This window comes from Sphingobium sp. TomTYG46 (genome assembly GCF_055396345.1).
The window spans coordinates 272,339-325,982 of record NZ_AP027324.1; the positions used below are offsets into that span (position 1 = coordinate 272,339).

61 protein-coding genes and 1 tRNA gene (1 of these 62 only partly in view) are annotated in these 53,644 nt (G+C 62.6%); 20 read left to right on the forward strand and 42 right to left on the reverse strand.

Annotated elements, in window-relative coordinates; translation table 11 throughout:
- From ACZ5YV_RS01445 to ACZ5YV_RS01475, 7 genes are all read right to left on the reverse strand, one after another.
- Positions 1–441 carry the 5' portion of an ATP-binding protein gene (locus tag ACZ5YV_RS01445; protein WP_464788263.1) on the reverse strand. It extends 1,551 nt beyond the left edge of the window, so the window shows 441 of its 1,992 coding nt (coding positions 1–441); it begins with the start codon at positions 439–441; its stop codon lies off the left edge, out of view.
- Positions 442–564: 123 nt separating this feature from the next.
- Positions 565–1,827: a serine palmitoyltransferase gene (spt, locus tag ACZ5YV_RS01450; RefSeq protein WP_464788264.1), complete on the reverse strand. Its 1,263-nt coding sequence runs from the start codon at positions 1,825–1,827 to the stop codon at positions 565–567.
- A gap of 129 nt (positions 1,828–1,956) precedes the next feature.
- Entirely contained in the window at positions 1,957–2,199 is a 243-nt protein-coding gene (locus ACZ5YV_RS01455) for an acyl carrier protein (protein WP_449471372.1), read from the reverse strand.
- Positions 2,200–2,321: 122 nt separating this feature from the next.
- The gene (locus ACZ5YV_RS01460; protein WP_464788265.1) at positions 2,322–2,600 is read right to left on the reverse strand and encodes an ETC complex I subunit; all 279 of its coding nucleotides are present in this window, start codon (positions 2,598–2,600) and stop codon (positions 2,322–2,324) included.
- Between the two features lie 59 nt (positions 2,601–2,659).
- A complete protein-coding gene (gene hrpB / locus ACZ5YV_RS01465) occupies positions 2,660–5,107 on the reverse strand; it encodes an ATP-dependent helicase HrpB (RefSeq protein ID WP_464788266.1) in 2,448 nt (815 codons plus the stop codon).
- 78 nt (positions 5,108–5,185) lie between these two features.
- Complete coding sequence (locus ACZ5YV_RS01470; RefSeq protein ID WP_464789121.1) at positions 5,186–5,965, reverse strand: TSUP family transporter; 780 nt, start codon at positions 5,963–5,965, stop codon at positions 5,186–5,188.
- 90 nt (positions 5,966–6,055) lie between these two features.
- Positions 6,056–7,096, reverse strand: a complete 1,041-nt coding sequence (locus ACZ5YV_RS01475; RefSeq protein ID WP_464788267.1) for a polyprenyl synthetase family protein — start codon at positions 7,094–7,096, stop codon at positions 6,056–6,058.
- Between the two features lie 102 nt (positions 7,097–7,198).
- Between ACZ5YV_RS01475 and ACZ5YV_RS01480 the strand changes: the two genes are divergently transcribed.
- Positions 7,199–7,477: a chorismate mutase gene (locus ACZ5YV_RS01480; protein WP_460987585.1), complete on the forward strand. Its 279-nt coding sequence runs from the start codon at positions 7,199–7,201 to the stop codon at positions 7,475–7,477.
- Between the two features lie 157 nt (positions 7,478–7,634).
- On the opposite strand, the gene ACZ5YV_RS01485 is transcribed toward ACZ5YV_RS01480, so the two are convergent.
- Genes ACZ5YV_RS01485 through ACZ5YV_RS01500 form a run of 4 tightly spaced genes read right to left on the reverse strand, consistent with a single transcriptional unit; the run spans position 7,635 to position 10,172 of the window.
- Positions 7,635–8,525, reverse strand: coding sequence for a DMT family transporter (locus ACZ5YV_RS01485; RefSeq protein ID WP_464788268.1), 891 nt, complete (start codon positions 8,523–8,525; stop codon positions 7,635–7,637).
- On the reverse strand, positions 8,522–9,160 hold the full coding sequence (locus tag ACZ5YV_RS01490) for a heme exporter protein CcmB (RefSeq protein WP_464789122.1): 639 nt from the start codon (positions 9,158–9,160) through the stop codon (positions 8,522–8,524). The genes ACZ5YV_RS01485 and ACZ5YV_RS01490 overlap by 4 nt, the downstream gene beginning before the upstream one ends.
- A gap of 5 nt (positions 9,161–9,165) precedes the next feature.
- A complete protein-coding gene (gene ccmA / locus ACZ5YV_RS01495) occupies positions 9,166–9,768 on the reverse strand; it encodes a heme ABC exporter ATP-binding protein CcmA (RefSeq protein ID WP_464788269.1) in 603 nt (200 codons plus the stop codon).
- Entirely contained in the window at positions 9,765–10,172 is a 408-nt protein-coding gene (locus tag ACZ5YV_RS01500) for a metallopeptidase family protein (protein WP_464788270.1), read from the reverse strand. The genes ccmA and ACZ5YV_RS01500 overlap by 4 nt, the downstream gene beginning before the upstream one ends.
- A gap of 40 nt (positions 10,173–10,212) precedes the next feature.
- Here ACZ5YV_RS01500 and ACZ5YV_RS01505 point away from each other — a divergent pair, with 40 nt between their 5' ends.
- Positions 10,213–10,506 carry a 4a-hydroxytetrahydrobiopterin dehydratase gene (locus tag ACZ5YV_RS01505; protein WP_460987588.1) on the forward strand — a complete coding sequence of 98 codons (294 nt, stop codon included), beginning with the start codon at positions 10,213–10,215 and terminating at the stop codon, positions 10,504–10,506.
- 13 nt (positions 10,507–10,519) lie between these two features.
- Here ACZ5YV_RS01505 and ACZ5YV_RS01510 read toward each other — a convergent pair whose 3' ends face one another.
- From ACZ5YV_RS01510 to ACZ5YV_RS01520, 3 genes are all read right to left on the reverse strand, one after another.
- A complete protein-coding gene (locus tag ACZ5YV_RS01510; RefSeq protein ID WP_464788271.1) occupies positions 10,520–11,011 on the reverse strand; it encodes a hypothetical protein in 492 nt (163 codons plus the stop codon).
- Positions 10,947–13,340, reverse strand: a complete 2,394-nt coding sequence (locus tag ACZ5YV_RS01515; RefSeq protein ID WP_464788272.1) for a patatin-like protein — start codon at positions 13,338–13,340, stop codon at positions 10,947–10,949. Before ACZ5YV_RS01515 ends, ACZ5YV_RS01510 begins: the two co-directional genes overlap by 65 nt.
- A 163-nt stretch (positions 13,341–13,503) precedes the next feature.
- Positions 13,504–14,199, reverse strand: a complete 696-nt coding sequence (locus tag ACZ5YV_RS01520; protein WP_464788273.1) for an endonuclease/exonuclease/phosphatase family protein — start codon at positions 14,197–14,199, stop codon at positions 13,504–13,506.
- A gap of 140 nt (positions 14,200–14,339) precedes the next feature.
- Between ACZ5YV_RS01520 and radA the strand changes: the two genes are divergently transcribed.
- Positions 14,340–15,707 carry a DNA repair protein RadA gene (radA, locus tag ACZ5YV_RS01525; RefSeq protein WP_464788274.1) on the forward strand — a complete coding sequence of 456 codons (1,368 nt, stop codon included), beginning with the start codon at positions 14,340–14,342 and terminating at the stop codon, positions 15,705–15,707.
- A gap of 10 nt (positions 15,708–15,717) precedes the next feature.
- Entirely contained in the window at positions 15,718–16,236 is a 519-nt protein-coding gene (locus ACZ5YV_RS01530) for a CvpA family protein (RefSeq protein WP_464788275.1), read from the forward strand.
- Positions 16,237–16,239: 3 nt separating this feature from the next.
- On the opposite strand, the gene ACZ5YV_RS01535 is transcribed toward ACZ5YV_RS01530, so the two are convergent.
- The 6 genes from ACZ5YV_RS01535 to rplU form a co-directional block, all read right to left on the reverse strand.
- Positions 16,240–17,154 carry an NAD-dependent epimerase/dehydratase family protein gene (locus ACZ5YV_RS01535; RefSeq protein ID WP_464788276.1) on the reverse strand — a complete coding sequence of 305 codons (915 nt, stop codon included), beginning with the start codon at positions 17,152–17,154 and terminating at the stop codon, positions 16,240–16,242.
- Between the two features lie 5 nt (positions 17,155–17,159).
- A complete protein-coding gene (proB, locus tag ACZ5YV_RS01540) occupies positions 17,160–18,290 on the reverse strand; it encodes a glutamate 5-kinase (RefSeq protein ID WP_464788277.1) in 1,131 nt (376 codons plus the stop codon).
- Positions 18,291–18,344: 54 nt separating this feature from the next.
- Positions 18,345–19,439 carry a GTPase ObgE gene (gene obgE / locus ACZ5YV_RS01545; protein WP_464788278.1) on the reverse strand — a complete coding sequence of 365 codons (1,095 nt, stop codon included), beginning with the start codon at positions 19,437–19,439 and terminating at the stop codon, positions 18,345–18,347.
- Positions 19,440–19,549: 110 nt separating this feature from the next.
- The gene (locus ACZ5YV_RS01550; protein ID WP_464788279.1) at positions 19,550–20,125 is read right to left on the reverse strand and encodes a GNAT family N-acetyltransferase; all 576 of its coding nucleotides are present in this window, start codon (positions 20,123–20,125) and stop codon (positions 19,550–19,552) included.
- Positions 20,126–20,398: 273 nt separating this feature from the next.
- Positions 20,399–20,668: a 50S ribosomal protein L27 gene (gene rpmA, locus ACZ5YV_RS01555; protein WP_007683600.1), complete on the reverse strand. Its 270-nt coding sequence runs from the start codon at positions 20,666–20,668 to the stop codon at positions 20,399–20,401.
- Positions 20,669–20,698: 30 nt separating this feature from the next.
- Complete coding sequence (gene rplU / locus ACZ5YV_RS01560; RefSeq protein ID WP_097091078.1) at positions 20,699–20,995, reverse strand: 50S ribosomal protein L21; 297 nt, start codon at positions 20,993–20,995, stop codon at positions 20,699–20,701.
- Positions 20,996–21,213: 218 nt separating this feature from the next.
- Between rplU and ACZ5YV_RS01565 the strand changes: the two genes are divergently transcribed.
- A complete protein-coding gene (locus tag ACZ5YV_RS01565; protein ID WP_464788280.1) occupies positions 21,214–21,585 on the forward strand; it encodes a hypothetical protein in 372 nt (123 codons plus the stop codon).
- Between the two features lie 223 nt (positions 21,586–21,808).
- The gene (gene ybaL, locus ACZ5YV_RS01570; protein WP_464788281.1) at positions 21,809–23,449 is read left to right on the forward strand and encodes a YbaL family putative K(+) efflux transporter; all 1,641 of its coding nucleotides are present in this window, start codon (positions 21,809–21,811) and stop codon (positions 23,447–23,449) included.
- Between the two features lie 73 nt (positions 23,450–23,522).
- On the opposite strand, the gene ACZ5YV_RS01575 is transcribed toward ybaL, so the two are convergent.
- The 8 genes from ACZ5YV_RS01575 to ACZ5YV_RS01610 all read right to left on the reverse strand — a co-directional run bounded on the left by ACZ5YV_RS01575 (position 23,523) and on the right by ACZ5YV_RS01610 (position 30,217).
- Positions 23,523–25,271 (reverse strand): DEAD/DEAH box helicase, encoded by a 1,749-nt coding sequence (locus ACZ5YV_RS01575; RefSeq protein ID WP_464788282.1) that lies wholly within the window; start codon positions 25,269–25,271, stop codon positions 23,523–23,525.
- A 305-nt stretch (positions 25,272–25,576) separates the two neighbouring features.
- On the reverse strand, positions 25,577–26,275 hold the full coding sequence (gene rplA / locus ACZ5YV_RS01580) for a 50S ribosomal protein L1 (protein WP_464788283.1): 699 nt from the start codon (positions 26,273–26,275) through the stop codon (positions 25,577–25,579).
- A gap of 4 nt (positions 26,276–26,279) precedes the next feature.
- Complete coding sequence (gene rplK, locus ACZ5YV_RS01585; protein ID WP_037464038.1) at positions 26,280–26,711, reverse strand: 50S ribosomal protein L11; 432 nt, start codon at positions 26,709–26,711, stop codon at positions 26,280–26,282.
- A gap of 187 nt (positions 26,712–26,898) precedes the next feature.
- Positions 26,899–27,435: a transcription termination/antitermination protein NusG gene (nusG, locus tag ACZ5YV_RS01590; protein ID WP_464779083.1), complete on the reverse strand. Its 537-nt coding sequence runs from the start codon at positions 27,433–27,435 to the stop codon at positions 26,899–26,901.
- 58 nt (positions 27,436–27,493) lie between these two features.
- Positions 27,494–27,700: a preprotein translocase subunit SecE gene (gene secE, locus ACZ5YV_RS01595; RefSeq protein ID WP_449471402.1), complete on the reverse strand. Its 207-nt coding sequence runs from the start codon at positions 27,698–27,700 to the stop codon at positions 27,494–27,496.
- 168 nt (positions 27,701–27,868) lie between these two features.
- Positions 27,869–27,944, reverse strand: a tRNA-Trp gene (locus tag ACZ5YV_RS01600).
- Between the two features lie 57 nt (positions 27,945–28,001).
- The gene (locus ACZ5YV_RS01605; protein WP_464788284.1) at positions 28,002–29,225 is read right to left on the reverse strand and encodes a dihydroorotase; all 1,224 of its coding nucleotides are present in this window, start codon (positions 29,223–29,225) and stop codon (positions 28,002–28,004) included.
- The gene (locus ACZ5YV_RS01610) at positions 29,222–30,217 is read right to left on the reverse strand and encodes an aspartate carbamoyltransferase catalytic subunit (RefSeq protein WP_464788285.1); all 996 of its coding nucleotides are present in this window, start codon (positions 30,215–30,217) and stop codon (positions 29,222–29,224) included. Before ACZ5YV_RS01610 ends, ACZ5YV_RS01605 begins: the two co-directional genes overlap by 4 nt.
- 81 nt (positions 30,218–30,298) lie before the next feature.
- Here ACZ5YV_RS01610 and ACZ5YV_RS01615 point away from each other — a divergent pair, with 81 nt between their 5' ends.
- Positions 30,299–30,730, forward strand: a complete 432-nt coding sequence (locus ACZ5YV_RS01615; protein WP_464788286.1) for a DUF488 domain-containing protein — start codon at positions 30,299–30,301, stop codon at positions 30,728–30,730.
- A 4-nt stretch (positions 30,731–30,734) separates the two neighbouring features.
- On the opposite strand, the gene ACZ5YV_RS01620 is transcribed toward ACZ5YV_RS01615, so the two are convergent.
- Genes ACZ5YV_RS01620 through ACZ5YV_RS01635 form a run of 4 tightly spaced genes read right to left on the reverse strand, consistent with a single transcriptional unit; the run spans position 30,735 to position 34,932 of the window.
- Positions 30,735–31,493: a TIGR02186 family protein gene (locus ACZ5YV_RS01620; protein WP_464789123.1), complete on the reverse strand. Its 759-nt coding sequence runs from the start codon at positions 31,491–31,493 to the stop codon at positions 30,735–30,737.
- A gap of 2 nt (positions 31,494–31,495) precedes the next feature.
- Entirely contained in the window at positions 31,496–32,410 is a 915-nt protein-coding gene (locus ACZ5YV_RS01625; protein WP_449471406.1) for a sulfite exporter TauE/SafE family protein, read from the reverse strand.
- Between the two features lie 60 nt (positions 32,411–32,470).
- Positions 32,471–33,538: a hypothetical protein gene (locus tag ACZ5YV_RS01630; RefSeq protein WP_464788287.1), complete on the reverse strand. Its 1,068-nt coding sequence runs from the start codon at positions 33,536–33,538 to the stop codon at positions 32,471–32,473.
- An 8-nt stretch (positions 33,539–33,546) separates the two neighbouring features.
- Entirely contained in the window at positions 33,547–34,932 is a 1,386-nt protein-coding gene (locus tag ACZ5YV_RS01635; RefSeq protein ID WP_464788288.1) for a glycosyl transferase family protein, read from the reverse strand.
- Positions 34,933–35,206: 274 nt separating this feature from the next.
- Here ACZ5YV_RS01635 and ACZ5YV_RS01640 point away from each other — a divergent pair, with 274 nt between their 5' ends.
- A complete protein-coding gene (locus tag ACZ5YV_RS01640; protein WP_196225497.1) occupies positions 35,207–35,386 on the forward strand; it encodes a hypothetical protein in 180 nt (59 codons plus the stop codon).
- A gap of 13 nt (positions 35,387–35,399) precedes the next feature.
- Here the strand turns inward: ACZ5YV_RS01640 and ACZ5YV_RS01645 are convergent, their stop codons facing one another.
- Positions 35,400–35,798, reverse strand: a complete 399-nt coding sequence (locus ACZ5YV_RS01645; protein WP_464788289.1) for a low affinity iron permease family protein — start codon at positions 35,796–35,798, stop codon at positions 35,400–35,402.
- Between the two features lie 61 nt (positions 35,799–35,859).
- On the opposite strand from ACZ5YV_RS01645, the gene ACZ5YV_RS01650 reads away from it, so the two are divergent.
- The 4 genes from ACZ5YV_RS01650 (at position 35,860) to ACZ5YV_RS01665 (ending at position 39,322) form a co-directional block, all read left to right on the forward strand.
- Entirely contained in the window at positions 35,860–36,192 is a 333-nt protein-coding gene (locus tag ACZ5YV_RS01650) for a hypothetical protein (RefSeq protein ID WP_464788290.1), read from the forward strand.
- Positions 36,193–36,334: 142 nt separating this feature from the next.
- Complete coding sequence (sucC, locus tag ACZ5YV_RS01655; RefSeq protein ID WP_464788291.1) at positions 36,335–37,534, forward strand: ADP-forming succinate--CoA ligase subunit beta; 1,200 nt, start codon at positions 36,335–36,337, stop codon at positions 37,532–37,534.
- Positions 37,535–37,646: 112 nt separating this feature from the next.
- Positions 37,647–38,396 carry an electron transfer flavoprotein subunit beta/FixA family protein gene (locus tag ACZ5YV_RS01660; RefSeq protein WP_464788292.1) on the forward strand — a complete coding sequence of 250 codons (750 nt, stop codon included), beginning with the start codon at positions 37,647–37,649 and terminating at the stop codon, positions 38,394–38,396.
- A complete protein-coding gene (locus tag ACZ5YV_RS01665) occupies positions 38,393–39,322 on the forward strand; it encodes an electron transfer flavoprotein subunit alpha/FixB family protein (protein WP_464788293.1) in 930 nt (309 codons plus the stop codon). The genes ACZ5YV_RS01660 and ACZ5YV_RS01665 overlap by 4 nt, the downstream gene beginning before the upstream one ends.
- A 62-nt stretch (positions 39,323–39,384) precedes the next feature.
- Here ACZ5YV_RS01665 and ACZ5YV_RS01670 read toward each other — a convergent pair whose 3' ends face one another.
- The 8 genes from ACZ5YV_RS01670 to relB form a co-directional block, all read right to left on the reverse strand.
- Complete coding sequence (locus ACZ5YV_RS01670; protein ID WP_464788294.1) at positions 39,385–39,723, reverse strand: glycine zipper 2TM domain-containing protein; 339 nt, start codon at positions 39,721–39,723, stop codon at positions 39,385–39,387.
- Between the two features lie 217 nt (positions 39,724–39,940).
- Positions 39,941–40,180: a hypothetical protein gene (locus tag ACZ5YV_RS01675; RefSeq protein ID WP_464788295.1), complete on the reverse strand. Its 240-nt coding sequence runs from the start codon at positions 40,178–40,180 to the stop codon at positions 39,941–39,943.
- Between the two features lie 255 nt (positions 40,181–40,435).
- Positions 40,436–40,645 (reverse strand): hypothetical protein, encoded by a 210-nt coding sequence (locus ACZ5YV_RS01680; protein WP_464788296.1) that lies wholly within the window; start codon positions 40,643–40,645, stop codon positions 40,436–40,438.
- Positions 40,646–40,709: 64 nt separating this feature from the next.
- Positions 40,710–40,922, reverse strand: coding sequence for a cold-shock protein (locus ACZ5YV_RS01685; RefSeq protein WP_097092702.1), 213 nt, complete (start codon positions 40,920–40,922; stop codon positions 40,710–40,712).
- A gap of 247 nt (positions 40,923–41,169) precedes the next feature.
- The gene (locus ACZ5YV_RS01690) at positions 41,170–42,201 is read right to left on the reverse strand and encodes a hypothetical protein (protein WP_464788297.1); all 1,032 of its coding nucleotides are present in this window, start codon (positions 42,199–42,201) and stop codon (positions 41,170–41,172) included.
- A gap of 95 nt (positions 42,202–42,296) precedes the next feature.
- Positions 42,297–42,479: a hypothetical protein gene (locus ACZ5YV_RS01695; RefSeq protein ID WP_464788298.1), complete on the reverse strand. Its 183-nt coding sequence runs from the start codon at positions 42,477–42,479 to the stop codon at positions 42,297–42,299.
- Between the two features lie 24 nt (positions 42,480–42,503).
- The gene (locus ACZ5YV_RS01700; protein ID WP_464788299.1) at positions 42,504–42,776 is read right to left on the reverse strand and encodes a type II toxin-antitoxin system RelE/ParE family toxin; all 273 of its coding nucleotides are present in this window, start codon (positions 42,774–42,776) and stop codon (positions 42,504–42,506) included.
- Positions 42,776–42,952 carry a type II toxin-antitoxin system RelB family antitoxin gene (gene relB / locus ACZ5YV_RS01705; protein WP_464788300.1) on the reverse strand — a complete coding sequence of 59 codons (177 nt, stop codon included), beginning with the start codon at positions 42,950–42,952 and terminating at the stop codon, positions 42,776–42,778. The genes ACZ5YV_RS01700 and relB overlap by 1 nt, the downstream gene beginning before the upstream one ends.
- A 329-nt stretch (positions 42,953–43,281) precedes the next feature.
- Here relB and ACZ5YV_RS01710 point away from each other — a divergent pair, with 329 nt between their 5' ends.
- On the forward strand, positions 43,282–44,646 hold the full coding sequence (locus ACZ5YV_RS01710; protein WP_464788301.1) for a hypothetical protein: 1,365 nt from the start codon (positions 43,282–43,284) through the stop codon (positions 44,644–44,646).
- Between the two features lie 15 nt (positions 44,647–44,661).
- On the opposite strand, the gene uvrA is transcribed toward ACZ5YV_RS01710, so the two are convergent.
- A complete protein-coding gene (gene uvrA / locus ACZ5YV_RS01715) occupies positions 44,662–47,661 on the reverse strand; it encodes an excinuclease ABC subunit UvrA (RefSeq protein WP_464788302.1) in 3,000 nt (999 codons plus the stop codon).
- Between the two features lie 482 nt (positions 47,662–48,143).
- Here uvrA and ACZ5YV_RS01720 point away from each other — a divergent pair, with 482 nt between their 5' ends.
- The 7 genes from ACZ5YV_RS01720 to ACZ5YV_RS01750 all read left to right on the forward strand — a co-directional run bounded on the left by ACZ5YV_RS01720 (position 48,144) and on the right by ACZ5YV_RS01750 (position 53,524).
- A complete protein-coding gene (locus ACZ5YV_RS01720; RefSeq protein ID WP_460987616.1) occupies positions 48,144–48,509 on the forward strand; it encodes a UrcA family protein in 366 nt (121 codons plus the stop codon).
- Positions 48,510–48,738: 229 nt separating this feature from the next.
- Entirely contained in the window at positions 48,739–48,972 is a 234-nt protein-coding gene (locus ACZ5YV_RS01725; RefSeq protein WP_464788303.1) for a hypothetical protein, read from the forward strand.
- Between the two features lie 107 nt (positions 48,973–49,079).
- Complete coding sequence (locus ACZ5YV_RS01730; RefSeq protein WP_464788304.1) at positions 49,080–49,328, forward strand: hypothetical protein; 249 nt, start codon at positions 49,080–49,082, stop codon at positions 49,326–49,328.
- Between the two features lie 43 nt (positions 49,329–49,371).
- A complete protein-coding gene (locus tag ACZ5YV_RS01735) occupies positions 49,372–49,737 on the forward strand; it encodes a winged helix-turn-helix domain-containing protein (RefSeq protein WP_464788305.1) in 366 nt (121 codons plus the stop codon).
- 392 nt (positions 49,738–50,129) lie between these two features.
- Entirely contained in the window at positions 50,130–51,974 is a 1,845-nt protein-coding gene (locus tag ACZ5YV_RS01740) for a TonB-dependent receptor (RefSeq protein ID WP_464788306.1), read from the forward strand.
- A 34-nt stretch (positions 51,975–52,008) separates the two neighbouring features.
- A protein-coding gene (locus tag ACZ5YV_RS01745) for an IS630 family transposase (RefSeq protein ID WP_464786945.1) occupies positions 52,009–52,952 on the forward strand; the annotation gives its coding sequence in 2 pieces (ribosomal slippage) (positions 52,009–52,344 and positions 52,347–52,952; 942 coding nt in all).
- A gap of 23 nt (positions 52,953–52,975) precedes the next feature.
- Positions 52,976–53,524 carry a TonB-dependent receptor domain-containing protein gene (locus ACZ5YV_RS01750; protein WP_464788307.1) on the forward strand — a complete coding sequence of 183 codons (549 nt, stop codon included), beginning with the start codon at positions 52,976–52,978 and terminating at the stop codon, positions 53,522–53,524.
- The last annotated feature ends 120 nt before the right edge of the window (positions 53,525–53,644 follow it).

Sequence of the window (53,644 nt, forward strand, 5' to 3'; positions counted from 1 at the left end):
CTGGTCATAGGTCGTGCGCAGCCCTATTTCGTTCAGCGTCTTGCCGCGCTGGATGAATGCCTGCTGCAACTTCCGGACATTGGCGCGTTGCCATCCTGATCGGCGGGTGGCGTAGTTCAGCAGCTTTAGCTGGCTGGATGCGGTGCGCCACTGATCCTGGAAAAGACGGCCGACATCGGGATCAAGGCTGATCACATATCGCGCCAGCGTGACTTCCGCGCGCGCAGTCTTGGCCTCGAAAGCTCTGGCGAGGGCGATGATTTCGAAGCTGCGCCGTTGTTCCTGCAACGCCCGTTCATGGTCGCGAGATGCATTGCTGGCGCTGTAAAGCAGGGTGCCCAGCGCCCCCACCAGCAGTATCACGAGGACCAGCGGAAGGAAGCGTCGTACCGAAGCCCGCCAGCCAGAATCCTGGTCTTCCATGTAATAGCTGTCTGCCATCAACCCCAGATCTTAGTCGAACAGCATTACAGGCGAAATATCAAGGAATAAAAGGTTCCAAGGGGCAGTCACGCTTCATCTGCCCCTTATCTCCCTGTATCGCGGCGATGGTGATCGACGCGATCAACCGATTGCGCCGGTTGCCTTCCCCGCCGCCTCGAACATGCCGATAATCTGGCCAACCTGTTCGTCGCTATGCTCGGCGCAAAGCGAGCAACGCAGCAGGAAAGTCCCTGCCGGTGTGGCGGGCGGGCGCGCCATATTCACGTAGAGGCCGAGCTCCAGAAGCGCTTGCCACATGGCGACCGCCTGCGTCTGATCCGTCAGGATCACGGCAATGATCGCGGACTGCGGCGTTTCCGTCCCCAGCTTGAAGCCAAGATCGGCGAGGCCCTTGTGCAGGCGCTTGCTGTTCTTCCACAAATGCGCGCGCTTTTCGCCCGCGTGCATCAGCTTGCGGATGGACGTTGCGGCTGTCGCGACGACGCTCGGCGGTAGCGAAGCGGTGAAGACATAGGGGCGGCAGACGAGGCGCAGCACCTCGAACTTGGGGTGGTTGGATACGCAGAAGCCGCCAACCGTGCCGACCGACTTGGAGAAGGTGCCGACGACGAAGTCTACATCCTTCTCGACGCCCTGCTCCTCATAGACGCCGCGGCCATTGGCGCCGAAAAAGCCCATGCCGTGGGCTTCGTCGACCAGGATCATGCAATTGGGATGCTTGCGCACCGCCGCTACCATCTCGGGCAGGGGGGCGACGTCGCCCAGCATAGAATAGACGCCTTCCAGCACGACCAGCTTCTGCGCATCGGCGGGCAGGCGGCCAAGGCGCTTGTCCAGATCCTCGACGCTGTTGTGACGGAAGCGCACGATTTCCGCATCGCCCAGAAAACAGCCGTCATAGATGGACGCGTGGCTGTCTGCGTCCAGCACGACATAGTCGCCCCGGCCCGCCAGCGTGGAAATCATGCCGAGGTTGGCCTGATAGCCAGTCGAAAACACCATGGCGCCCGAGGTGCCATAGAAGTCCATCAGCGCGTCTTCGACTTCCTTATGGCCCTGATAGGTGCCGTTAAGTACGCGGCTGCCGGTTGTGCCTGCCCCGAACTCGTCCAACGCCTTCTTGCCCGCCGCGACGACATCGGGGTCGAAAGTCATGCCCATATAGTTATAGGTGCCGAGCAGGATCGTGTCCTTGCCCTTGATCACTGCCTGGGTGGGGGACTTCACCTCGTCCATGACGATCGCGAAAGGATCGCGCACGCCGGTCGCCAGCAGCGCCTCGCGCTCGGCGATCAGCGGATCGAATTTGGAAAAGAGGTCGCGCGCGCCAGCTACTTCGGCGGGCGTGTGGGCGTCGGTGGCGGTTTCAGCAGCGTCGGTCATCGCATATATCCGTTCGGTTCGAGCAGCATCGAGCATGTCGAGATGCGTCAGGCGAGAACTTTTCCCGTCATTTCGACCATCGATCCTCGGCAAAGGCGGATCGGCTCGACGCGAACGGGGAAGGCTAGATTAGCCCTTCAACTTTGCTACAGCGTCCACAAGCTGACCGATATTCTCGATCTCAGCCTGCATGTTCATCGTGATGATGATATCGAACTCATCCTCGATCGCCGCGACGAAGTCCATGACGGTCAGGCTGTCCCACTCCAGGTCGCCCGCAAAGCTGGTTGCCTCGCTCAGTTCGACGCCCTTCTTGTTGAAAGGAGCGATCTGCGCGGCGATGCTGTCGAAAATCTGCTGGCGATCCGTCATTATCTGTTCAAAGCTTTCCCATGAAAGGGCGACTTTTGCCCCCAAGTCCCGCCTTTTGGCAAGGGAATAAGGCGGCAATCGGGCAGCATCGCGCCCGATTATGAGCCGCCCCTTGTGGGTTTTTAGCGGAAATTATCGGCGTAGGCTTGGATCTTCAGCGTCTTGGGCGGCGTCGGGATGAAGGTGTAACCGATCTCATACTTGTCGGCATAGGCGCGCGCTGCGTCCAGCGATGGGAAGGTCAGCTTGACCTGGCTCTGCGTATCGCCCGATCCGGCCCAGCCGGTCAGCGGGTCCGGCTTCTTCGCCTCGCTCGGCGCAAATTCCAGAACCCATTTGTCAGTCCGCGCCTTGCCGGACTGAAGGGTGTTCTTCTGAATCTGATAGATGCGCGCAGCCATCGTGGCGTCAAACTCCTGGGAAGGGCGATGCGTCCGTTGCACCAGCGGACGGGCGGAAGTCAAGGCTTGCCACGGGCATCGGCGCGTTTCGTGCGCAGCGTGGCGGCGGAGCCAGCCGGGTCGTCGGGCCAGGGATGCCGGGGATAGCGCCCGCGCATCTCCTTGGCGACCGCGCTCCAGCTTCCCGCCCAGAAACCCGGCAAGTCCCGCGTCGTCTGGATCGGTCGCCCCGCCGGGGATGTGAGGGACAGGACCAGCGGTATGCGCCCGCTGCCGACAACCGGATGCTCGGAAAGCCCAAACAGCGCTTGCACGCGAAGCTCTACGCGCGGCCCGCCCTCTGCCGCATAGTCGATCTCATGGCTGCTCCCGGCGGGCGACTGAAATGCCGGAGGAGCCAGCCTGTCGAGCTGCTGTTTGCCATCCCAACCGATGATGCCCTCCAGAACGCCGGACAATTGCGCCCGGTCAATGTCGGACAGTCGCCGCTTGCCCGCGAGCAGGGGCGCGAGCCAATCGTCGAGCGTCGCCAGCAGCGAAGCATCCGACAGCGACTCCACCCCCGCAAAGCTGGCCCGCATTCGCAAAGACAACGCGGCATCGGACCAAGGCAGCAGCTCGAGTCCGCCCTGTCTGACGCCCTCCAACAAGGCCGAGACGACAGCATCCGGGTCCGGCCTGTCATCCGATCCCGACGACAGCCGTACCGCGCCTAGCCGCCTTTCCCGCAGCGCCTCTATCCCCCCGGTTTCCGCCCGGAACCGCACCGTCCGATGTTCCTTCACCCGCCCGCCGAACAGGCGCAGCACTTCGACCTCGCTAATCGGCGCGGCGGAAAGGATACGCGCCCCAGCCGCGCTTCCCTGCACTTCTCCTACCGCGAGCCATTCCTCACGCGCCACCGGGCTTAACGGATCAAGCCGAAACCCCCGCCCACCAACGCTGGCCCATTCCGCACCATCGGCCGAGCGTCGCTTGGCCACCCGGTCAGGAAAGGCCAGCGCAAGGCAAAGGCCCGCATCATGCTCGCCCGCCGCTGCCATCTGCCCGGAGCTGACCAGCTTCGCCCAGCGCCTCGCCATCGCGCGCGCGGCATCGGCCCGCTTCCCGCTTTCCCGCCGCCAGCGCATCCGCCGTTGCGACAGATCGACATCCTGCCCGCCGACCCCGCGCTCTCCCAGCAGCACGGCCACCTCTGCCGCGACTTCCGCCAACCCCAGCTCGCCCGCGCGCACCAGCATATGTCCGATCCGCGGCCCCACCGGCAGCCGAGCCAGCGCCTTGCCATGCCCCGTGATTCGCCCGTCATCGTCCAGCGCCTCCAGCACCGTCAGCCGCTTGCGCGCCTCGTCCAGCGCAGCGGGCGGCGGCGGGTCGAGCCATCGCAAGCTCGCCGGATCGCTCACCCCCCATAGTGCGCAGTCGAGCAGCAGGCTGGAAAGGTCGCTTTCCAATATCTCGGGCGGATCGAAAGGCGGCATGCCCGCAGTCGCCGACGCCTCCCACAGCCGATAGGCGACGCCCGGCCGCTGCCGCGCTGCACGCCCTGCGCGCTGGGTCGCCGCCGCCTGGCTCGCCCGTTCGGTAACCAGCCGCGTCACCCCCGCCGCCCGGTCATAACGCGGCCGCCGCGCAAGCCCGGAGTCGATCACGATCCGCACCCCATCGATGGTCAGGCTGGTTTCCGCGATCGACGTCGCCAATATGACCTTGCGCCGCCCCTCCCGCGACGGACGGATAGCGGCCCGCTGCGCCGACGGGTCCAGACTGCCGTGGAGCCGATGCAGCTCGACGCCAAGCCCCTCTAGCCGTTCCGCCGTCCGTTCAATCTCCGCCACGCCGGGCAGGAAGGCGAGCAGGTCGCCCTCCGCCTCTTCCGCCAGCGCCCGTCGCACGGCCCCGGCCATCTCATCCTCAATTCGCTTTTCCGCCGCCCGGCCGATATGCCGCAACTCCAGCGGCTGTATTCGCCCCTCGCTCTCCAGCACTGGAGCATTGTCCAACAAAGCCGCAAAGCGCGCCCCATCCAGCGTCGCCGACATCGGCACGATGCGCAGGTCCGGCCGCAATGCCGCCTGTGCATCCAGCGCCAGTGCCAGCCCAAAGTCGCTGTCCAGACTCCGCTCATGCACTTCGTCGAACAGGACGGCCGATACGCCCGTAAGCTCCGGATCATCCTGAATTCGGCGGACGAAAATGCCTTCCGTCAGGACCAGCAGGCGCGTCGCGGCTGACTGTCTGCTGTCCATCCGCGTCGCATAGCCGACGATCCCGCCCGGCACGCCGCCCATCAGTTCGGCAATGCGCTCTGCCGCCGCGCGGGCCGCCAGTCTGCGGGGGGACAGCAGCAGCACCTGACCCGTACACCATGGCTCATCCAGCAGCGCGGGCGCCACCGCCGTCGTCTTGCCTGCTCCCGGCGGCGCGACCAGAACGGCACTATTCCCCCGCCGCAAGGCGTCCATCAGCCGGGGAAGAACATCATGGATCGGCAGCGCGGCATTCATGTCCGTCCCTCTCCCGCCAATCGGCATCCGGTGCAATCCCACTGTGCGAGGCGAAAGGCGGCGCTGAAAAGAATGAGCTTATCCGAATAGCAACTCGTGCATCGGGTTTCCCGGATCGAGCAGCATCTTCGCCGTCAGCCCCAGCGACATGATGATCAGCAAGGGCCGTATCAGCTTGCTGCCGAACCGCATGGCCAGACGCGACCCGATCTGGCTGCCAGTGATGCTGCCGACGGCCATGGTCAATCCCGCAATCCACATGACATGGCCGCCCAGCATCATCGTCAACAGGCCCGCCACATTGCTAGCCAAATTGGCGGCCTTTGTCTGAGCCGTCGCGCGTACAAGGCCGAGGCCTCCCAGCGCCAGAAAAATGGTCGCGTAAAATGCTCCGGCACCTGGGCCGAAGAAGCCATCGTAAAAGCCGATAGCGCCGATCAGAAGGCTCAGTCCCGCCAATCCCACCCGGCTGTGACGATCCATTTCGCTGATTCGGGGTGAGAAGGTGAAATAGCCCGCCAGCGCGATCAGCAGCGCGGGCATCAATCCCGCCAAAATGGCCGGGTCCACCCGCTGGATCAGCCAGGCGCCACCCACTGACCCTATAAATGCCGCAATGATGGGCCAGCGATAGGCTCTCAAGTCCATGTGCCCGGCGCGTGCATAAGCGACGCAGGCGCCAAAGGTGCCCAGTGACGATTGCAGCTTGTTGGTGCCCACTGCGGCCACGGGCGGGACGCCTGCCGCCAGCAATGCGGGCAGGGAGATCAAACCGCCGCCTCCGGCCATGGCATCAATGCATCCGGATATCAAAGCCGCAGCCATCAGGAAGGCCAGCGTTTCAGGAGAAAGGATCAAGTCCAACGGCGTCTCACCTCAGCTATCCGCCGCGCCACTTTGCGTCGATGCGCGTCGAGCCTGCGGTCTCTGGAACAGGAGGCGAGTGGCTCAATAAGCGCGGGCGATTGCGAACTCGACGGCTTCGGTCAGCGCTGCCTTCGCCTTGCCCGTATCGAACCGGCCCAAAGCATCGATGGCGCGCTGGCCATAGAGGCGCGCCCGTGCAAGCGTATCGTCAATGGCGCCGGTCTTGCGAAGCAGCTGCGTCGCATGCGCTAGATCCTCGTCGCTCACTCTATTGCCTGCAATCGCCTGCTTCCAGAAAGCGCGATCCTCTTCCGATCCCCGCGCATAGGCCAGGATCACTGGCAGCGTCACCTTGCCGTCGCGGAAATCGTCGCCCGCATCCTTCCCCATGGTCGCGCCGTCCGATTCATAATCGATGGCATCATCGATCAGCTGGAATGCGATGCCCAGGTTCCGGCCATAGACGTCCAGCGCCTTTTCCTCGGCCTCGTCGCGATCCGCGACCACGGCGGATATGCGGCAGGCGGCGGCGAACAGGGCCGCCGTCTTGGCGCCGATAATGTCCAGATATTGCTCTTCGCTCGTGTCGATACGACGCTGAGCGGTCAACTGATTGACCTCGCCCTCGGCGATCACCGCCGATGCGTTGGACAGGATCTTCAAGATCTTGAGCGACTCGGCCTCGACCATCAGCTCAAAAGCGCGGGAGAACAGGAAGTCGCCAACCAGCACGCTGGCGCTGTTGCCCCAGATGATGTTCGCTGTCTTGCGGCCCCGGCGCAGGCCAGACCCATCGACAACATCATCATGCAGCAGGGTAGCCGTGTGAATGAACTCGACCGCCGCCGCCAGCTTGTAATGGCGGCTGCCCGCATAGCCGACCAGTTGCGCGCAGGCGAGGGTCAGCATCGGCCGCATCCGCTTGCCACCGCCCGCGATCAGGTGGCCTGCCAATTCGGGGATCAGCGGAATGCGCGACTGCATCCGGTCCAGGATCACCGCATTGACCTGGTTCATGCCGTCGGCAACCAGCGCCATCATGGGGGTGAGCGACGGCGCGCCGTTGGCGCGGCCGATGGGGTGGACGTTGCCGGAGATGGGGCCGGAGGCGGGTGCGGTCATGACCCGGCCCATGTGGCGGTGCAAAATGCAGTTGGCAAGCGGGAATAGCTTGCACGGAGCGACGGATGGAGCAAAAAGCGCGCGGATATTTGGAGGATGAGCGTGGACGACACTTTGAAGCGGTATCGCGAGAGCATCGACAACATCGACGCTGCCCTCGTGTTCATGCTCGCTGAACGCTTCAAGATCACGCAGGCTGTCGGCGAATTCAAGGCGACGCACGCACTGCCGCCCGCCGATCCGGGCCGGGAAGAACGACAGATCAGCCGCCTGCGCCAGTTGGCAACCGATGCCAATCTCGACCCCGACTTCACGGAAAAATTCCTGCGCTTCATCATCGATGAGGTGATCCGCCACCATGAGCGGCTTCGGGACGCCTGAGGACCTGCTTGCGCACACGGTGGATCGGCTCCACCCTCGTGCCCTGGCGAGCCTGCCTCTATTGCCGTTCGCCTTGAGCCTGTCGAAGGACTTTACTTTTCTTCTAAAAAGCAAAAGCATGGCCGATGGGTGATCCCACGCTGAAGGACAGGCTCCCCTAAGCCGGTTCGCTAACCGTTTCCCTTTTGCCTTGCGACCGCCCCAGCAGCACCCCAGTCAGCGCCAGCGCAAAGCCCGCCAACTGAACCGGCACCAGCTTTTCGTCGAACAGCAGCCAGGCTTCCACCGCGGCAAGCGGCGGGACCAGCAGCAACAGCATCGACATCCGCGTCGGACCTTGCGTCCGCACCAGCCAGACCAGCAGCGACAGTCCGCCTGCCGACAGGCCCAGCACTGACCAGGCCAAGCCCAGCCATAATAGGGGCGCGCCATCCCAACGGGCCTCCCCCACAATAAGCGCCGCCGCGACCGCGACAATCGCGCCGCCTGCATTCTGTATCGCTCCGGAAATCCAGATGCCGTCACCCGCTATGGAGCCGCGCTGCACCAGCGTGCCCGCCGCCATGGCGACCACCGCAAGCAATCCAGCGAACGCAGGCAAAATCGGCACCGCGCCCGCGCCCGACTTCTCGATGGCAGGCAGCAGTACGCAAACCACGCCCGCAATGGCGATCGCCAATCCTACCCATCCGCGCGCCAGCAGCCGATCGCCGAGCAGGAACGCGCCCGCCACCGCCACCATCAATGGTTGCATCGCGCCGAGCAGCGACATGATACCCGCCGGCATGCCGTTATACACCGCCCACCAGCTGACGGTCAGGTAAACGCCATGCAGCATCGCTCCCGCCGCCAGATGCAGCATCAGCCGCTTGCCCCGTGGCAGCCTCTGCCCCGATCGCCAGGCGACGAACCCCAGCAGCAGCGCCGTCAGCGTCATGCGCACGCTCAGGATCAGTTCCGGCGCGCCATGGGGCACCGTCCCACGCGCGACGATAAACCCTGTCGACCAGATCAGGACGAACAGCAGCGAAGCGCCGAAACCGATCACTCGCGCCCCGCTCGTATCGCCGCCCCCGCCGCGAAGGGGGTGATCGCCACCAGCAGCAGCGAAGCAGCCCCCAGGAACTTGAGCGCCGCTCCGCTCCCATCGCCTAGCGTCCCCGCGCCAAATATCAGCAGCGGCACCGCCAACGGCAGCGCCAGCAATCCGGCCAGCGCTCCGCTCGACCGCAGTCCTGCCGTCAAACTCGCCACCAGCAGACCCAGCGCCGCGAGCGCAGGCGTGCCGATCAGCAACCCCAATTCCAGCATCCCGACCGTCGCGCCATCCAGCTTCAACAGCGCGCTAGCGGGCAACGTCGCGATCATCAGCGCCGGGCCAAAGCCCAGCCAGTGCGCGATCAGCCGCGCCAGCATCACCATTTCATCGCCAACGCCGCGCAAAGCGATCTGGTCCAGCACGCCCGCATCCCGATCGGGCGCGACCAGCCGGTCCACCGGCAACAAGCTCGCCAGCAGCGCCGCGATCCACAACATCCCGCCACCCGACCGCCGCAACAGCGCTGCGTCCGGTCCCACTGCAAAAGGATAAAGGCTCGCCACCAGCAGCAGGAAAGCCACTGGCAGCCACAGTCCAGCCGACTGCCAGGCCTGCTTCAAATCCCGTGCCACTAGCAGCGCCATCACCCTCACGCCGCCTCCTCCGCGACATAAGCGCTAAGGTCGATCACCACGGGCGAAGCCATCGGCAGCGGTTGATGCGATGCCGCAACCACGATCCCGCCACCCGCCAGATGCGCCGCCACCGCCGTCCCGAGCAGCCCAAGCGACGCATCGTCCAGCCCATTGCCCGGCTCATCCAGCAGCCACAGCCCAGCGCCACTCGCAATCACCCGCGCCAGCGCCGCCCGCTTGCGCTGCCCGGTCGAAAGCATCCGCACCGGAATCCCGCCAAGCGGCCCCAGCGCCATCGCCTCCAAAGCACCGTCCAGCGCACTCCCATCGACGCCATCCAGCCGCGCCCAAAAGCCCAGCGCTTGCGCCAAAGGCTCTTCCATATCCAGCGCCAGCCGCTCATCGGCCAGCGCGATCCTGCCGCGCCGCTCGATCGTCCCCGCCATCGGCCGCAGCAGCCCCGCGCAGATACGCATCAGGCTCGACTTGCCGATCCCGTTCGGTCCACGCAGCAGGGCGCTGCCCCCCGGCTCCAGCGTCAGGTCGACACCCCGGAACAACAGCCGCCCACCGCGCGCGCAAGCGATGCCCGACAGGCGCAGCGCCGCGTCGCTCATGGCGCGACCATGTCCTCCAACACGTGCATATCGATGTCGGAAAGGCCGAAATGATGGCCGATCTCATGCACCACCACATGGGTGATCAGTGCGTCGAGCGGCACGCCCGTTTCCACCCATTCATCCAGCAACGGCCGCCGGAAAAGATGCACCATGGGCGGGCCGTCGCCGGTCTGCTCGGGTTCTCCAACCGGCCGCCCGGTATAAAGCCCGGTCAGCCCGAACGGGTCGTCAATCTCCATCTTCTTCAATATCCGTTCGTCGGCAAAATCCTCGACGAACAGGACCACGTTGGACAGATGGGACCGGAAAGGATCGGGCAAGCGCCCCAGCGCCTCAAGCGCCAGTCGTTCGATCTGCGCGACGGTTGGCGCGAAAAGAGGGGGTTGACCGGCGTCTGACATGGCTGCGACATAGGCGAAACAATATTATGAGGATAGAGCCATGATTGGTAAACTGTCCGGCGACGAACGGGCGCAGGAGCTTGCGTCTCTTGCCGATTGGACGCTGGTGAACGACCCCGAAGGCATCCAGCGGCGTTTCACCTTTGCGGACTTCAATGCCGCGTTCGGCTTCATGACCCGCGTCGCGCTTCTGGCTGAGCAGGCGAACCACCATCCCGAATGGTTCAACGTCTATAACCGCGTGGACATCACTCTGACGACGCATGACGCCGATGGCCTGTCGCGCCGTGACATAGATCTCGCAAAGGCGATCGACGCGCTGCTCACCGCCTGAGCGGACGGCTCGATCAGGGCTGCCCTTCGATGCGATCCTCATAACCATGCAGCGCAGCGGTCACTGCCGGGTCACTGGCATAGCGGCGGCGCAGCATGGCGAGTTTCGCGTCGGTCCCGGTGCATAGTTCGGCGATGCTTTCCATCAGGAACACGCGCCTCTCCCCGTCATAGGGCTCTTCGCCCCGGAAATGGTCGCAACTGTCCCGATCGACCATGAAGCTGGTAACTTCCTGCGGGAAGGGCGTCGCTAGCGCAGCGTCGGGAGAGGGGGGCAGATCCAGCGATCCGCGCGGCGCGGGCTGCGCCTGCACGGTCACTTCGGCGGAGGGGCGCTGTGGCGCGGCGACCACCTCGATCGGCTCACCCTCGATAGCGTTGGCGGAAAGCACGGGTTGCGGGGCAGTCGCATTGTTCGCGGACGCGGCATCGCCAGACGCGTCACGGCAGGCCGCGGTCAGCGCCAGAATCATCACCAATGGAACCAGCCCCACCCGTGCGCCCACCGATTTCCTCCCGCAAAATGGCAATGAGATCAGCGACATGCGGCAGCCGCTGTTCCTCCTCATCGAGAATCGCCATGAATGCGGCTTGCCTATAATCGCGCACGCGTTCTTCCGAAAGGCGGCTTGCCGCGGGTAATGCGGAAATTACGATATCCAGCAGCCGTTCGACACCATGAAGGCGTCCCCACAAATAGTCATTCTCCCGATAGGCTCTGCTGAAAAATGCACCGAAGTTATTGAATTCAATTCCTTTTAACGTGGCTTCGGCCCCGCCTGACCGAATAGCGCTGCAATCCTCCGGGGAAATCCGGTCCACCTTCACCGGATCATATTCTTCCATGGCGTGGCCCTGGAGCAACGGTAGGGTGGCGATGTCGTAAAAGGGGAAGCCGAGATAGGAGAGCAGCATGATCCGCCGCTCCGCCTTGGGAAGTCCCGCGAGCGCGTCGGCCAGCATCATCTCCGCCACATCATCCCGCACCTTCAGGTCGCGTGCCTGTGCAATCGCATCGAGCGCAGCCGCCGGGTCGGAAGGCACCTGCTTGGCTGCTGCGCGGATCGCGCCATTATAGAAATCGGTGCCTTCGCATTCCGTATAATGCGCCATCGACTGATAGATGGCGTCGTGCATCTTCTGGATCGCGGCGTTGCCAGCCTCAGAATCGATCTCCAGCGTGTCGGCCAGCCTTCGCGCAAGAAAGCGCAGACGGCGGATGCGAAAACTCAGGTCATGGGTGCGGAAGAATGCAACCGGCGGCGATCCCGGCCCGACATTCTCGATCAGCTTGTCCGCGCCGATCGTCCGGACATGCGACCACAGCGCCTGCCGGAAATTTTCCCGCATCAACGGACTGTCCTCATCGCTCAGGCGGAACAGCAAACCGGCCAGATCCTCGACGATGCCCGACAGCTTCAGATGCCCATAGGCCGGGAAGGCAAAGCCTGCCGAGTTCGCGGCCCGCAACTGGGCCTTCGCGCGCCAGGCGGACAGCCGCGCGGGCGTCGGACGGTCGAGGAACAGCATGCCGCCAATCGTGTTTTCAACCTCCGCCTCGATCCCCGGCCTTAAGGCATTCAGAATGCGCACCATCCGGCGAATGCGCGAAGAATGGCGATCGATCGCTTCCAGATTGTCGCGGATCGGCTGCTCGCGCGGAATATCGCTCAGGGCGCCGAAAATGGTGCGGAAAAAACCGGGCAGTTGAGCCTTGTCCTCTGGCGTCGCGTCTTCCTGCTCGCCCTCCCGGTTCAGCCGGATCGATCGACGGCCCGGCTTCGGATCAATATAGACGAAACGCCGATCGACCTCGCGCCGCGACGGACGGTTACGCAGCGCGCCGATGGCCTGTGCGAAGGGCGCGTTCGCCAGCACCGATCCGTCGATCAGTATCGCGTCCTCCGCGTTGCCGCGCGCCCAATGGCGGGGCAGGGCATGGGCCAGAAACGCCTCCCGGGTCGGCCATGCGCGGTGTCGCTGTTTCAGCACCCGATCAAGTTCGCGCACGGTGAAAGGGGGGAATGCGCCGGGGAAGCTCGCCGTCGCGCGCGCGGCGAATACCAGCTCGGCCGGATCGGCGAACAGGCGGTCGCCACGCCCCCGCGCGTGGAAACCGATGGAAAGGCGATGTTCGGTCTCCACCACCTGCGGCGGGCTGTTGAGGTTCAGGCTTTGCGGATGGCCTTCGAAATCCGTGACGGTGACGAACAGGTCCAACGGGTGCCCCTCGGGCAATAGCGGTGGCCCGCGTTCGGCGGCTTCCATCGCATCGAAGGCGTCAAGGACCATCGCCGTGAAGATTTTACCGCCAAAGGGCGGTTCAAACCATCTGGACCGGATGAAGTTCGACAGCTTGTGCCGCACCTCCTCGCGCGTATCGGGCGCGACGGTACGTTCCACCGTGTCACCGGGCCGCCGCGCCGCCATCCATACCAGCGGCGTTGCCCAGAATTTGCTGATCCGCCGCGCGGGACGCGCATCCGGGTCCAGCAACTGCTCCACATCGGCATTTTCCAGCCACAGGTCGGTCAATGGCTCCAGCGACTGCCCGGTTTCGATTGCCTGCGCCAGAAATATGCCGTTGATGCCGCCCGCGCTCGCCCCGGCGATGATGTCTGGCATTACGCGCAACCGGATGCCGCTCGCCGCTTCCAGATCTTCCAGCAGCTTCCTGTAGACCGCCTCGCTGCCCTTGCTTCCCGGGGTGCCGTCATGAAAACTCCGGCTCGCCCGCGCCAGCCGCCAGATTTCCTTGGTGATGCCGTGCATGTAGACGGCCAGACTGATCCCCCCATAGCAGACCAGCGCCAGCCGAAGTTCGCGCTCCTTCATGATCCGTAGCCCTCAGGCCCTAAACCTCTCCTCCGTTCGCCCTGAGCCTGTCGAAGCCTGTCCTGAGCGCCTGCTGCAAGCAGGCAGTCGAAGGGGGCTCTACTTCCTTTAAGCTGATCCGTATCGGGCATCGACAGACCGGTCCCCACCAACAACGGCCACCTCACAACCGAAACTCCGCCCATATCGGCAAATGATCCGAAGCCTTCCGCGACGCCGCACTGTCATGCACGCCGCTGTCTACCAGCTTCAATTTCCCGCAATGCATGATCCGGTCGAGATGAGCGACCGGCCGCCGCGCGTGGAAACTCCGGCCGCACGGCGCGAAACTATAATGGCGCGCAAAGTCCGCCAGACACCCCCGATTGGCGCTCCATTCGTTGAGGTCGCCCATCAGCACGGTCGGCATAGCGTCCCGTTGTGCTGCCGCATGGATGACCGCCGCCGCCTGCTTGCGCCGCCACAGGCCCGACAGGTCGAGATGCATGCCAAATACGCGCAGCTTCGCCTTGCCCAGTTCAACCTCCGCCATCGTCGCGCCACGCGGTTCCAGGCAGGGCAAATGCAGCACGTCATGGGTGCCGACCTCCGCCTCCTTCCGCACCAATATCGCGTTGCCATGCCAGCCCATCGAATCCACGTGCACATTCAACGGCACCGGCTTGTACTGGCTCATGGATTCCAGCAGCCAGGGTGGAATGGCGGCCGATCGAACGCCAAATCGGCGATCCGCTTCCTGCAACGCGATGACGTCCGCGTCCAACTCTCCCAGCACCTCCAGCACTCGTTCGGGGCTGCGGCGGCGGTCGGTGCCAATGGCTTTGCGGATATTATAGCTGGCAACGCGTAACGACTTCATGGCGAGACAATGCGCCACATTCGCATGAGTTTCCAGCGCTCTTGGACGGTATCCAAACTTCTTCGCCATAAGGCGGGAGGGGGGTGGCCCATCCGTTCTTTGTTCTTGAAACGTTCACCGTGGCAAGTCATAGCTCCCCCATGGCCAAGGCAAAGCGCAAATTCGTCTGTCAGCAGTGTGGCACGCTCTCCTCCCGCTGGCAGGGGCAATGTGATGACTGCGGCGAATGGAACAGCATTGTCGAGGAGGCGTCCGAGACCATCTTTTCCGCGCGCCATGATCTGCAAAGCGGCGGACGCGCCCTGACACTTGTGGGCCTGAACAGTCAGGTCGAACTGCCCCAGCGCACCAGCACCGGCATCGCGGAGTTCGACCGTGCACTGGGTGGCGGCATCGTTCCGGGTTCCGCCACGCTAATCGGCGGCGATCCGGGCATCGGCAAGTCCACCCTGTTGCTTCAGGCTGCCGCCCGCATCGCCGCGCGCGGCCTTTCCGTCGCCTATATCAGTGGTGAGGAAGCGGCGGATCAAGTGCGCCTGCGGGCGCAGCGCCTCGGCCTTGGCAACGCGCCCGTGCAACTCGCCAGCGCGACCTCCGTCCGCGACATCCTGACCACGCTGGGGGAGGGGGAACCGCCCGCGCTGCTCGTCATCGACTCGATCCAGACGATGCACAGCGACCTGATCGAAGGCGCCCCTGGCACCGTCAGCCAGGTGCGCGCATCCAGCCAGGAACTGATCCGCTTCGCCAAGCAGCGCGGCACCGCCGTCATCCTCGTCGGCCATGTCACCAAGGACGGCAGCATCGCCGGGCCACGCGTGCTGGAGCACATGGTCGACACGGTGCTGAGCTTCGAAGGCGAGCGCAGCCATCAATATCGCATTCTCCGCGCGATCAAGAACCGCTTCGGCGGCACCGACGAGATCGGCGTATTCGCGATGGTGGCGGAGGGATTGGAGGAAGTTTCCAACCCCTCCGCTCTGTTCCTCACCCATCGGGACGAAACCGTAACCGGCGCAACCGTCTTTCCTGCATTGGAGGGCACGCGGCCCGTGCTGGTGGAGATACAGGCGCTCGTCGTCCGCCTTTCCAGCGGCGCTACGCCCCGGCGCGCGGTGGTGGGCTGGGACAGCGGCCGCCTCGCCATGGTCCTTGCCGTGCTGGAAGCGCGCTGCGGACTCAGCTTCTCAACCTGTGAAGTCTATCTGAACGTCGCTGGCGGCTATCGTCTGTCCGATCCCGCCGCTGACTTGGCGGTTGCCGCCGCGCTCATATCGGCGCTCGCGGAACGGCCGGTGCCCGCCGATCTGGTCCTGTTCGGCGAAATCGCGCTTTCGGGGGAAATACGCCCCGTCGCTCATGCCCCGCTGCGCCTGCGCGAATCGGCCAAACTCGGTTTTGAACGGGCCTATGTACCCTCAGCGGTCGCCGACGGGGTAAAGGGGATAGCGGTCAGCGGCTACCGCGCGTTAAGTCACCTGGTTGACCAGATGCTCGGCCGCGGATAGCCCGGCGCTCATGAACGCCGTCGATATCCTCGTCCTTCTCGCCATCGGCGGTTGCACAGTCTTGGGCTTGCTTCGTGGTTTCGTTCTTGAAACCCTTTCGCTGATCGCCTGGGTCCTCGGCATCTTCGCCATCCGCCTCTTCCACCCCTCCGCCACCGAACTCCTCACCCCCTTCGTCGGCACAATTGGAGGCGCGTCAATTCTCGCATTCCTTCTTGTTTTCGGCATCACCTTCGGCGCAGGAAAACTCCTCGCCCACGCCATCGGCCGCCGCACCCGTCAGTCGATTCTTGGCCCCATCGACCGCGTCCTCGGCGGCGGCTTCGGCGCCATCAAGGGATTGATCGGAGCAACTCTGGTCTTCCTCGCATTCAGTCTGACCTACGACACCTTCTACGGCAGCGGAGAGCGCCGCCCCGATTGGTTGTCCGACGCCCGCACCTATCCGCTGCTCAACGCCAGCGGGCAGGCCATCAGCGAATTCGTGGCCGAACGCCGAGCCAGAAAGCCGGACGCCGAAAGCGATTGATCGCTATATCCAGCCTTTTGCGTGGTAAGCGTCCGCTGTTGCTTTCAATCCCTCTTCGGTAGCAACCGCTGGCACCCACAGTTTTTTGGGAGGCTGCTTGCGCTTTGTGACCACCCAATCGGGATGGCAGAAATAGCTGACTCGGTCCTGCGTGAGCTTCGCGCCTTTGCCCCGCAGCATGCGATCCAGCCGCGCGCCGAGGCCCAGTGCCCAGTTGGGCGTGGCAAAAGTCCGCACGGGCCTTCCGACCGCTCGTCCGATCGCCTGTCCAAAGTCCAGATGGTCCCATCCGCCCGGCGTGCCGTCGTCCGCCTCATAACTGTGAGCAAGGCTCATTTCCGTCTCGCCAGCAAGCCGCAGCAGCAACCGACCGAGGTCGCTCACCTCGATCAGCGATAGCCGCCCACCCGGGGGCAGCAGCATGATGCCTCGCTTGGCCATCCGGAACAGCTCCAGCATTTCCCGATCACCCGGCCCATAAATCGCAGGCGGGCGCACGATCGTCCAATCCAGTCCGCTCGCCTTGACGTGACGTTCGGCGAGCGCTTTGGACCAGCCATAGTCGGACAGTTTCGGTTCCCGCGCGGCAAGCGAGGACACATGGACCAACCGCCGGACCCCTCGCTGCCGCATGGCGTCGATGACGGCCATCGTCCCACGCGCGTTCCCGGCCTCGAACCCGTCGCGATCGGCCGCGTTCACAACGCCTGCAATATGGATCACCACGTCGGCATCCCGTACCAGCGTGTTCAGGGCCGCACGGTCCTCAAGCGATCCGGGCACCCACTTCAGCCGGGCGCGAGGCGGCTGCGCCTTTCGGGTGATGGCTGTCACATGATGCCCAGCGTCCAAAGCCTGATTGAGCGTTTCGGCGCCGACAAAACCTGTCGCGCCGGTCATGGCAATGCGTAATTTCATGGGGGTCAGACCATGGCCATCTGGTCGCGATGAACGAGTACGGATCGGGGCAGGTGGCCCAGCAGCGCCGCGATATCCTCACTGCGTTTGCCTGCGATCCTCGCCGCTTCCTCGCTGTCATACTCGCTCAGTCCACGCGCGATCACCCGGCCGTCCGGCGCGACGATATCAACGACATCACCTCGCACGAACGCGCCCTCTATCTTCGCCACACCGGCAGGCAGCAAGCTGTTACCGCGTCCCAACGCCTTTTCAGCACCCGCGTCGATGATGATGCGCCCGCGGACGGTCAAACGTCCCGCAAGCCATCCCTTCCGCGCCCGCTGGGCAGGGGCCGCGAGGAAGATCGATCCTTTTCCGCCATTGATCCAATGTGACAGCGGAGCATCGACCTTGCCGGAAATAATGGCGAGATGCGCTCCGGCCCCTGTCGCGATCCGCGCGGCCTCGATCTTGGAGGTCATGCCTCCCGATCCCATTCCGGAGGCGGATCCGCTGTCCGCCATATTTGCGATTCGCGTGTCAATGCGCTCGATTGTGTCTATCAACATGGCGCTCGCATCGACATGCGGATTAGCGGTGTAAAGCCCATCGACGTCGGAAAGCAGCACGACCGCGTCGGCCCGTGCTGCCTGTCCGATACGCGCCGCCAGCCGGTCGTTGTCACCAAAGCGGATCTCCGCTGTCGCGACGCTGTCGTTTTCATTCACCACCGGCACCACATTGAGCGTGATCAGGCGTTCCAAAGTCGCAGAGGCATTCAGATAGCGCCGTCGATGCTCAAGATCGTCCAGTGTCACCAGCATCTGCGCGGCCGTGATCCCCTTGTTTTGCAACAAACGAGCCCAGCATTGCGACAGTGCGATCTGTCCTGTTGCCGCAGCAGCCTGAGCGTCTTCCAGACTGCCTCGCCCACCCTTTGGCAGCTTCAATCGCCGTGCGCCCAGAGCGATTGCGCCTGACGAAACGATAATGATCTGCTGCCCGTCTGCCTTGCGGGCAGCGACATCTTCGACCAAGGTTCGGAGCCACGCTTCGCGAACCTCGCCATTCCCATCGACCAGCAGGGCTGAGCCGATCTTGATGACCAGTCGCCGAACTTGAGAGGGAGGGAAGCCTGAAAGAGAGGAAGTCACGGGATCAGTTCCGTTCGCTTGGAACATGAAGAATAAGTGGCGATTGAGGAGTGTTCAGATCGGCGACCATGAAGCGTCGCCTTCGTCACCGGCCTCTTCCTCCATCGGTCTGCCGTCTGCCAGCAATGGCAGGACGGCATCCAGTAGCGGTTGTACACCTTCGCCAGTCGCGCCCGAGATGATGAATATCTTCTCCACGCCAGCCTCGCGCCGGATTTGGGCGGCGATGTCCTCCATCAATTCCGGCCCGAGCAGGTCGCCCTTGTTAAGCGCGACGATCTGCGGCTTGTCGGCGAGCCCCTCGCCATAGGCCTCCAGTTCATCCTGCACGATCCGGAACTGTTCGACCGGATCGTCGCCAGTGGCATCAACGAGGTGCAGCAGCACGCGGCAGCGCTCGATATGACCAAGGAAGCGGTCGCCGATGCCAGCGCCTTCGGCTGCACCCTCGATCAAGCCAGGGATGTCTGCCAGGACGAATTCCTTGTCACGGTGCGTGACGACGCCGAGCTGTGGCTTGGTGGTGGTAAAGGCATAGGCCCCCACTTTGGCCTTGGTATTGGTCACCTGATTGATGAAGGTAGACTTGCCTGCGTTAGGCATGCCGACCAAGCCCACGTCGGCAAGCAATTTCAGCCGCAGCCAGACCCACATTTCCTGTCCCGGCCAGCCCGTTCCATGCTGTCGCGGCGCACGGTTGGTGCTGGTCTTGTAAGACAGGTTGCCCCGACCGCCATCGCCGCCGCGCAGCAGGACTAAGCGTTGCCCTACCTCGGTGAAGTCGGCGAGAAGCTCCTGATCTTCATAGTCGGGATAACCATCCTCGTCCTCGGTGCCCTCGATGGGCTGAGGATCGGACAGGATCTGCGTTCCCACGGGCACTTTGATGACTAGGTCGTTGCCGCCAGCGCCATAGCGATTCTTCCCGGCACCCGGCATGCCGCGCTGTGCCTTGAAATGCTGAGTGTAGCGGAAGTCTATGAGGGTGTTGAGGCCAGCTACGGCTTCGAAGATGATATCTCCGCCCTTGCCGCCATTGCCGCCATCAGGGCCGCCATATTCGACATATTTTTCACGCCGGAAACTGACCGCGCCGGGGCCACCCCAGCCGGATTTAATGTATATTTTCGCCTGATCCAGAAAATGCATGGGCTGGCCCATAGCCGCTTATGACGCGGAATTAAACCTTGCCGTCTGCTATCGCTCGAAACTCACCATTTCCATGCGGGACGGCGTCTGCTGGCGCCGTCCCTTTTCGTTCAGGCCGCGAGTGCGGGCATGGCGTCGTGATAAAGGTCCATTGCAGGATCAATCATCATGCGCCGGGCCACGCCTTCTTCAAAGATCAGGCATTCAGCCGCATTTCCGCGCGCCGGACTGTAACGTTGCTCCATCCGGCCGGTGTAACGAAAGCCGATTTTCCGAAGCACATTGCCTGACGCCGGATTGTCAGTGAAATGCGCCGCGCGAATCCCGCTGACGCCCGCTGCTCGGGCCATGCCGTACACCGCGCTCGCGGCCTCCGTCGCAAAGCCCAGTCCCCAATAGGGACGTGCTATCCAATAGCCGAGTTCGGGCGTGCCATCCTCGGTCAAATGGATGCCGCACCCGCCGACCAGGCGCGGGGCACCGCGGGTGCGGGAAAAAGCCAGAAGACGCGGCAGGCGTGTATCCTGCGGAAGGGCAAGGAAGCTGCGCGCGTCATCAATGCCATACGGCGCCGGTACACGGACAAGGTTGCGCAGGACCGCCGGATCGCCAATCGCTTCGGCCAGCGCGGATGCGTCTTCCATCCAACCGGGTCTCAGGAGCAGGCGGGGGGTACGGGCGAACATTTGAAAATCTCTCCTCTGATCGACACGCCAATGGCCGTAAAAAGTTACGGCTTGACGACTTCTTTCCTCTGGCTGTGCCCCGCCCGCATGACGCGTGAGAAGCCTCAGGGTTCCAGAGGTTTGATGGAAAATGAGGGGAGGTGCCGCCGAACGGAAAAAGGGGCGCTCCCGGATGGGGCGCCCCTTTTTCCCTCGGATTATCAGAGATGGTCCAAGACCATCTTCCGGAAGGATCGCCCCAATAATGAGGGACGATCCGTCATTGATCGTCCGTTATTCGGCTGCTTCAGCCATGGCATCGACCGACACATATTTGCGGCCGAGCTTGCCAGTGTGGAATACCACGCGGCCTTCGCCCAGGGCGAAGAGGGTATGGTCCTTACCCATGCCAACATTGCGGCCAGGATATACGCGTGTGCCACGCTGGCGAATGATGATGTTGCCGCCGATCACTTCCTGACCGCCGAACTTCTTCACGCCAAGGCGCTTCGATTCCGAATCGCGACCGTTACGCGATGAACCGCCAGCTTTTTTATGTGCCATGACTCAAACTCCTCGAAACTGGACTACGGCTCAGGCGATCGACACGATCTTAAGGATCGTGTGATTCTGGCGGTGGCCGTTGCGGCGACGGTAGTTATGCCGACGACGCTTCTTGAAAACGATGACCTTTTCGCCCTTCGCCTGCGCGATGATTTCGGCGGCGACGGTCAGCTTGCTGGCGTCCTTCACGTCGCTGCCTTCACCGGCGAACAGGACGTCATCCAGCGTCACCTTGTCACCGGCCTCACCGGCCAGCTTCTCGACGACGATCTTGTCTCCGGCGGCGACGCGATACTGCTTGCCGCCCGTGCGCACGACTGCGAACATGGCTCTTCTCTTCTCGTTCAAATCTGCTTTACGCAAATCGCCGAGGACATGACGTCCTGTTGACCCGCGCGGGAATGTGGCCCGGTAGTGGACTGACTCGCTTATGTCAACCGGGAAGCCCCCTTCTTAGGGGTGGTTTTTGCGCGGGTCAGTGCCTATCTTCCCGTGTCGAAGGGAACCCGACGCGCATGATGCCAACATCGTACAGGACTGAAAGCATGAGAGGCAGGCTTCTCTTCATGCTGACCCTGTGGATGGCGATCAGTGTGGCGTTGTTGAGTGCCCTGACGCCATTGGGGCCGCCGTCCAGCATAGCAACGGGCTCGGCGTTCAATCCTGCCACCACAGGCGTAGTGCTGAAGGCCCGGACCCAATCGGCACCGGCCGACTACCGCCTGACCCAGCCCGATGGTTCGGGCGACAGCCCCTTGTTATCGTCATTGATGCCATGGTTGGTATCTGTAGCGGGACTGCTGGCCGTCGCGGGATGGTCGCGATCTAATCCCTTATATGTCCGCACCCGCCCCTCGCGCTGGCGCGGGCGTATTACACACTCCTTTCACGCTCGCGCTCCACCTGTCCTGACTTAACGCGCACTCCGTTAATCGTCAGACAGGAGAGATCCATGACCCGCAGACGGTCACGCCGCAGCAACCGACGGCCACCATGGTGGTTTATACCCGCCGTGTTCACTGGGCTGGGTGCTGCCGGAGCCTTGTTGTCAGCCGCTATGCTAGCTGTCGCAGAATGAAAATATGATAGGCTGCCGGTGAAGGTTCAGAGGGCCGCACCGGCAGACAGGGAAGGACGTCCATGCCTCATCACACGCCCCTGATCGGAACAATCGTCGCGGGCCTCGTTGTTGCTTTCATAATGGGTGCCATTGCCCATCGTCTCAAACTTTCGCCGCTGGTCGGTTATCTTATCGCGGGGATCATGGTTGGTCCTTTCACCCCAGGCTTTGTCGCCAACACCAATCTGGCCAACGAATTGGCCGAGATTGGTGTCATTCTGTTGATGTTCGGGGTGGGACTACATTTTTCGCTGCGTGACTTGCTGTCGGTGAAGAATATCGCTGTACCCGGCGCCATCGGGCAGATCGCGGTTGCAACGCTGCTCGGCATGGGGCTGTCGCACTATATGGGCTGGCCAGTGATGGGCGGCATTGTGTTCGGCCTCGCTCTTTCGGTGGCGAGTACGGTCGTTTTGCTGCGCGCCTTGCAGGGGGCGGATCTTGTGGAGACGCGGCGGGGGCGCATAGCTGTTGGCTGGCTGATCGTCGAGGATCTGGTGATGGTGCTGGCGTTGGTACTGCTACCCGCGCTGGCGAAGGTTATGAGCAATGCAGACGCATCGGCCGGGATGGGTGACCTGCTGGCACCGCTGCTAAGCACCTTGCTGAAGGTCGCCGGCTTTGTCGCCCTGATGCTCGTGGTGGGCCGACGGGTCATTCCTTGGGCGTTGCACTGGGTAGTTCACACCGGATCGCGGGAGTTGTTTCGCCTGGCTGTGCTTGCCATCGCCCTTGGCGTGGCCTTCGGCGCGGCCGTGGCGTTCGATGTGTCATTTGCGTTGGGCGCCTTCTTCGCGGGCATGATCCTGGGCGAGACGCCGCTCAGCCGCCGCGCGACGGAGGAAACGCTGCCGCTGCGCGATGCTTTCGCGGTACTGTTCTTCGTGTCGGTTGGCATGCTGTTCAATCCGTCAGTTCTTGTCGAACAGCCGTTGCCCCTATTGGCGACCGTGGCGATCATCATCGTCGGTAAATCTATCGCCGCGTTCGCGATCGTACGCGCCTTCGGCCATCCGGGGGATACGGCGCTGACGATCGCGGCGAGCCTGGCGCAGATCGGCGAGTTTTCCTTCATCCTTGCCACATTGGGTACTGGCTTGGGCGTGCTGCCCGCAGAAGGACGTGATTTGATCCTTGCCGGAGCGATTGTGTCGATCTTTTTGAATCCGTTCATCTTCTCGATGATCGTGCGGGCGCACAAGAAGGAGGAGATGGAGGAGGAGGCGGAAGCGGAAAAGGCGCGCCAGCGGCCGCACATCGGGCATGTGATCTTGGTCGGATATGGCCGGGTCGGCAAAATGATCGCGGAGCGCCTGTCCGAACGCAATGCTCATTTCGTTGTGCTGGAGACGGACCCAGAGCGGGCAGAAGAGGCAGCGGACGCGGGCCATCCGGTAGTGCGGGGAAGTGCACTGGAGGACCGTTATTTGATGGCTGCCGGCATATGCGAGGCGCGGCGGTTGCTGATCGCGGTGCCGGAAGGGTTTGAAGGTGGTGCGATCCATGAACATGCGCGCCACCTCAATCCCAACCTGCAGGTGATTGCGCGAGCGCATAGTGATGCAGAGGTCGCGCATCTCGAAGGGATTGGTGTGCCCCATGTTGTCATGGGAGAGCGCGAGTTGGCAGCGCGGATGCTTCAGTTATCCGGCGCGGGCTGAAAGTCGGTTGAGGCTATCTCAGTCAGCAATGTGCTCCTGTGAAGACAGGAGCACATTGTTTTGGAGCGGTGTCTTATCCGCGCGGCTTGCGGGGCGGGCCTTTGCGAGGGCCGCCCTTGAATGGCCGGGCGCCATAGGCAGGCTTCGGAGAGCGTCCTTCATTCGGGCGGCCCTTGCCACGCGGTGGCCCTTCGCGGCGGTTCTCGCGCGCCGTGTCCCGAGGGGTTCCCTCAATCTGTTCGAACTGGACTTCAGCGCCCTCGTCGCTCGCCTCGCCCGTGCGCTTTACCGAGCCGATGAAGCGGGAAACGATGGCGCTGGGGATTTCGAACAGCGTTTCGTTGGCGGCGATCCGGATCGCGCCGATGTCCTGGCGTGACACATGGCCTCGGCGGCAGATGAGGGGCAGGATCCAGCGCGGGTCGGCATTGTGACGGCGGCCGATGTCCATGCGGAACCAGACGGTGTCCTCAAAGCCCGGACGCGGCCCATCGCGGCGCGGCGGGGCTTCGCTGGCGTCGAGCAGTTCTTCGGGCGCGGGCAGGGCGGCGCGGGCGCTTTTCACCAGCATCGCCGCGATCTCCTTGGCGGACTTGGCTTCCAGCAATTCGGCACCCAGTGTCCAATCCTGCTCGTCCAGCTCGGCACGCTCCATCAGTTTCTCGCGCAGGCGAGAATTGTCCTGCTGCTGGATCGCTTCCTTGCTCGGCGGAGTGCCCCATTCGACCGGGATTTTGGCGCCACGCAGCATGGATTCGACACGACGGCGGCGGGGATAGGGAACGATGAGGACAGCGGTGCCCTTCTTGCCTGCACGCCCGGTGCGGCCGGAACGGTGCTGCATCGTTTCTGCATCGCGCGGGATTTCGACGTGCACGACGAGGCTGAGGTTGGGAAGGTCGATGCCGCGCGCTGCAACGTCGGTGGCAACACAGACGCGCGCGCGGCGGTCGCGGAGGGCTTGCAGCGCATGGTTGCGCTCATTCTGGCTATGCTCACCGGACAGCGCCACGGCGGCGAACCCGCGTTCGGTGAGGCTGGCGTGGAGGTGACGGACATTGTCGCGGGTGGCGCAGAAGAGGATCGCCGTTTCCGCCTCATGATAGCGCAGCAGATTGACCACTGCGTTCTCGATGTCGGCGGGTGCAACGGTGACGGCCTGATAGCTGATATCGCCATGGCCGCGCTCGTCGCTGACAGTCGAAATGCGCAGCGCGTCCTGTTGGTAACGCTTTGCGAGCGCAACGATCGGCTTGGGCATGGTGGCGGAAAACAGCAGCGTGCGGCGGCCTTCGGGCGCGCCGTCGAGAATTTCCTCCAGGTCTTCGCGGAAGCCCATGTCGAGCATCTCGTCCGCTTCATCGAGGATCACGGTCTTGAGTCCGGAGAGGTCCAGCGCGCCGCGTTCGAGATGGTCGCGCAGGCGGCCGGGCGTGCCGACGACGATGTGCGCACCGTGCGAGAGGGCGCGCCGTTCCTTGGCGGCGTCCATGCCGCCGACGCAGGTGGCGATGCGGGCGCGGGCTTCGCCGTAGAGCCACTCCAGTTCACGGCTGACTTGCAACGCCAGTTCGCGGGTGGGGGCGATGGCGAGCGCGAGCGGCTTTCCTGCTACGGGCAGGCGCATCTCTTCACCCAGCAGTTCGCCCGCCATGGCGAGACCGAAAGCGACCGTCTTGCCCGAGCCGGTTTGAGCCGAAACGATGAGGTCGCGCCCTTCGGCTTCGGGTTGGGTGACTTCGGCCTGGACCGGGGTCAGGCTTTCATAGCCTTTCCGCGTCAGGGCGTCCGAGAGGAGAGGGGGGAGATGTTCAAAAGACATTATATTTTCCGTCGGTAAAGCGACCCGCCATTCCCGACGGATACATGATGACCTGATGTGCTTCGGCCGCTGCCGGAGCCCGGGATGCAAGGTCAAACATCCCGAAGTTCACACCGTCGTTGGGTGCCCCAGCGGTGTTTAGAAATGCCGTGCTCCTGCGCAGGCAGGAGCCCAGTCCCACGCTCTGAACTGGGCTCCTGCCTGCGCAGGAGCACGTTGCTGTTCAGGCTATAGTAGCACAAAAGAAGAAAGCCTCCTTCCCCGCGTGGAGGAAGGAGGCTCCCCTATCAATTCAATCCGTCAGATCAGACCGAAGCGACTTCCGCCACGTCGACCTTCACGCCCGGACCCATCGAGGACGACAGGGCGATCTTGCGGACGTACTTGCCCTTCGAACCCGACGGCTTTGCCTTGACGATCGCGTCAACGAAAGCGTCGAAATTCTTGCGCAGGTCTGCCTGGCTGAAGCTCGCCTTGCCGAGGCCAGCGTGGATGATGCCGGCCTTTTCGACGCGGAATTCGATCTGACCGCCCTTGGCAGCCTTGACCGCTTCAGCGACGTTCGGCGTCACGGTGCCCAGCTTCGGGTTCGGCATCAGGCCCTTGGGACCCAGAACCTTACCCAGACGGCCAACCAGACCCATCATGTCGGGGGTGGCGATCACGCGCTGGAAGTCGATGTTGCCAGCCTGGATGCTGTCGAGCAGATCCTCGGCGCCCACGATGTCGGCGCCAGCGGCGGTCGCTGCCTCAGCCTTGTCGCCACGGGCGAACACAGCGACGCGGACGTCCTTGCCGGTGCCTGCGGGCAGGGTGACGACGCCACGGACCATCTGGTCGGCGTGACGCGGGTCAACGCCCAGGTTGATTGCGATTTCGACGCTTTCGTCGAACTTGGCGGTCGCGTGGGTCTTGATCAGGCCCAGCGCTTCGTCAACGCCGTGCAGCTTTTCGCGGTCAACGGCAGTGGCGAGAGCCTTCGCCTTCTTGGTCAGCTTTGCCATGGTCTTAGCCCTCCACCACTTCGAGGCCCATCGCGCGAGCGGAGCCTTCGATGATCTTCGTCGCTGCGTCGATGTCGTTCGCGTTCAGGTCAACCATCTTGGCCTGGGCGATTTCAGCGAGCTGGGCGCGGGTGATCTTGCCAGCGACGACCTTGCCCGGTTCCTTGGAACCCGACTTCAGGTTGACGGCCTTCTTGATCAGATAGGTGGCGGGCGGCTGCTTCGTGACGAAGCTGAATGAACGGTCTGCGTAGACGGTGATGATGGTCGGCAGCGGCGTGCCCTTGTCCATCTTTTCCGTCGAGGCGTTGAACGCCTTGCAGAATTCCATGATGTTCACACCGCGCTGACCCAGGGCCGGACCAATTGGCGGCGAGGGGTTGGCGGCTCCAGCGGGCACCTGGAGCTTGATATAGCCCGTAATCTTCTTGGCCATTTTCACTCACTCTGTTGCTGGCAGATTTGCGGGCAAATCCACCGGTTCAAGTTTAGCGGTTGTAACGGATCGCCAAAGCGATCCTCCCGCACTTCCCCTTGTCGTCATGCCAGCGGAGGCTGGCATCTCAGGCCGCAAGGGAACGGCCTGAGGAACGAGATCCCAGCTTTCGCTGGGATGACGATCATTACTTCGACAGTTCGACCTGTTCGAAGTCCAGTTCGACCGGCGTGGCGCGGCCGAAGATCGACACGGACACCTTGACGCGGTTCTTTTCGAAATCCAGTTCCTCGACGGTGCCGTTGAAGCTGGCGAAGGGGCCGTCCAGCACCTTGACGCTGTCGCCGATTTCGTAATCGACATTGACCTTGTGCTTGGGCGCGGCTTCGGCGGCCTTCTGCGCGCCGAAATAGCGGGCGGCTTCGCCTTCGCTGATCGCCTGTGGCTTGCCGCTCGATCCAAGGAAGCCGGTGACCTTCGGCGTGTTCTTGACGAGGTGGTAAATGTCGTCGTTCATCGCGAGCTTCGCAAGAACGTAGCCCGGCATGAACTTGCGTTCCACCTGGACCTTCTTGCCGCGCTTTACTTCGGTCACGGTCTCGGTGGGGACTTCCACCTGTTCGACCAGCTGGGAGAGGCCCATGCGCTCGGCTTCGGACAGGATCGATTCCTTGACCTTGTTTTCGAAGCCCGAATAGGCGTGGATGATGTACCAGCGCGCCATGTTACCGTCTCAAACTCCTACCAGGCGATTTACTGGGAAATCGCGGTAATCCAAAACTTCAAGCCTGTCCGGCGGCGAACGCCAGCAGCCAGCGAACGATCGCCCCGAAAAAGGTGTCGATCCCGAAGAAGAAGAGGCCGAGCAGCGTGGTCATGATACCGACCATCACCGCAGTCATGACCGTTTCGCGGCCGGTGGGCCACACGATCTTCGACGCTTCGGTCTTCACCTGATTGACGAATTCGCCCGGAGAAACCTTCGCCATCACTGCCTCAACAACTTTCGAACAAACACCAAAGCGCGAAGCAACAGTCCGCCCTCCGGACCCCGCCATGTCGGCGTCCCGGGGTGCGGCCGCTGGCTCCGCGACCCATCTTCGCTGGGGCAACTAACCGCGAACCGTTGAAAAATCAAGGATCAGCGCTCAGCGACCTGGCAGGAGTGGAGGGACTCGAACCCCCGGCATTCGGTTTTGGAGACCGACGCTCTACCAGCTGAGCTACACTCCTGTACCGGCGAAGGAGGGCGCTTTAGCGTGGCCTGCGGGGGAGAGCAAGCAGGAAACTTTAGAGGAAAATGCCGCCCTTCATCACGCAGCGGGCGCGGCCCTGTACCGGCATCCGGTCGAAGGGCGTATTGCCCGCCTGCGCCGCCATTTTCGTGGAATCTATGATCCATGGCGCATCGGGATCGATGAAGATGAGGTCGGCGGCGCTACCGGCCGCGAAGCTTCCTGCATCGACGCCCAATATGCGGGCCGGATTGGCGCTGAGCAGCATCATCAGGCGCGTCATCGACAGATGTCCTTCGCGCACGAGGTTCAGCGACAAGGCCAGCAGGGTCTCGGCTCCAGCCATACCCGGTGAAGCATCGGCAAAGGGTAACCTCTTATCCTCGGGACCACGGGGATCGTGGTTGGAGGTGATCACATCGACCGTTCCGTCGGCCACCGCGACGATCGAGGCCCTGCGGTCATCCTCCGACCTTAGCGGAGGCGACAGGCGCGCGAAGGTGCGGAAGTTGGTGACGGCATTGTCGGCAAGGTAAAGATAGGCAGGGCTGATCCCGCAGGTGACCTTTACGCCCTCCGCCTTTGCCGCGCGTATGAGGTCAAAGCCCGCCTTCGTCGTCACGAGCCGGAAGTGGATGGCGGCGCCCGTTTCCTTCGCCAGCATGAGGTCGCGCGCGATCGCGATCGCTTCGGCGCATGCAGGTGCGTGGGGCAGGCCCAGCCGGGTCGCCGTTTCGCCGCTGGTTGCGACTGCCTTGCCCGCGAGGCCGCTGTCCTCGGCATGGGTGATGACCGTCAGGCCGAGGCCCGAGGCATAGGCGAGTACCCGCATCATCACGCCTGAATCCGCGATCCATTGGCGTCCCGTAGCCACGGCCTTGGCGCCCGCTGCCTGCATCATGCCGATTTCCGCCAGCTCGCCCCCTTTGAGGCCCCGCGTGGCGGCGGCGATCGGATGGACCCAGAAATCGGGCTTGCCCGCGCGCGCGGCCTGACGAATGAGGCCAGCGTCGTCCAGTGGGGATGACTGGTCGGGCATCAGGGCGGCCCGAGTTATCCCGCCGAAGTGGAAGGCGGGCTTGTCGGTAGCGAACACGCCCAGATCGATGAGGCCCGGTGCTACCACCAGCCCGGCGGCGTCGATCTTTTCCGCATCGTCCGGCACATCGACATTGCCCGAGGCGATGATCTGATCGCCTTCGATCAGGATCACGCCAGTGCGGACATCGCGGGCAGCCGGGTCAGCCAGTTTCGCGTTGATGATGGCAAGTTTGCTCATGCCCAACCCTCCACGCCGCGCGCGCCACGGGTCAGCACATCCAGACAGGCCATGCGGATGGCGACGCCCATCTCCACCTGTTCCGTGATGGCGGAGCGATCCGGATCATCCGCCACCACGCTCGATATCTCGACGCCGCGATTCATGGGGCCGGGGTGCATCACCAGAGCGTCCGGCTTGGCAATGGCAAGCCGCTCGGGCGTCAGGCCGTAAAGCATGTGATATTCGCGAGGCGAGGGGATGAAGGCGCCGTCCATCCGTTCATTCTGAAGGCGCAACATCATCACGACGTCGGCGCCATCCAACCCTTCGTCGATCCGATTATAGGGCGTGGCGCCCAGCATCTCCACCTCGGGCGGCATCAAGGTCGGCGGCGCGACGGCCCGTACCTGTGCGCCCAAAGCTGCGAGGCAGAGCATGTTGGAGCGCGCGACGCGGCTATGCAGCACATCCCCGCAAATCGCGACGACAAGGCCCTCAAACCCTCCCTTGCGGCGGCGGATGGTCAGGGCGTCCAGCAGGGCTTGCGTTGGATGCTGGTGCCAGCCGTCCCCAGCATTGAGGACCGGGCAGTCCACCATGTCCGATATCAGGGCAACGGCGCCCGAACTCGCATGTCGAATGACGATCACGTCGGCTGCCATGGCGTTGAGGGTCATGGCGGTGTCGATCAGGGTCTCGCCCTTCTTCACGCTGGATTGCCCGGCATGCATGTTCACGACGTCGGCGCCCAGACGCTTGCCCGCGATCTCGAACGACAGCAGGGTGCGGGTGCTGTTTTCGAAGAAGGCGTTGATCTGCGTCATTCCGGCGAGGCGGTCGTCATGCTTGCGTGCATTGTCCCTGTTTGTCCGCGCCCAATGTTCCGCCTCATCCAGCAGGAAACGGATTTCCCAAGGCTTCAGGTCGGCGATGGAGAGAAGATGCCGATGCGGAAACAACGCCCGGCCGGTCAGGTCGGACGAGGTGGGGGGAACGGTTATGTCGGGCATGAAAGGACCCTTTAGGCGAGGGCAGGAAAGAGGGCAAGACGGGAAGCTTGGAAGTTCCGTCTGCATTCCTATCTGCTTGGGATGCAGATTTTCACGATCGGGTATGAAGGGGCTACGCAGGGCGAGCTGATAGCGGCGCTGCAAAAGGCAGGCGTCACGTTGCTGGCCGACATCCGAGCGGTTCCGCTCTCGCGCCGTCCGGGATTTTCCAAGAACATTCTGGCGGCGGGGCTGAAGGAGGCCGGGATCGATTATGTCGGGCTGAAGGCGCTGGGCACGCCCGCCGAGGGTCGGGAGGCGGCTCGCAAGGGCAATCATGGGAAGCTCCGGGAGATTTATTCGGGGCAACTCGACCTGCCGGAAGCGATCGTTCAGGCGGAACAGTTGCGCGACATGGCGCGAGAGCGACCCACGGCTTTGCTGTGCTTTGAGCGGGAGGCGGACGGATGCCATCGCTCCTTATTGCTGGAGTATCTTTTCCCGGATGACGAGCGTGTGGACCTGAAGCCCTGAACCGTCAGAAGCGCCGCGCGACGGCTCCGGCGGTCCAGCCCATGCCCACCGCCAGTAAAATGGCGGTAAGGCCGTATAAGAAGGACCATCGTTCGGCGGCGACCGCCATGAAACGTTCGAACCCCGACTTGCGGATGGTGATGTCGCGGACGGCGGCGGCAACGACCCGCCCATCCTGCACGAGGAAGGTTTCCGCTGTATAATCGCCGACGATAACGCGCGCGGGCAGCGGGATGCGTGCCCGGTATAGCACCCCATCGGTGATTTCTACGGAGCCGGGCCGTTCGGCGAACAGTCCCGATCGTTCGCGCAGATCGATCAACCCGGCCTGGAAGCGATCAAGCTCGGCGCTGTCATTGAGAGAGGACGGCGACAGTTGCAGCTTGTCCACGCCCAGTTCGTAAATCGCGGCTGTCCGTTCATCGACGACGTTGGCTATCGGGCGGGAAGAGGCAACCGCATAAAAGCTGGGTGCGGAGCGGAACCGGGCGCTGTCCGCATTGACCCAGATGCCGGCGACCTTTTGTTTCTCGCGCATGGTGATGGATTGGTCGGGGCCTTTCAGCACGACCAATATATCCGCGGATTTGCTCGGTCGTCGGCCGTCGGGGTAGACGATTGCTCCAAACAGCAGGAGGTCGGCGCCGGTGAAACTGTACTGGATTTCCACTTCCCGTTGCGAGACATCGGGAACGAGCATCGGCTCCCCTGCCGCGCCGAGCAGTGTCGAGAGGGGGAGGAGAAGTGCGAGACGGGCGCGCAGCTTCAACGCACTTCCACCGTGTAGATTTCGTCGGGGCGGAAGCCGAGACCCAACGCCATGCGCGCGGCGACCAGGAGCACGATCACCGACAATAATATGCGCAGATATTCAGGGCGAACGGTCATCGAGATGCGGGTGCCGATCTGTGCCCCCGTCACGCTGCCGATCAGAAGCAGCATGGCAAGGACGAGATCGACTGCCTTCGTGGTCATGGCGTGCATCATCGTTGTTGCCATGGTGACGAACAATATCTGAAACAGCGAAGTGCCCACCACCGACTGGGTGGTCATGCCAAGCAGGTAAAGCATGGCAGGCACAAGGATGAAGCCGCCGCCGACGCCCAGCAGTGTTGTCAGTATCCCCGTCGCAACACCGAGCAGCAACGGCGCGAGGGGAGAGATGTAAAGCCCGGAGCGATAGAAGCGCCACCGCATCGGCAGCGCGGCGACCAGAGGGTGATGGCGCCGCTTGCGGGCCTGCATGCGTTTACCCGTTTTCAACAGGATCAGCGCCTGAACGGACTCCTTGGCCATCAACATGCCGATGCCGCCGAGCATCAGGACATAAAGGATGCCGATAGCCGTATCGATCTGCCCTATGGACTGGAGCAGCCGGAACAGCAGCACGCCGATGCCTGCTCCAATGATGCCGCCGCCGATCAGGACGCCGCCCATCCGGAAATCGACGGTGCCCCTCGCCATGTGGGTGACGACCCCCGATACGCTGGCGCCCGTGACCTGGGACGCGGCGGACGCGGCTGCCACGGTTGGCGGAATGCCGTAGAATATCAGCAGGGGCGTGGTCAGGAAACCGCCGCCGACGCCGAACATGCCGGAGAGCAGGCCGACCACACCGCCAAGGGCTATGATCACCAGCGCGTTCACCGACAGATTGGCGATGGGCAGGTAGAGATCCATGTGCCTACAGGGTTAAGCCGAATGGATGGCAAGATAAAGACGCTGCGCGTTCGCCCCGCGTTAAAAATCCGCGCCGAGGGTAAGAGTGAGCCCGGAGGAGGGCGATGCCTCTCCCGCTACGCGCTGCCGCCATTCGATGCTGAGCCGCGATGCAATGTGGGGGAGTGGCAGGCGGAACTGAACCTCCGGTCCGATATCGACGCGCTCCACATGCGGTTGCGCGCCTCCCGATATACTGAGGCCGGTGCGTACGGGCGTCCCCGATATAGGAGCGAGCAGGGAAAGTTTGCCGTCAGCGAACAGGTCGCGCCGGTTGAACCCGACCAGGCCTGCCTGTGCATAAGCCTCCGCTTCCAATTTGCCCAAAACTGGAGTGGGGCCGAAGCCGCCCACCGCAAACACCGCGTTGGCATTGCGTGCGCCATCTCCCAGAGAGATCCGCCGTTCCGCCGCGATGGAGATCGGAATTGATCTGGAAGGTTGCCAAGCTATCCCGGCGGCAGCTTCAGGCGAGGCGGGGCGATTGAAGGCGCGGCTTACGCGGCCATAGAGGGCGGCGCGGCCGGTGCTGGCTGGCGTCAGATCATAATCGAGCCGGAGCCCCGCTTGCGACCCGCCGAGTCTGCCGCCCGTGACAAGATCCTGCGGATTTGCGCTGCCGTCGCGCCAGAGGAGCCACGCGCTGCCGCGCCAGCGATGCACCTTGGCGCCGCCCGAGGGCGTTAGCGGCCAAGCGGGCGGGGCGGGCTGAGCAAAGTTGGATGGCCTGCTGGCCAGAGCGGCTTTTTCGATCTCATGGTCGAAGGGTGCTGGGTCGTCTTCGGGCTTGCCTGTGGCACCTTGAAACGAAGGGATAAAGGCTGGGCTAACGCCCTTTCTCGGTCCCACTGCGCGTATCTTGTTTATCGGCCAATTGGTGACAAGCAATGGGGTTGGCGTGGCCGCAATCGGCACAACCTTTTGCGAAGAAGGCCCCGCAAGGTGCGCTGCCGCAACCGGGATCGGTCGTGGCGGCAAGGGCGCGATGGCGCTTCCTCCAAACATGGCGCTCGCGACCCGGATCATCACCCAGCCGGTCATCAGCACAAGGAAAAAGCGGACAGGCCGTCCGCGGGCATTGTTGGCCATGTTGATCTTTAAAGCCGGGGGAAGCGATGCTGCGTCTTGTCCCAGACCAGCGGCTTTCCGAAGAGGGAATGAAGGTAGAGGAACACCGCGCGGCGGGCCGCAAGCATCGCTATCAGATTGGCGAGGATGGAGCGGGGTATCGCGCCGATCCCATAAACCCATCCATAGCTGCGGCCCACAAAAATGGCCCGCATCGCGGTGCGCCAGGTCATAAAGGCAAAGTTCATCCAGAGCAGCAGTTCTACGAACGGAGAAGGCTGGTGAGCGGTTTCGAGGCCGAACCAGCTTGCCGTGAGCAGCAGGCCCCAAAGCAGAAAGGCGACGTAAGCAGCGAACAGAACGAAGGCGGCGATGGCCGCGCGCCGGTCACGGATGCGCATCCACCATTCGGTAGGGCCACCCTGCCAGCCCATGCGGTCCCAACCAGCAAGCGAGATTCCCACCATCCAGCGGGCTTTCTGGCGGACGGCGCCGTCCAGGCTGTCCGGAAAATATTCACGCGTGGCGACAAGCTCGCCTGAGGCGTCGCGCATCCGCACGAAAACGCCGCGACCGCCCATATTCTTGATCCGGAGGCCAACTTCATAATCTTCGGTCAGCGAAGCGGGGTCGAACGGACCCCCGTTCGCAGGATTGACGAGCCGTTCGAGTGTCAGCCGTTCGAATGCGCAGGCAACTCCGGCGGACGGAACCGACGCACCCATGGCTTCGCGGATCGTCAAATATTTCCCATGGCTCTCCGCAAACTCGTCGCAATAATGATTGGCGATGGAGCGTGCCCACCAGCCGCCGTCTCCCGTGAGCGGAAGAACCGGCAACTGAACGAGTTGGAAGCGATCGATCATCACATCAAACAGCCGTACTTCGTCGGCGTGGACGACGTCTTCGGCGTCATGCAAGACCACGGCCTTGAACATTCTGCCGACGCGCGCCTCTTCTTCCTGCATGGCGCGCCAGAGGAGGTTGAGGCAGTCCGCCTTGGTCGTGGGACCCGGCCGGTCGTTGATACAGACGACGAGACGATCGTCCTGATCTGCGATCGGGTTGACGGCCGCCAAGGTGGCCAGGTCATTGGGATAGACGCCGACGAAAATGCGATAATCGCCCACGGACCATTGGTTGAGCGCATTGCGCAACATCGGGCCGATCACGTCGGCTTCACCCCAGGCGGGAACGAAGATGCCTATTTTGCCGGGCTTTGAAGAGGCGGGCAGCGTCGCCGTCGTCATGCGCCTATGGCGAGAGTAGACCGCTATGTTTCGCCACCAGCGTCGGCCCAGGAACATGACATCCACGAGAAAATCGTCGATCCCGCCAATGGCCAGTCCCACCACGGCGAACAATAAAATCTCATGATAAATGATCGCCAGAACCGCCGTCAGCGATTGCGCCATGTTGAAATGCCCCCTGTAAGCCGGGGCGCATTGGCAAATTCCTATGGGATTTCATAGCCCTCGCACATATTTTTTGCGCAGAGCAAAAAGCTTTTGTTATTCCACTGAAGGGCTCCTACCGGGCGTAATTTCCGTCAAGTTGCTCCAGCAGCGCGCTGGATGGAATGGCCTCGCTGACGCGGCGGTGCTAACGTCTCCACTGCCGGAAAGACGACTCGTCTAAAGAGTCGCGGCACCCCAACCAGTCTCATCAGCGATAGGTAGGAGGGCGTGAATGACCGGAGAGATGGATGTCAATTACCTACTGCACAGGCAGCAGGTGTCGTTGATACGAGCGCAGATGAGCCATTCCAAAAAAGGGCGTGCTGCCTATGAGGGGTTGGCTCGTGGATATGGTGACCAGATCGATGCATATCGTGAGGAAAATGTGCGGTTAGTGAATTCCGCGCACTGATCGCGGGCATCCGTTACCGCCGCTTGATCAACCGCTCTATTGACCGGTGGTGGCTTTCTTCGCTGTCATATTCCTTTTCCAGCATAGCTTTGAGACGTTCCAGATCGGTTTCGGTCAGATGTTCGATGCCGATGAACTCGTTTCGGGCATCGGTGACGGCGCGGATGAGTTCGTCAAGCTTTGCCTGGATCGCCGACCCGTCGCGGTTCTGGGCGTTCTGGATCAGGAAGACCATGAGAAAGGTCACGATCGTCGTGCCCGTGTTGATGATGAGCTGCCAAGTGTCGGAATAATGGAAGATCGGCCCGGTCAAGATCCAGCCGATGATCGTGGCCGACGCCAATATGAACGCCAGGGGTTGCCCGGACCAACTGGCGACGCGATGCGCGAAGACCCCGAAAATTTTGTCCATGTCTTGTCCCCGTGGCGACCCATTTACCCTGTGTTCAGGCTCTGATTGCCATGAAGCGCGCATGACGACCATATCCATTCGCGCGATTGCGCTCGCTTTGCCCATGGCTGCTATGCTGCTGTCTTCCTGCGCGACGGTGTCGCCCGAATCGAAAGTGCGGGCGGGGCTGATCGAAGCGGGGCTTTCGCCGCGAATGGCTGGGTGCATGGCGGAGCGGATGGTGGATCGGCTGAGCCTGGTTCAGTTGCGGCGGCTTCAGTCGTTGGCGTCGCTCCGCAAGTCGCACATGGGGGAGATGACGGTTGATCGTTTCCTCTACAAGGTGCGGGCGCTGGAGGATCCGGAGATATTCATGGTGACGAGCAAGGCGGCGATCGTCTGTGCAATTGAATGAAGGAAGTGGTGAATTGAACGCGATTCCGGAAAGTGATTTTGCAATTTTGCAAAGTTGATTTGCGAAATCAGTCTGGCGTCCCCCGCGTCCCTGTGCTTTAGCCCCGTCAACAGCTTTTCAGGCGAAAGGACGGGCCAGGCCCATGAACATTCACGAATATCAGGCGAAGGAACTGCTGGCGAAATATGGCGCGCCGATTGCCGCCGGTTACGCCGCTTTCTCGGTCGATGAAGCCGTCGAAGCCGCCAAGAAGCTGCCCGGGCCGCTCTATGTCGTGAAGTCGCAGATCCACGCCGGTGGCCGCGGCAAGGGCAAGTTCAAGGAACTTAGCGCAGAAGCGAAGGGCGGCGTCCGCCTGGCGTTCAACCTGGATGAGGTGAAGGCGCACTCGGCCGACATGCTCGGCAACACGCTGGTCACCATCCAGACCGGCGACGCGGGTAAGCAGGTCAACCGCCTCTACATCACCGACGGCGCCGACATCGCGAAGGAATTCTACCTCGCGCTTCTGGTCGATCGTGGCAGCAGCCGCATCGCGTTCGTCGTATCGACCGAAGGCGGCATGGACATTGAAGAGGTCGCCCATTCGACCCCCGAAAAGATCCACACCTTCACCGTCGATCCCGCAGCCGGTTTCCAGCCGCACCACGGCCGTTCCATCGCTGCCGCTCTGGGCCTGACCGGCGATCAGGCGAAGCAGGCCGCCAAGGTCGCCTCCTCGCTCTACGCCGCGTTCCTCGACACCGACGCCGAGCAGATCGAAGTCAATCCGCTTGCGCTGACCGAGCAGGGCAACCTGCTGGTGCTGGACGCCAAGGTCGGCTTCGACGGCAACGCGATGTTCCGTCACAAGGACATTGCCGAGTTGCGCGACCTGACCGAAGAAGACCCGGCCGAAGTCGAAGCGAGCGAATATGACCTCGCCTACATCAAGCTGGACGGCAACATCGGTTGCATGGTGAACGGCGCGGGCCTTGCCATGGCGACGATGGATATCATCAAGCTGAACGGCGAATTCCCCGCCAACTTCCTGGACGTCGGTGGCGGCGCCAACAAGGAAAAGGTGACCGCGGCCTTCAAGATCATCCTGAAGGACCCGGCGGTGAAGGGCATATTGGTCAACATTTTCGGTGGCATCATGAAGTGCGACATCATTGCCGAGGGCATTGTCGCCGCCGCCAAGGAAGTTGACCTGTCGGTTCCTCTGGTCGTTCGCCTGGAAGGCACGAACGTCCAGCAGGGCAAGGACATTCTGGCCTCGTCCGGCCTGGCCATCGTCCCGGCGGACGACCTGGGTGACGCGGCCAAGAAGATCGTGGCGGAAGTGAGGAAGGCAGCCTGAGGCACTTTCCAGCCATTTAAACAAACACCATGGGGCGCAGGCGGTCGTTGGGGACCGCCTGCGTCCTTGTCCGCATATGCGGGCTGTGGCGTGAAAACGAAAGGATGTTGCGATGAGGATCCTTGTGCCCGTGAAGCGGGTCATTGACTATAATGTGAAGCCGCGCGTGAAGGCGGATGGGACGGGTGTTGATCTGGCGAACGTCAAGATGAGCATGAACCCGTTCGATGAAATTGCGGTCGAGGAAGCCATTCGCCTGAAGGAAAAAGGCGTGGCGACCGAGGTTGTGGCGGTGTCGATCGGCGTTGCGAAGGCGCAGGAGACGCTGCGCACGGCGCTGGCGATGGGCGCGGATCGCGCCATCCTGATCCAGACCGATGATGAGGTCGAGCCGCTGGGCGTGGCCAAGCTGCTCGCCAAGGTGCAGGAAGAGGAAGGCGCTGGCCTGATCATCCTGGGCAAGCAGGCGATCGATGATGACAGCAACCAGACCGGCCAGATGCTCGCGGCGCTGCTGAACCTGCCGCAGGGCACCTTCGCGTCGAAGGTCGAGGTCGAAGGCGACAAGGTCAGCGTGACGCGTGAAGTCGATGGCGGCCTGGAGACGGTGAAGCTGAACGTTCCCGCGATCGTCACGACCGACCTGCGTTTGAATGAGCCGCGCTATGCCTCGCTGCCCAACATCATGAAGGCGAAGAGCAAGCCGCTCGCGAACAAGACGCCCGCCGATTATGGCGTCGATATCGCGCCGCGTCTGGAAACGCTCAAGGTCAGCGAGCCTGCCAAGCGTTCGGCTGGCGTCAAGGTCGCCGATGTCGATGAACTGGTCGCGAAGCTCAAGGCTCTGGGAGTTGCAGCATGAAGACGCTTGTCTGGGTTGAACATGAGGGCGGCGCCGTCAAGGACGCGACCCTTTCCGCGGTCACTGCCGCTGCCAAGCTGGGTGAAGTGCATCTGCTGGTGGCGGGCGCCGGTGTTGGCGGCGTGGCCGATGCAGCCGCGAAGATCGCGGGCGTGGGCAAGGTCCATGTCGCGGACGACGCGGCCTTTGGCCATGCTTTGCCTGAGAATGTCGCGCCGCTGATCGTCGAGCTGATGGGCAGCCATGACGCGTTCGTCGCGCCCGCCACCAGCAACGGCAAGAACATCGCGCCGCGCGTCGCGGCTCTGCTCGACGTGATGCAGATCAGCGACATCCTGTCGGTTGAAAGCGAAGACACGTTCACGCGTCCGATCTATGCGGGCAACGCGATCGCGACCGTCAAGTCGAAGGACGCCAAGAAGGTGATCACCGTGCGTGGCACCGCTTTTGAGAAGGCGGCGCGTGAGGGTGGTTCGGGCGCGGTGGAAGCCGTGGCTTCGACGGGCGACAAGGGTCTGTCGAGCTTCGTCGGCGCGGAGATCGCCAAGCAGGAGCGTCCGGAACTGACCTCGGCCAAGATCATCGTGTCGGGTGGCCGTGCGCTGAAGGATGGGCCGACCTTTGAGGAAGTGATCTATCCGCTGGCCGACAAGCTGGGCGCGGCGGTTGGTGCGTCGCGCGCGGCTGTCGATGCGGGTTATGTGCCGAACGATTATCAGGTCGGCCAGACGGGCAAGATCGTGGCGCCGGAGGTCTATATCGCTGTTGGTATCTCCGGTGCGATCCAGCATCTGGCGGGGATGAAGGACAGCAAGACCATCATCGCCATCAACAAGGATGAGGACGCGCCGATCTTCCAGGTGGCGGACATCGGCCTGGTGGGTGACCTGTTCAAGGTTGTGCCGGAGCTTACTGGTAAGCTGTAAGCAACTTCCTCATCCCGGAAGGATAGTGAAGAGGGCGCGGCCGGGGGTCGCGCCCTTTTTTCTTATTCGCAGCGGACGCTGCTGCGGTCGATCGCGTTGCCGGCGATTGCGCCGCCGCCTGCGCCGAGGATGGTGCCGAGCGTCTTGGAGCCGCCGGGGGCGATGATATTGCCCAACACGCCGCCCGCGATCGCGCCGACTATCGTGCCAGTGGTGCCGTCGCTACGCTTGCAATAATAGCGGCCGTCATTGTCGCGGTAGATATAGTCGTCGTCGGTAATTACCCGCCCGGAATAGCTTCCTGCGGGGCGGTTGTAGCCATAGCGGTCGCTGTAGCGATCCGTGGTGCAGGCCGCCAGCGGCAGGGCCAGCAAGGCGGCGGCGATTATCGGGGTGCGCATCAATCACTCTCCTATTCCTTGGCCCCCGGCTGCGTAACAACCCTTCAAATCGGGGTAAGTTGCGTGGGCGGAACGGCTTCATGGAGAGAGGGAGGCTGGCGGAAATAGTCCACCCGCCACGGCGCCGCGAAAGGGGGGAACGCGGGCCGGGCGGGCGGTGGCCAGCGGCCAGAGGGATAAGCCGCCGGATTGTAAATTTTAAAGTGTCAGCCGGATGTCAGCTGGCGAGGGGCGAGCCCGACGTCGTGTGGCGCGTTTGGGTGGGCGTGATCGCCGGGGACATGTCACTGCCGCGAAGACTGCTGCTGGTGGAGCTGCTGGCGCGGTTCGAGATGTCGTCGCGGGCCTTGTTGTAGCGGGTGACGAGGTCTTCTTTGAACTCGGTCAGCTTGCCTTCGTCATACAGCTTTTTGCCGACATAGCCTGCGATGGCGCCGAAAATGAGAGTGCGGATCATTGGGTCTAGCTCCTTGCCGGATGTTCCTGTCAGGGTCGCGGAGATAACCGGTCAGGAGGCGTCGGGTTCCGGACGCTTTGGAGTATTCGACAAGATGAGCGGCTGTGGCGATGTGCCGGAGCGGCGGGCTGTCGGGGCCGTGATGTCACAGGGCAGAGCCGCAGGAATCCGCGTGTTTTTTGGTGCGTGTTTCCCGGCCTGGTCGATCGATCGCCTCCGGGGGGGCATGACCGGGTGTGCCCGGCCAGCACTGCTTCAGGCGTTGGCGGCGGTGCTTTCTGCAAGCGCAGCGGCTGAGGCAGCTTCGCGGCGGGCGCGGTTGCGGTCGGCGAGGTCCTGGCGTTCGGCCATGGCGAGGAAGGTCGCTTCCGAACGGAGGCAGCGGTCGCGGACGTTGGTGAGGGTGGCGGCCTGGGCTTCGTTGTGAGCCTGGGCGGCGAGGGCGCGATAGTCGGGGTGCGTCATATGCGCTCCTTTGTCAGATAGTGCCCGGGCGCCATGGAAACGGCGCCCGGACGATCAGCATGGCTTATTCAGCGTGCTGAAGATTTACGGCCGCCATCTTGCCACGACGGTCCTGTTCCAGATCGTAGGAAACGCGGTCCTTTTCGCGCAGCGTGGCCAGGCCAGCGCGCTCGACAGCGGTGATGTGGACGAACGCGTCGGGGGTGCCGTCGTCAGGGGCGATGAAGCCATAGCCCTTGTCGGCGTTGAAGAATTTGACGGTTCCGGTGATGCTCATGGTAGTTCCTTCGTTCGTACGGTCTGTCCAGCGTGGACGGACCGGTCGCTAGAGGGGCAGGGAAAGAAGGAAGTTTGGTGCCGCAAAGCGCCTAAAGACCGTCGATTTGCGACTGTAGCAGCGTGTATGTAGGGGATGGGGGAGGAAATTGCAAGGCGCGGGGGATTGCTGGGGTGGTGAAATGGAAGAGCGTGTTCCTGCCTACGCAGGAGCACGGTGAATTTGCCGCAAGCCTCCTGCCATCCCATCACCCCGCCTGTTCCAACGCCGTGAAACCGAAAAAGGCGTCCCGCGCCAATGCGGCGGCGATTTCATAGGGGCGGCGCTGGGCTTCATCCAGCGCCGCCAGGGCTTCGCTTTCCTGTGGGGTCAGGTCTCGCTCATAACCGTCTATGTCGTAGATTGCGTCGCTTTCTTCGCCGTCGAATCCGGGCGGGGCGGGATAGTCGGTGCGCAAGGCTTCGCGTTCGTCATCCCACCATGCGCCGCGCAGGCGGGCGGCGGCTTCGTCGGGCGGAAGGGTGGCGCGATCGACCAGCGGAGGGCGAAGTTCACACCGTTCATGGAAGGGGTGGGCGTAACCCGCATTGGCGGCCCTTTTGCCCTCATGCAGCGCCATGCGGGCGGCGATGAAGAGCGCGGCGGAGGCGCCGGGGGAGAGGGCGGTGGCGGCGGCTTCGATGCAGGCCCCAAGCGCGGGATCGCGCAGGCCGGCGTCGTGTGAGGAGGCTTCGTCCATGTCCGGCGTGATGGGGGTGGAGGGCGGGACGAGGCCGGGGTGGTTTTCCTGCGCCGGTGTTTGGTCGGGCGCGGATTGCTGGTCCTGTGGGCAGAGCATGTCGAGATAGGCGGCGAAATCCTGCGCCACGACGCGGGCGAGGGCGGCGTCGGAACCTTCGGGCGGGCTGTCGGCCATGCGGTCGAGGCGGGAGAGCATCGACATGGCGAGACGGTTGTCGTGGCGGTGGCGGGTGATGGTGTCTTCGTCCTTGCGGATCACTTCCTCATGGCCGTTCAAGGCGCGGGCGAGCAGTTCGTCGGCGAGGCGTGCGCGGGCGATGAGGATGGCCGCGTCCCAGCCGAGGCGAAAGGCCGCGCCGTCGCGGCGGATGCGCAAGGCATAGGCGGCGCGGGCGGAGATGTGGACGGCGTCGCAGGCCGTGGTGATGATGCCGGTGGCGGCGAGGGTTTCCAGGAACTGCCGCTGCCGCGTGGGACTCCAGCCGTCGGCGCGGACTTGCTCGGCGGGGGTGGGGAGCGGGGGGAAGTGGTAGGACATGGCAAAAGCTCCGCTTTAGGGGAGGGTTTGCCGGGACGGTATCAAAGGTGAGGGGTTGTAGGACAGAACAAAATGGGAACAGTGGTGGGGCTAGGCTACCAGCTGCCGCCAGCGTCCTTGATGGCTTTGAGCAGCGCCTTTTTGGAGGCGGTGCGGCGGAGGCCGGAGTTGCGGGGTATGTCGGCATCGGTAATGCCGAGTTCGGCGCGGCGGCGGGCGATCTTTTCCGCGAATTCTGGCATGGAGATTATGCGGGGCCAGCGATCATCGGATGACATGGCGCGTCCTTCAAACTCAGTTGATCAGGGATATTGCTGGCGGGTGTGGAGAATGGCCATGATTTCGATGGCATCTGTGACCCGATAGACGAGGACGTAGTTGGGCGTGATCAAGGCTTCACGTGTCTCGGGCAACCGACCGGCGCGATACATATAGGGATGATCGGGCAGGCGCTCGGCCGTGTTGCGAATGGCAGCGCCAAGCCTCGCGGCAGCGGCCGGGTTCTGCATCTCTATGAAATCGGTGATGGCTTCGAGATCGTCCAGCGCCTCTTCGAGCCAGATGAGTGGGAGCATCAGGCGTTCTTGCGCCGGTCGATGATCCTTTGCATCCGGGCCATGACCTCATCATGCGGGATGCGGGGGCTTTTGGACGCCAGCCTCGCCTCGATCTTCGCCCGGAACCAGGCGTCATAAGCCTCGGCTTCCTCGGTCGTCGCGAACTCGGACTCGATGGGGGTGAGTTTGGTCATGAGTGCAGCATATCAGTAGGTGATGACGCTTCCAACGGCGTATTACCAATTCCCGCCAGCGTTCTTGATGGCTTTGAGCAGCGCCTTTTTGGAGGCGGGGCGGTGGCGGGAGATGCGGCCACCGAGTTCTTCCTGCTGATCGGTTCAGGAGTTGAGGTCGTCGATGCCATAATCGCCTGCCGTTCGTAGCGGATGCTTCTATCCATCTTTGGGTAATGCTCTCCGCTTGTCGAACGATTCAGTAGAAAGAAGTGCTCGAAACTTAATTGAAAATCCCTCGGCGATGGGTAAAAATCTGCAGGGGGTCACCGAGATGAAAGCAATGGGGGATGACTGTGGCTGATCAATCAGCAGACGAAGTAGAAACGGTAAGAGCGCGTTTCGCAGCAATGAGCAACGAAGGCGTTAACCAACTCCCTTTCCAATTCTTCGACCGCGCGTCCAATCGAACTACTAAGCTGCTTGCGACATCTGATGATAACGAACCAATGGACGGGCAACATCGGTGGTACAATTACAGATTTTTGAGCCCTGCTCTAGTTACCGAGGTTCAGGTCGACGCGCGAGGCTATAGCAGTGTCAAAGACTTTGAATTCAGGTGGACCAATGAAAACGGCAGCGAGATAACTGGACTCGCGGAGGCCGACGGTACGACTTGGTCGTTCGAGATAAATGGAATCTGCCGGAAGCTCTCGTTCCGACCGCCTCTAGCCCTATTCAGTGATACAGCCATTCTAGAGGTCAGAGTTTTTGGTGTTGAACCGAAGAACATCCGGAGCGCGCTTGGTAGCCTGAATGCGATTGAGGCATATAAAGATCAATGTCTTGATAAAATTACGGTCCGTTTGGAAGCTGCGCAAGAAAGGGAAGAGGCCGCAAAAGCGGCCGACAATGAGCGGGCTGCAATACTTAGAGAGATCAACCAGCTGAAATCAACCGCGGCGCGGGCTAAGAAGTCTGTCGATCAATTGGCGCTGACGAAGAATGAGTTGATCACGGAGAATAGCGCAGCTGAGGAATCTATTAAATCATCTAAGGACAGGCTAGACCGGATAGACGCCGATGTGGTGTCCAAGCAGCAAGAATATAGGCAGCTGTCTGAAAAAATAGTAGATTCAGAAAAAACGCTTAAATCTCTCAGAGACGATATAAATCTATTCCCGTCCGAGATATCCGCCTTCGTTAATCAAGGTAGCAAAAACATCGGGCAATATTGGAAGATAATTTTGGTTCCGATATCGATTATACTTCTTATGTTCATTCTTTTGGTGAAGGGGGCCGCAGATCTTTCCGTGATTATATCGAGGGACCCGAAGATCAACATAGAAGCTGTCCTGTTGTCTCGAATACCCTACGTGGCGATTGCAGTAGCTATAATCACGGCCTGTTACAAGATCGCTCGCGTCTTTGTATCGGAAATGATAAAGATAAATAACCAAAGACTGTCTCTTACGAAGATAAGTATAATCGCAAAAGATATATCCAGCTCATCGGAGCACAACCTTAACTTGGATGATGAAGATATCTACAAGCTAAGAGCGGAACTAAAAATGCATCTTCTCAGAGACCATTTGAAAAACTATTTGTCTAAAGAGTTTGAAATTGAGCTCCCCCGGCGTATTTTAGGAACTTTCCCGCTTGGAAAAGAAAAAGTTACTGCGCAGCTGGCAGAAAACAGCTCAGCTACAGCTTAACTGAACCGTACATTCTCACTCCGCCGCCACAGCCTCCATACCCAACAACGGCGCAAGATAGCGCCCGGTAAAGCTCCGGGCGTTCTTCGCTACCTTTTCGGGCGTGCCTTCGGCGACGACTTCGCCGCCCTTGACGCCGCCTTCGGGGCCCATGTCGATGATCCAGTCGGCGGTCTTGATGACGTCTAGATTATGCTCGATCACGACCACGCTGTTGCCCTGTTCGACCAGGGCGTGGAGGACTTCGAGCAGTTTGCGGACGTCTTCGAAGTGGAGGCCGGTGGTGGGCTCGTCCAATATGTAGAGGGTCTGGCCGGTGGCTCTACGGGAGAGTTCCTTGGCGAGCTTGACGCGCTGGGCTTCGCCGCCGGATAGGGTGGTGGCCTGCTGCCCGACCTTGATATAGCCGAGACCGACTTCGGCGAGCATGGCCATCTTGTCGCGGATGGGGGGCACGGCCTTGAAGAATTCGACCGCGTCCTCGACCGTCATGTCGAGGACGTCGGCGATGCTGTGGCCCTTGAACTTCACCTCCAGCGTTTCGCGATTGTAGCGCGCGCCGTGGCAGACGTCACAGGTCACGTAGACGTCGGGGAGGAAGTGCATCTCGATCTTGAGGAGGCCGTCGCCGGTGCAGGCTTCGCAGCGGCCGCCCTTGACATTGAAGCTGAAGCGGCCGGGCTTGTAGCCGCGCGCCTGGGCTTCGGGGAGGCCCGCGAACCAGTCGCGGATGTTGGTGAAGGCTCCGGTATAGGTCGCGGGGTTGGAGCGCGGGGTGCGGCCGATGGGCGACTGGTCGATGTCGATCACCTTGTCGCAATGTTCAAGGCCGGTGACCTTGTCGTGGGGGCCTGCGACGATGCGGGCTCCGTTGAGGGTGCGGGCGGACGCGGCGTAGAGGGTGTCGATGGTGAAGCTGGACTTGCCCGATCCTGACACGCCGGTGATGCAGGTGAAGGTGCCGAGGGGGATGCTGGCGGTGACGTTTTGCAGGTTGTTGGCGCGGGCGTTGTGGACGGTGAGCTTCTTGCCATTGCCCTTGCGGCGCTTTGCGGGGACTTCGATGCGGCGGGTGCCGTTGAGGTAATCCGCGGTCAGGCTGTCCTTGTGGGCGAGCAGTTCGTTGAGGGAGCCCTGCGCGACGATGGTGCCGCCGTGGACGCCTGCGCCCGGTCCCATGTCGACGATATAGTCGGCCATGCGGATCGCGTCCTCGTCATGCTCCACGACGATGACGGTGTTGCCGAGGTCGCGCAGGCGCTTGAGGGTGATGAGCAGGCGGTCATTGTCGCGCTGGTGCAGGCCGATCGAGGGTTCGTCGAGGACGTAGAGGACGCCCGACAGGCCGCTGCCGATCTGGGACGCGAGGCGGATGCGCTGGGACTCGCCGCCCGACAGGGTGCCGCTGGTGCGGTCGAGGTTCAGATAGTCGAGGCCGACATTGTTGAGGAAGCCGAGGCGCTCGACAATTTCCTTGAGGATGGCCTTGGCGATCTGGTTCTGCTGGTCGTTGAGCTGGGCGGGGAGGGTGGAGAAGAAGCCGAGCGCGTCCACCACCGAGCGGCGGGTGGACATGGAGATGTCCTCCCCCGCGATCTTGACGGCGCGGGCTTCGGGTTTGAGGCGGGCGCCGTGGCAGGTCTCACACGGCATGGCCGTTTGGTATTTGCTCAGTTCCTCGCGCATCCAGGCGGATTCGGTCTGGAGGAGGCGGCGGTTGAGGTTGCCGATGACGCCTTCGAAGGGTTTTTTGACTTCGTAGGATTTTTTGCCGTCTACGAATTTCAGGGTGACGGGCTTGCCTGCGGTGCCGTGGAGGATGATGATTTTGACTTCGGCGGGGAGGTCTTGCCAGGGGGTTTCCAGGTTGAAGCCGAACTCCTTGGCGAGGGAGCCTAGGACCTGCATGTAGTAGGGGCTGGGGGGGTTGGACTTGGCCCAGGGGACGATGGCGCCCTTTTTGAGGGTGAGGGCTTCGTTGGGGACGACGAGTTCGGGGTCGAATTCCTGGCGTTCTCCGAGGCCGTCGCAGGCGGGGCAGGCGCCTTGCGGGGCGTTGAAGGAGAAGAGGCGCGGTTCGATCTCCGGGATGGTGAAGCCGCTGACGGGGCAGGCGAATTTTTCGCTGAAGACTATGCGGTTGTCGGGGATGCCTGCGCCCTTCATCTTCCTCCCCTCCCCTTCAGGGGAGGGGCCGGGGGTGGGGGCTGTCCCCGTAGAACCGGCGCCTGGGGCACTTCCCCACCCCAACCCCTCCCCTGAAGGGGAGGGGCTATTCAATTCCGCGACGGTGGTGTCCGCCAGATCCACATAGGCTAACCCATCCGCCAGCTTTAGCGCCTGTTCGAAGCTGTCGGCCAGGCGGGTGGACATGTCGGCGTCCACGGCGAGGCGGTCGACCACCACTTCGATGTCATGCTTGTATTTCTTGTCGAGGGCGGGGGCGTCTTCGATCAGGTACATTTCGCCGTCGATGCGGACGCGGGTGTAGCCGGCCTTCTGCCATTCCAGCAGTTCCTTCTTATACTCGCCCTTGCGGCCGCGCACGACGGGGGCGAGGAGGTAGAAGCGGGTGCCTTGCGGAAGCTGCATGACGCGATCGACCATCTGACTGACGGTCTGGGCGCTGATCGGTTCGCCGGTTGCGGGGCTATAGGGGATGCCGACGCGAGCCCAGAGGAGGCGCATATAGTCGTAGATTTCGGTGACGGTGGCGACGGTGGAGCGCGGGTTGCGGCTGGTCGTCTTCTGTTCGATCGAGATGGCGGGGGAGAGGCCGTCGATGTGTTCGACGTCCGGCTTCTGCATCATCTCCAGGAACTGGCGGGCATAAGCGGAGAGGGACTCCACATAGCGGCGCTGACCCTCTGCATAGATGGTGTCGAAGGCTAGGGAGGATTTGCCCGAGCCGGACAGGCCGGTGATGACGATCAGGCTGTCGCGGGGGAGATCGACGTCCACGCCCTTGAGGTTGTGCTCACGCGCACCGCGCACGGAAATAGTGGTCAGACTCATGGGGCGTGTTGTTCCAGATTTGTTCTTTGGGGGCAAGGCCGTTGCTGGGCTATTGGGCGCGGATATGGGATGGCAGGCGGCGGCTCGCAAGCGGCCCATGCTTTCCAGCGCGCGCACGCAGCGGGTCGCCGAAAGATAGAGCGATATTAACTGATCAGGTGTATAGGGGTCGTGACGGGAAAGCTGCGGCGGTGGCGTCTCGACTTTTGGAAATGTGTGAGATCCCGGATAGCCCGACAGCATCCCGGATACGCCCCCGGCCATCCCTTGCGCCGGGGGCGTTTTCTTGTTCGGTCAATTTCGACGAGCGGTGTTTTACGTTACGACAACAAGGATTTTTGGGATCGACAGGGGCAGCTGGCCTGTTTAAATCTGCGCCCTGCCGGAAGGACTGACGGGTCCCAGCCTTCCCGGCTTTACAGCGGACGAGGTCGCCTGAAGAGCGGCGAGTCCCAAGCAGTTCAATCGAGGGGGGACCAATCATGACCTTTTTTATCAATCGCACCGGCGGCGCCATGTTGGCGGCTCTGTCTGCCACCGTGCTGATGGGCGCGGCGGCGCAGGCGAGCGTCATTCCGTTTGAATCCAACGGCCGCACGATCGATGTGCGCTATGACGATCTGGACCTGTCGAAGAAGTCGGGTCAGCAGGAACTGAACGCCCGCATCCGCCGCGCTGCGGTGAAGGTATGTCCGGGCCGGACCATGCAGGATTTGCGGTCCTGCCAGATCGCGGCGGTGGATCATGTCCGTGAGCCGGTCGCCATCGCGATCGCCAAGGCGCAGGGCCAGGATGCGAGCCGCTTTGCCGAGGTGGGCAAGGATAAGGTGCCGGGCGCGGGGAATTGAGGCTTTGCGTTTGAGAGGGAGGGGTATCGGCTCTTCATCGCGGGCGTTGCGCTGGCCCACCCCCTAACCCCCTCCCGCCTGCGGGAGGGGGAACAATGAGCGCTGGCAGCACTGCCCCGAATGACGGAGGGGCGTGATTTTGGCGGAGGATGCTCCCTTGGAACCGGCTATCGGGACTGGCCGTTGATCCTGCGTGGCGCGCGAAGGCCGCTGCGCCGAGGAGAGCAAGATGAGCGACAAGACCGATATTCGTCCCAACAGCCGTGAAGAAGCGCATGATGAGCGTCCCACGGATGCGCAGGACCATGCCGTCACCCCCGAGGAGCAGCTGGAGGAAGGGTTGATGGACAGCATGGATGCGTCCGATCCGCCGTCGGCCACCAAGCCGGGTGACCATGGCGACCCGGTTCCTTCGTCGGGATTCCACGAAGAAGAAGATGAGGATGAGAAGGCTGGGCAATAGACGGCGGCGATATTGGTGATATGATCCATGGGCGAGGCGAGCCGGATCGGCGGTGGCCGGGCGGTTCGCCAAGCGCATGACGCTGCACGGTGAGAGGAGCCTTATTGATGCCGACTTCCGCTACTCCCGCGATCGAACGCATTGCCCGGGTGCTGGCCGGACGCCAGCTGAGCCTGAATGGCGAGGGCGATGATCCCCATGCGGCGGGCGCGGTGGATGCGAGTTGGCAAAACTATCTGGATGATGCTTATGCCATCCTTCATACGCTGCGTGAGCCAGATGAGCAGATGGCGCAGGCAGGCGATGTTACCGTGTGGCGCAGCATGATTGGCGCCGTGCTGGAACGGCGAACCTGACGCAGCGATTGGCGGGGCGGCCTGCCCATGCCATAACGGGCGGATGAGCGGCCCGGCATTGAAGATCAAGATACAGCTTTATTGTGGCGACCAGATCGCCATGGGGCCGGGCAAGGCCGATCTGCTCGACGCGATCGCCAGTGAGGGATCGATTTCGGCGGCTGGGCGGAAGCTGAAGATGAGCTATCGCCGATGCTGGATGCTGGTGGATGTGATGAACCGATGCTGGTCCGCGCCGCTGGTGGCGACGTCCAGTGAGGGCGCGGTGCTGACGGATTTGGGGCGCGCTGTCCTGGCGCAATATCGCGGGTTGCAGAAGGCGGCGGCGAGTGTGGCGGGGCGGTCGCATTGGCCTGACCTTGCGCGGGAGTTGCGGGGCGAGCCGTTGCCGGTTCAGGCGGACGAGTGAGGAGGATGCTCCGTCACCTGGGCATCGTGTAGGATGCCGGGGGTGGCGTGGTTTCGTTGGTGGTTTAAGGTCTTCCCGTTGGGCGCGTCGGCCGGCGCGCCATTTTTTTGGTTCACGCGGAGACGCGGGGACGCGGAGGGACTTGGCGTTAGCTTCGTGCTTTGGACCGGGCTTTGTGGTTGGGCAGCGGTGGCATCGGAGTTGTGGCTTCGCCTTTTAATTGCGCCTCCGCGCCCCCGCGCCTCCGCGCCTCCGCGTCCCCGCGTGATATGTCTTCGTGCAGAGGCGCGGAGGAGGGTGCGAACCTTTCGGGCGCTCTTAGCTATATACGATTGTATATAGCGAATCGCTTGCGCTCTGTGTATCGAGCTGCCCACGATAAGGGGGCAGTCATGATTAAGGGGTCACGCGTTTGGTTGAGCGCCGCGCTGGTTTGCGGCGGTTTTCCGGGGGTTGCGTTTGCTGACGTACCGGCGGACGGGGCGGGGGAAGGGGCGATCATCGTCACGGCCCGGTTGCGTGAGGAGGATGCGCAGACTGTGCCTACCTCGCTGAGCGTTGTTAGCGGCGATGAACTGACGCGGACTTATACGGTCAACACGAACCAGCTGAGCCAGCTGGTTCCGGCGCTGAATTATAGTTCGGCCAATCCGCGCAATACGGCCTTCACCATTCGCGGGCTGGGGTCGAGCGTGGTGGCGGTCAGTCAGGCGAATGACGGGTTAGAGCCGGGCGTGGGCTTCTATGTGGACGGCGTTTATCATGCGCGGCCCGCGACGGCGGCGTTCGACTTTGCCGATGTGGAGCGGGTCGAGGTGCTGCGCGGGCCGCAGGGGACTTTGTTCGGCAAGAATACGACGGCGGGCGCGATCAGCATCACGACGAAGCGGCCGAGCTTCGACTTTGGCGCCGAGGGCGAGATTTCCTATGGCAGCCGCGATTTCGTGCAGGCGAAGGCGGCGGTAACCGGGCCGATCGCGGGCGATGTTCTGGCGTTTCGCTTGTCGGGGGCGGTGACGCGGCAGGATGGCTACATTCGCAACGTTCGGCGCGGCGAGTGGCAGAATGGGATCCACAATGATGCGATCCGGGGGCAGTTGCTGTTTCAGCCTTCGCCCGATCTTTCGGTGCGGGTGGTGGGTGACTGGGCCAGTTTCCAGAATAACTGTTGCGCGCAGCTGTTCGTGCGGGTTGCGCCGACTTTGAAACCAGCGGGGCAGCGCTATGCGGCGCTGGCGGCCGGTGCGCCGGGTGGCCCCTATGCGCCGCCGAGCTTCAACCCTTATGACCGGGTGACGGATAATGACGCGCCGCTGGGCGTGGATACGGACGAGGGCGGGGTTTCGGGGACGGCCGAGTGGAAGATGGGCGGCGTGACGTTGACGTCGATCAGTGCGTGGCGCTTCTGGAACTGGGATGCGGCGAACGACCGGGATTATACGGGGCTGCATATCCAAACGACGCAGCATATTCCGTCGCGGCAGGACCAGTATAGTCAGGAGTTTCGGATTGGATCGAACACGCCGGGCAGATTGGAATATGTCGCGGGGCTTTATTATTTCCATCAGAAGATCACGGGGCGGCCGATCAGCATTTATGGGCCGCTGGCAACTTACTGGCTGCTGGCGCCGAGCGCGACGCGGACGTCTTCGCTGCTTGATGGCTATCAGACCGAAGGGCGGACGGATTTCCGTAGCGAGAGCTTCGGCATATTCGGTGAGGTGACGTGGCGGCCGGTGGAGCGGATCGCGGTGACGGGCGGCCTGCGCTACACCTATGAGGAGAAGGACGGCGTCTATGACGTGCGAACCTTTGGCGGGGTGGCGCCGACGGCGGCGTTGCAGGCGGACCAGCAATCGATCCTGCGGGCGCAAAGCTATAGCGCGCATGATGGCGATGGCAGCGCGTCGGGGCGCGTGAATGTCGCCTATGATGTGGCCGACGGGGTGATGGCCTATGCGAGCTTCGCCAAGGGGCAGAAGTCGGGCGGCATCAATATGTCGGGCCTGCCGGTCAATGCGTCCAATCAGGCGGTGCTGGCGACGGCGGTGGTGCGGCCGGAGACGAACACGACCTGGGAAGCGGGGATCAAGACGCGGCTGCTGGATGGCGCGGTCATCTTCAACATCAACGGCTATCATGTCGATGTGAAGGATTTTCAGGCCAATATCGTCGACAATAGAGTCTTTCCGATGTTGAATGAATCGTTGGGGATTTCCAGACGGTTGGAAGTGTGATTCAAGGTGGCCACTGGTGAGGAGGCCAGCATGGATGAGGCCATTATCACAGGATTTGCGGGTTCGGTTTTGTCGGGCTCTGGATCGAGGCATGTCGGCGCGGGGGGCTGCGCGGTTGCTGGAGGTGAGCCCGGCCACGGGGGTTCGCTGGGCGCAGTCATGGCGAACGCGCGGGTCTGTTGAGCCGGGCAAGGTCGGCGGTCACATGCTCCCGTTGCTGGCGCGTGAGCGCGAGTGGTTGCTTGCGCGGATCGAGCAGAAGAAGGACCTGACGCTGCACGAGTTGCTGGCCCAGCTGCGTGAAGAGCGTGGTGTGGTGGTCTGCTGCGACACGCTGTGGCGGTTCATGGGCCGCTTGGGCAAGACGTTTAAAAAAAGACGCTCTTCGCCAAGGAACAGGACCGGCCCGACGTCATCCGACGCCGCAACCGCTGGCGCTGGGTCCAGCGCTGGGTAGATCCCAAGCGCATGGTCTTCATCGACGAGACCTGGGCGAAGACCAACATGACCCGCACCCATGGCTGGCATCACCGGGGCGAGCCGCTGATCGACAAGGTGCCGCATGGCCACTGGAAGACGCTGACCTTCATCGCTGGCCTCAGGCATGATGGCATCGTGGCCCCTTGCGTCCTCGATGGCCCGATAAACGGCGAGAGCTTCACCGCGTGGGTCGAGCAGTTCCTGATCCCCGCGCTGGAACCCGGCAGCATCATCGTGGTCGACAATCTCGGCAGCCACAAAGGCAGCCGCGTGCGCAAATTGCTCAAGGCGGCGGGCATCAGGCTGTTCTTCCTGCCGCCCTACTCGCCCGACCTGAACCCCATCGAGGAGATGTTCTCCAAGCTCAAGCGTCTGCTCCGCAAGGCCAACGAACGCACCGTCGAGGCAACATGGCGACGCATCGGAAAACTGCTCGACCACTTCCCGCCCGCAGAATGCGCCAATTACATCCGTGGAGCCGGATATGCCTCAATCTAAGTCAGAAAGACTCTAGCGCGACGGTGGCGCTGCGCAGCTATCTGGCGAACATCCCCAAGGTGACGGTGAAGGGGATCGAGTTCGACGCGTCGGCGCAGGTGGGTTCGCGCCTGACGCTGCGTGCTTCGGGGGCCTTGGCCGATGGGGAATATGCGAGTTATCCGAGCGGCCCTTGCCCGATCGAGCGGACGGGGACGGGGACTGCGCGATGCGACCTGACGGGCAATGCTCTGCCGGGGCTGCCCAAATGGACCGGATCGGCTGGGGGCGAATATCGGATGCCGGTGGGGAGCGGGGCGCTGTTCCTGCGGGCGGATGCCGTTACCCGGACGCGTGTGCGGGGAGAGGCGACGGGGTCGGCCTATACGATCATCAAGGGCTATACGTTGGTCAACGGCAGCGTCGGCTATCGTTTGGGCGACTGGGAGGCGGCAGTGTTCGCGCGGAACCTGTTCGACAAGGACTATATGCAGAATCTGACGGTGCAGGCGGGCAATAGCGGGCTGATCGTGGGGACGCCGAGCGAGCCGCGGACGATCGGGGTGACATTGCGGACGCATCTGGGGCGGTGAGGGGCTGTGCTGCCTCTTTTTATCGCTTTCACAAAAATTACATGTTGCGACGCACAAAGAAAAGTGATTCCCTGTAGTTGTCGGCAGAACCGGCGCTTAATCTTACAGTAACCATGTTGG

Excerpts from the sequence above, each read along its gene's own strand:
- spt (WP_464788264.1), bottom strand. The coding sequence starts at position 1,827 with ATGACCGACGCTGCTGAAACCGCCACCGACGCCCACACGCCCGCCGAA.
- ACZ5YV_RS01455 (WP_449471372.1), bottom strand. The coding sequence starts at position 2,199 with ATGACGGATCGCCAGCAGATTTTCGACAGCATCGCCGCGCAGATCGCT.
- ACZ5YV_RS01460 (WP_464788265.1), bottom strand. The coding sequence starts at position 2,600 with ATGGCTGCGCGCATCTATCAGATTCAGAAGAACACCCTTCAGTCCGGC.
- hrpB (WP_464788266.1), bottom strand. The coding sequence starts at position 5,107 with ATGAATGCCGCGCTGCCGATCCATGATGTTCTTCCCCGGCTGATGGAC.
- ACZ5YV_RS01475 (WP_464788267.1), bottom strand. The coding sequence starts at position 7,096 with ATGACCGCACCCGCCTCCGGCCCCATCTCCGGCAACGTCCACCCCATC.
- ACZ5YV_RS01490 (WP_464789122.1), bottom strand. The coding sequence starts at position 9,160 with ATGGCGCTGCTAGTGGCACGGGATTTGAAGCAGGCCTGGCAGTCGGCT.
- ccmA (WP_464788269.1), bottom strand. The coding sequence starts at position 9,768 with ATGAGCGACGCGGCGCTGCGCCTGTCGGGCATCGCTTGCGCGCGCGGT.
- ACZ5YV_RS01500 (WP_464788270.1), bottom strand. The coding sequence starts at position 10,172 with ATGTCAGACGCCGGTCAACCCCCTCTTTTCGCGCCAACCGTCGCGCAG.
- ACZ5YV_RS01505 (WP_460987588.1), top strand. The coding sequence starts at position 10,213 with ATGATTGGTAAACTGTCCGGCGACGAACGGGCGCAGGAGCTTGCGTCT.
- ACZ5YV_RS01515 (WP_464788272.1), bottom strand. The coding sequence starts at position 13,340 with ATGAAGGAGCGCGAACTTCGGCTGGCGCTGGTCTGCTATGGGGGGATC.
- ACZ5YV_RS01520 (WP_464788273.1), bottom strand. The coding sequence starts at position 14,199 with ATGAAGTCGTTACGCGTTGCCAGCTATAATATCCGCAAAGCCATTGGC.
- radA (WP_464788274.1), top strand. The coding sequence starts at position 14,340 with ATGGCCAAGGCAAAGCGCAAATTCGTCTGTCAGCAGTGTGGCACGCTC.
- ACZ5YV_RS01530 (WP_464788275.1), top strand. The coding sequence starts at position 15,718 with ATGAACGCCGTCGATATCCTCGTCCTTCTCGCCATCGGCGGTTGCACA.
- ACZ5YV_RS01535 (WP_464788276.1), bottom strand. The coding sequence starts at position 17,154 with ATGAAATTACGCATTGCCATGACCGGCGCGACAGGTTTTGTCGGCGCC.
- obgE (WP_464788278.1), bottom strand. The coding sequence starts at position 19,439 with ATGCATTTTCTGGATCAGGCGAAAATATACATTAAATCCGGCTGGGGT.
- ACZ5YV_RS01550 (WP_464788279.1), bottom strand. The coding sequence starts at position 20,125 with ATGTTCGCCCGTACCCCCCGCCTGCTCCTGAGACCCGGTTGGATGGAA.
- rpmA (WP_007683600.1), bottom strand. The coding sequence starts at position 20,668 with ATGGCACATAAAAAAGCTGGCGGTTCATCGCGTAACGGTCGCGATTCG.
- rplU (WP_097091078.1), bottom strand. The coding sequence starts at position 20,995 with ATGTTCGCAGTCGTGCGCACGGGCGGCAAGCAGTATCGCGTCGCCGCC.
- ACZ5YV_RS01565 (WP_464788280.1), top strand. The coding sequence starts at position 21,214 with ATGAGAGGCAGGCTTCTCTTCATGCTGACCCTGTGGATGGCGATCAGT.
- ybaL (WP_464788281.1), top strand. The coding sequence starts at position 21,809 with ATGCCTCATCACACGCCCCTGATCGGAACAATCGTCGCGGGCCTCGTT.
- ACZ5YV_RS01575 (WP_464788282.1), bottom strand. The coding sequence starts at position 25,271 with ATGTCTTTTGAACATCTCCCCCCTCTCCTCTCGGACGCCCTGACGCGG.
- rplA (WP_464788283.1), bottom strand. The coding sequence starts at position 26,275 with ATGGCAAAGCTGACCAAGAAGGCGAAGGCTCTCGCCACTGCCGTTGAC.
- rplK (WP_037464038.1), bottom strand. The coding sequence starts at position 26,711 with ATGGCCAAGAAGATTACGGGCTATATCAAGCTCCAGGTGCCCGCTGGA.
- nusG (WP_464779083.1), bottom strand. The coding sequence starts at position 27,435 with ATGGCGCGCTGGTACATCATCCACGCCTATTCGGGCTTCGAAAACAAG.
- secE (WP_449471402.1), bottom strand. The coding sequence starts at position 27,700 with ATGGCGAAGGTTTCTCCGGGCGAATTCGTCAATCAGGTGAAGACCGAA.
- ACZ5YV_RS01605 (WP_464788284.1), bottom strand. The coding sequence starts at position 29,225 with ATGAGCAAACTTGCCATCATCAACGCGAAACTGGCTGACCCGGCTGCC.
- ACZ5YV_RS01610 (WP_464788285.1), bottom strand. The coding sequence starts at position 30,217 with ATGCCCGACATAACCGTTCCCCCCACCTCGTCCGACCTGACCGGCCGG.
- ACZ5YV_RS01615 (WP_464788286.1), top strand. The coding sequence starts at position 30,299 with ATGCAGATTTTCACGATCGGGTATGAAGGGGCTACGCAGGGCGAGCTG.
- ACZ5YV_RS01625 (WP_449471406.1), bottom strand. The coding sequence starts at position 32,410 with ATGGATCTCTACCTGCCCATCGCCAATCTGTCGGTGAACGCGCTGGTG.
- ACZ5YV_RS01630 (WP_464788287.1), bottom strand. The coding sequence starts at position 33,538 with ATGGCCAACAATGCCCGCGGACGGCCTGTCCGCTTTTTCCTTGTGCTG.
- ACZ5YV_RS01635 (WP_464788288.1), bottom strand. The coding sequence starts at position 34,932 with ATGGCGCAATCGCTGACGGCGGTTCTGGCGATCATTTATCATGAGATT.
- ACZ5YV_RS01640 (WP_196225497.1), top strand. The coding sequence starts at position 35,207 with ATGACCGGAGAGATGGATGTCAATTACCTACTGCACAGGCAGCAGGTG.
- ACZ5YV_RS01645 (WP_464788289.1), bottom strand. The coding sequence starts at position 35,798 with ATGGACAAAATTTTCGGGGTCTTCGCGCATCGCGTCGCCAGTTGGTCC.
- ACZ5YV_RS01650 (WP_464788290.1), top strand. The coding sequence starts at position 35,860 with ATGACGACCATATCCATTCGCGCGATTGCGCTCGCTTTGCCCATGGCT.
- sucC (WP_464788291.1), top strand. The coding sequence starts at position 36,335 with ATGAACATTCACGAATATCAGGCGAAGGAACTGCTGGCGAAATATGGC.
- ACZ5YV_RS01660 (WP_464788292.1), top strand. The coding sequence starts at position 37,647 with ATGAGGATCCTTGTGCCCGTGAAGCGGGTCATTGACTATAATGTGAAG.
- ACZ5YV_RS01665 (WP_464788293.1), top strand. The coding sequence starts at position 38,393 with ATGAAGACGCTTGTCTGGGTTGAACATGAGGGCGGCGCCGTCAAGGAC.
- ACZ5YV_RS01670 (WP_464788294.1), bottom strand. The coding sequence starts at position 39,723 with ATGCGCACCCCGATAATCGCCGCCGCCTTGCTGGCCCTGCCGCTGGCG.
- ACZ5YV_RS01675 (WP_464788295.1), bottom strand. The coding sequence starts at position 40,180 with ATGATCCGCACTCTCATTTTCGGCGCCATCGCAGGCTATGTCGGCAAA.
- ACZ5YV_RS01680 (WP_464788296.1), bottom strand. The coding sequence starts at position 40,645 with ATGACGCACCCCGACTATCGCGCCCTCGCCGCCCAGGCTCACAACGAA.
- ACZ5YV_RS01685 (WP_097092702.1), bottom strand. The coding sequence starts at position 40,922 with ATGAGCATCACCGGAACCGTCAAATTCTTCAACGCCGACAAGGGCTAT.
- ACZ5YV_RS01690 (WP_464788297.1), bottom strand. The coding sequence starts at position 42,201 with ATGTCCTACCACTTCCCCCCGCTCCCCACCCCCGCCGAGCAAGTCCGC.
- ACZ5YV_RS01695 (WP_464788298.1), bottom strand. The coding sequence starts at position 42,479 with ATGTCATCCGATGATCGCTGGCCCCGCATAATCTCCATGCCAGAATTC.
- ACZ5YV_RS01700 (WP_464788299.1), bottom strand. The coding sequence starts at position 42,776 with ATGCTCCCACTCATCTGGCTCGAAGAGGCGCTGGACGATCTCGAAGCC.
- relB (WP_464788300.1), bottom strand. The coding sequence starts at position 42,952 with ATGACCAAACTCACCCCCATCGAGTCCGAGTTCGCGACGACCGAGGAA.
- ACZ5YV_RS01710 (WP_464788301.1), top strand. The coding sequence starts at position 43,282 with ATGACTGTGGCTGATCAATCAGCAGACGAAGTAGAAACGGTAAGAGCG.
- uvrA (WP_464788302.1), bottom strand. The coding sequence starts at position 47,661 with ATGAGTCTGACCACTATTTCCGTGCGCGGTGCGCGTGAGCACAACCTC.
- ACZ5YV_RS01720 (WP_460987616.1), top strand. The coding sequence starts at position 48,144 with ATGACCTTTTTTATCAATCGCACCGGCGGCGCCATGTTGGCGGCTCTG.
- ACZ5YV_RS01725 (WP_464788303.1), top strand. The coding sequence starts at position 48,739 with ATGAGCGACAAGACCGATATTCGTCCCAACAGCCGTGAAGAAGCGCAT.
- ACZ5YV_RS01730 (WP_464788304.1), top strand. The coding sequence starts at position 49,080 with ATGCCGACTTCCGCTACTCCCGCGATCGAACGCATTGCCCGGGTGCTG.
- ACZ5YV_RS01735 (WP_464788305.1), top strand. The coding sequence starts at position 49,372 with ATGAGCGGCCCGGCATTGAAGATCAAGATACAGCTTTATTGTGGCGAC.
- ACZ5YV_RS01740 (WP_464788306.1), top strand. The coding sequence starts at position 50,130 with ATGATTAAGGGGTCACGCGTTTGGTTGAGCGCCGCGCTGGTTTGCGGC.